This is a genomic window from Alteromonas sp. ABH4_457, from assembly GCF_056160625.1.
On record NZ_JBSWXN010000005.1, the window covers coordinates 518,809 to 572,847 of the forward strand.

A 54,039-nucleotide genomic window follows, 5' to 3' on the forward strand; every position below is an offset into this window, starting at 1 on the left:
AGCCGTTTCAGCAACTTGCTGGGTGTAGGCCACTTTGCCTTCTTCATCAATTACCACAACGCTGCGTGACAACAGGCCTGTCAGAGGACCGGTAGTGAAAGTCACATTGTAGTCTGTACCAAAATCTGAGCGGAACGTTGAACCGGTCAGAACGTTTTCAATCCCTTCTGCGCCACAGAAACGGCCGGCAGCGAATGGCAGGTCCGCAGATACACAAATGACCACAGTGTTGTCCAGTGAAGCGGCTTTTTCATTGAATTTACGTACAGACATGGCACACGTGCCGGTATCTACAGACGGAAAGATGTTTAATACCACTTTCTTACCTGACAAATCTGCAGAGCTTACGGTAGATAAATCGGATTTTACCAGCTCAAACGCCGGTGCAGGTGTGCCAACGGCGGGTAAATCACCCAGAGTTTCTAACGGATTGCCCTGTAATGTAACTGTTGCCATGGAAGTTCCTTCATAATTGGAGTGAATGTTCATGATCTATATTGATGGAGTCAGGCGGGATTTCAACCGCTTAATCCGCAATTTATCTAATTATTTTTCTGTCTGCTTTGTAAAGCGGTTATATGCCGTATACTCAGAACGTAAAGAGATAAGCGGGGGAGCGTTGTGAGCGTTAATAGTATTATGAGTCAGCGGGTGGTGAGCGTGAAAATGGACGACAGCCTGCACACCATTAAGGAGCTGTTTGAAGCCACCGGGTTTCATCATTTACTGGTTGTCGAGGGCCGCAAACTCACCGGGATTATTTCTGACAGAGATTTACTGAAAGCTCTGAGCCCGTTTATCGATACGATTTCAGAAAGGGCGAAAGACAGGGCGACGCTGGAACGGCGGGCACATCAAATCATGACCCGTGACGTGATTGCCGTTAAAGAACACAGTTCCGTTCTTAACGCCATCAGCACCTTTAACCGTCACCGCTTGTCATGCCTGCCGGTCATCAATGCAAAAGACGAACCTGTCGGGGTATTATCCTGGCGGGATATTCTTCGCTACATGGAAGACAAGGTAACCGCCAGGCAACAAAATTAATCTGCGGCGAACTGTTTGAGGGCGTCGCCGTCCAGACGGTATCTTATCCACTCACCTTGTGGCTTGGCGCCAATGGACTCGTAAAAATCAATAGTGGGTTGATTCCAGTCCAGTACGCTCCATTCAAAACGGCCGCAGTTTTGTTCTGTTGCGATCTTTGCCAGATGTTTCAGCAGAGCTTTGCCTGCACCGCAGCCTCTGGATGCCGGTGATACATACAAATCTTCCAGATAAATGCCGTATTGTCCCTGCCAGGTGGAATAACTGAAAAAATAAACCGCAAAGCCAACCGGGCCGTTTTCATTTTCACACAGCACACAGTGTGCCTTTGGTTGATCTGAAAACAGGGTATTCTCAATATGCGCTATGGTTGCTTTTACTTCATGCTCTGCTTTTTCATATACCGCCAGTTCGGTAATGAAATCGAGTATTTGCTGGCTGTCCTGCACTACTGCAGGACGGATGGTAAGTTGGCTCATCAAAGAAACTCCGTAAATTATTCCGTGCGTGGCTGGCCGGTGGATTTTCGTCCGGGCGTTACATGCTTCGCAATCCGGACAATGTGACGAAACAGCCATTTAAAGGCATTGCCTGAATCAATAAGAATGAGATACAGACAGGGCACCAGAATAAGCGTCACCAGTGTGGCGTACATTACAGCAAATCCCAGCGCGATAGCCATAGGAATCACCAGAACAGCCTGCAGGCTTGTTTCAAAGAGAATAGGCAGTACGCCCGCAAAAGTCGTAATGGATGTGAGCGTAATGGCTCTGAAGCGGGCAGAGCCCGCTTCTTCCACAGCATCCCGGGTACTGTACCCCTGACGGCGGCGCTGGTTAACAAAATCTGTCATCACCAGTGAGTCATTAATCACAACCCCGGCGGCGGCAATCAGACCGAAAAACGACATGGTACTGAGATCATAGCCGAGCAGGAAATGTCCGAATGCTGCGCCGGTGAAGCTGAAAGGGATAACCGACATAATGATGAGAGGCTGGCTGTAACTCTTTAACGGCACGGCCAGCAGTATGTACACCATAATCATAGCGGCAGTGAAAAACAGCATTTGCTGATCCTGCTGTGCCTGTTGCTCTTCAATATCACCGCCCAGTTCTGTCATGACACCGGGATAGGTTTTTTGCAGTTCCGGTAACAAGTTTTCATAGATGGCTTTTATAGCCTCACCCGGTTCTACTTTCTGTTCGTCGATGCTGCCCCAGATATACACACTGCGATAGCCACTTTCACGGCGGATATAGCTGATGCCGGGGGCTTCGGTCAGCTCCGCGATGTCACCCAGCATGACTTCCTGACCGGCAGGAGTGGTAATCACACTGTATTTAAGATCGGCAAGCCGTTCCCGCTGGAGGGCAGGGTACCGCACCATGACCTTAACTTCCTCGCCGTCACGGATCACCCGCTGGGCTTCGCCACCATAAAAGCTGCTGCCAATCTGCCCGGCGATGTTTTGCAGCGTCAGACCAAGATCGTAGGCCACCGGCTTCAGTGTCATCTGCACTTCTTTGCTGGCGGGATCGATAGTTGAGCTGACGTCAAACAAGCCTTCTTCCCGCTGTAGCATCTCAATGAAAGCCAGTCCGGCCGCGTTCAGGGTTTCCAGCTCCGGTCCGAACAGCAGGAAACCAAATTCGCCGTCATCGCTGCCGCCGTTGATATCATCTATGACAACCAGTGATTTCATTGCCGGAATGTCCGGCATGGCTTCACGCCAGCGTCTGGCAAGTTCGAAGGTATTAATTACCCGTTTACTTTCATCTACCAGCGGTGCAAATACTTCGCCGTTAGTACGGTCGTCGTTAAACACCAGAATATCCCGGACCATGCCATCGCCACCAAACTCCTGTTTGATTTTTTCATCTTCATCGAGGATGGTTTTTTCAATGATTTTTAACGCATCGAGTACGGCGCTGTCCGGTACGTTTTCGTTCATTTCAACGCGGACTGAAGGGAAGTCGTGGGGCACTTTGCCTTGAGGGACCATGCGAATGAAATTGCCCTGAATTAAACCCAGTGCCAGCATCAGCAGTGCCACAAACACCATCAGCACAGCCCATCGCCATTCAATGGCTTTAATGACGGTACGCTTGTACGGACCGTTGACAAAGCCATTAAAGCGGCTGTTAAAACTGGCGCGCCAGCTATCCGGCTTCACCGGCTTAAATGTGATGTGAGCGATGTGCGCCGGCAGAATAAGTTTGGATTCAATGAGACTGAAAACCAGACAACAAATCACCACCACGGCGATGTTCACCATGAAAGGTCCGTCCATACCGTCACTTAATGTGAAGGGAGCAAACACGGCGATGGTGGTCAGCACCCCGAAGGTTGCCGGTGTTGCGACACGCTTGGCACCGCGGATCACGTTATCAATACCGCTGCCTTTGCTTTCAATTTCTGTGTAGGCACTTTCTCCGATGACGATGGCGTCATCCACCACAATACCCAGCACCATGATGAAGGCAAACAGAGAAATAATGTTCAGACTGATACCGAGAAGCGGCATCATCATAACTGCGCCGAGAAAACAGACCGGCAGCCCGAGCATGACCCAGAAGGCGAGTCTGAAGCGTAAGAAAATGGTCAGCAACAATGCAACCAGAATGGCACCCTGCAGCAGGTTTTTCAGCATCATGTCCAGACGGCCGTCGAGGTAGTACGTCATGTCGACCATGGTTTCCAGCGACACACCTTCAGGAAATTGTTCATTTTTGTGTGCAATGTAAGCTTTTACTGTTTCTGCCACTGGCACAATATTCTGAGAAGGTGTTGCTTTGACCGCAATATAGATGGCGTTTTTACCGGAATACTTGAAGTAGTATTCGCCCTCGGTGAAGGCATCGCGGATCTCTGCCACATCGCCGAGCAATACTCTGGCACCGCCGGGGCCGACTTTAACCGGAATGGCAGCAAATTCTTCGCCACGGTAGTACTGGTTCTCAACACGCACAGAGATAATGCCAGAGCGGGTTTTCAGTTGTCCGGCAGACAGGTTGGTGGAATAGGCCCTGATGGCGGTGCTGATATCACTGATAGAAAGATTGTATTTACGTAACTGATCAGGATTCACTTCAATGGCAATTTCGTCTTCGGGATAGCCTACGTCGACCAGCGAAACGTTATCCAGCAGTAATAATTCATCCTCGACTTCTTTCGCCAGGACTTTCAAATCTTTAAGCGGAAGATCGCCCACAATGGGCATGTCGATAACCTGTTGCCTGAACGCCAGTTGCCGGATATTTACCGGCTCCATGTCTGCAGGGAAGGTGGCAATGCTGTCGACTTTCAGTTTAATTTTATCCAGAACGTCGCTCAGTACTTCCTTATCGTCAATCTCCATATTGACTTCGCCACCGTTGCGGTAAGCTCTTGAGATCGTACTGTTGATTTCAGAAACGTCTTTTACCGCCTCTTCAATCTTTATCAGGATCCCTTCTTCAATTTCCTGCGGAGACGCGCCCGGGTAACTCACATCAACACGGATGTAGTTAACCTCGACGTTGGGGAACATTTGTTTCTGGATAGAGGAATAGGCAGACAAACCCATGATGATAATAAAACCCATCAACAGGTTTGCAGCAACAGAGTTTCTGGCGAACCAGGCAATCACGCCGCGGTTCGTATCGTGTTCCTGATGCATAACTTCCCCTTAAATACCGGCGGAAGTGCTATTCGCATGAGCCGCAACCAGTTTGTTGCTCTGCTCAATCACTTTCACTGCCATTCCGTTAAGCGGATATTCCGGCGGGGAGGTGACAAGTTGCAGACCATCAAAATTCCCGCGAACGAAATAGAAATCGTCCTGCTCACGGACAATTTCAACAATCTCCGACTGCAATGTGGCATCTTCACTCACCAGCCAGATCCGTTTATTGTTCACCAGTTCCTGTGGAATACGGAACACATTTTCCAGTGTTTTACCGTTAAAGCTGATGTTGGCGAAACTGCCGAATTTAATCAGGGCTTTGCCGGAGCGTACACCGTAAGGGTCGTCAATACGTGCAACCAGATGACTCATTCTGGTGGACTGATCCACGATACCCAGATCGCGGTGGAGTTTGGCCGGGATAGTACGCCTGTCTACGGTTACTGTTGCGTCGAGGCCGGTGACGGTGACAGGCAAAAATGACTGGTCGAAGCCGGCAACCGGGAAGGTAATTTCAGCGGTTTCCACATTATTCAGAGTGGCAGCCACTGTACCGGGAGTTACGTAGTCACCGGTACCGATTTCACGACTGATGATCAGAGCATCATAAGGGGCGCGTACTTCACAATTGTCCAGATCCCGCTTAGCAATGCGTAACATGGCTTCAGCAGATTTTACGGCAGCCTGTGCGCTGAGTAACTGAGGCTTTCTTAAATACAGGTCGGTCACACGACTCTTTGACATGCCGGCCGCTTCCCGCTCCGCCACGTTCGCCTGAGCCTGCTCCTGTATTAATTGTGCCTGTGCTGATGACAGGTTAGCTTCGGCCTGCAGCAATGCGGCTTCGTAGGCATCTTTCTCGATGGAAAACAGGATTTCACCACGACGGACAAGCCCGCCGGGCACAAAATCCGGGTTCCAGGACGTTACCTCCCCCGATACCTGAGCAGCCAGCATGGTGCTTTCAAGCGGCGTGATTTCGCCATAGGAATTAAGGGTAACCGCGTAATCTTCGGCCTGAAGCTCGCTGATTGTCACTGTCGGACGGGTATCTACTACTTCGGGTTCTTCTTCTTTATCACCCGCCGAGGCGATAAGTGTCATACCTGCAAATCCTGCAGCAAGAATGACGATTGGCAGGGCAATTTTTTTCCATTGCATGTGACGCTTCCCCAGTTTCCATCTCTGTTATTATGATACTTGTTGAATCTGCTGATTGTATTGTCTGTTTGTAACAGCGTATTTATTTTGTTTCAGCGACTGCTTTTTTTATTATTGCATAACACTGGCGCATACAACTTTATTACGACCAGTTTGTTTTGCTTTGTATAGTGCTTTATCGGCCAGAGATAACCCACGGTTAAGTGAAATTTCCTCATTTATTTCACATAAACCGAAACAGGCGGTGACCTTTATTTCTTTTTGTTCCAGCCAGATGCTGGTTTTTGCCAGCGTATTACGAATTTTTTCTGCCAGAACAGAAGCACTTTGTTCTCCGGTTTCAGGCAATACCATTAAAAACTCTTCTCCGCCCCAGCGGCAGACAATATCTTGCCTGCGCACATTTTGCCGGAGAAGGGTTGCAGTACGTTGCAACACAATATCACCGTTTCCGTGCCCGTAAGTATCGTTGATTTCCTTAAATTTATCTACATCAACCAATATGAGTGTGAATGCAGAACGGGTGCGCTGATGCCGTTTTATTTCCTGCCCCAGCAGTTGCTGCATGCCTCTGCGGTTTGGCAGTGAGGTCAGGGTATCGTGTAGTGCCTGTTGTTCGTATCTGTCACTGAGTTTCTGCATCAGCTCAAAGGTCCGCTCACGACTGTATTCGTAAAATGCAGATAAGAATGTGACAGTGGCAAACGACAGTATCAGCCGGCTTTTAAAATCCGTGGAGTAACTGGTTAACAGCAGGGCATCATGTGGTGTGAATAGAATAATGACAATGAGCAGCGTAAATACTGCCATCACCATCAGACCCCGTTTGAAACCGCCGAAAAACATTGCAACGGGGGGTAATATGTAAATCCAGAGCGGACCGGTATTGTTATGCCCGCCGGTAACTAACAGGTAAGTTTCCAGCCCCATCAGGCAACCTGTCAGTAAATAAACGGATACCATCCGGCCGATTTTATTGGGGTAGGTAGCCTGAATCTGACTGGCCAGAAAAAACAACAGCGACGCGGACAGTAAGCTGAATCCGAGCGGCCATCCACCGTTCATCAGAGAGCTTATCCCCAATACCAGTGTGATGCTGATCCCTACGAGAGAGAACAGATTGACAACCAGTATGCGGCGATTAGTTTCTTCGTCAAATTCGGGGTGACAACCGCGTTTTAAAAAAAGCGATGTGGCCGGCTTAAACATTGTCCTGCTTTTGAATCGTTACGGCGCCTTATCACTTATCGCTGAAGCCAGGTCATCGACAAGCAGGCGCATAGTTGCCACAGCCTCTTCAAAGCCATCGCCCTGCATGGGGCGGCGGAAATCAAACTGATGTATTTGAGGCTGTGTGTTTTCGTCCTCTTTCCAGTATTGACCTTTAATCAGCACGTTGCCATCAAATGCGGGAATAAAATCGTCGATTTTAATATGTAATCCTGACACAGGGTATTGTGGTGAATACACGGCAGCAGGTAAAACTGCCACTCCGTGATGTTGCAGAGAGGCGGTTAAAGCCTGACGGAGACTTTTATCCAGTGGCTCAGCCCATACATGGCGGGGGGAAAAATACACCGTAGCAGGTCCAGTTTGCATAGCCAGAGAACGCTGCTTCAAATACTCAGGTAAACTGAGTTGTTCAATATAAACCCGTGCTGCCGGCTCAGATTGTTCTTCAGTTGTCGCCTGAGGAGAGTGCAAAACGTAATAGGTTAAGGATGCCGGTGCACTGCTGCAACCGCTCAATAACGCAGTAAAACAGGCAGCGGCGAATAACTTAGTTCTCATTAAACATTCCTTTTCCGGCTTTCGGCTGAATATCTTCTTCGCTATTGTCCGAGAAGATTAACCCGTTAGGTTTTTGATTAAGTTGCAGCAGCAGAGGCTGAATATTCCGCAGGGTTTCCTGCATCGTATCAACGGTTTCCTGAATTTCACCTTTACTCAAACCGCCTTCGGTATAGTTTTCCAGTAGTGCAGACACGTTGATCAGCATTTCATTCAGGTTCTTATTCAGGGCTTTCGCGTCAATATCGCCCATCAGAGTATCAAAATCACTGCTTGCCTGTTCAACCCGGTTAGATGCGGCTTTAATGTCGTCGATCACATTGGTGACCTCTACAATCATGGTTTCCAGAGGTAAATTATTGAGCTTATCCAAAATTGCATCAGCTTTTTGTGTGAGCTGAGTGAACTCGTTCGACACGGTGGGAATGACTTCAATATCGCTGATGGTTTTTACCGTCAGAGGGCTGGCATTGATGTCATGTTGTAAATCGACATAAAGTCCGCCGGTAAGCACATTTCCCATGCGCAGCGTGGCGCGTAAATCCTTGCCTATCCACTCGTGCATGGTGTCTTTAACAGCTTGCAGACTTTCCTGTGTATCCTGCTGGCGCACTTTGCCCGGATAGATGCGGATAAGCACAGGAATAGGGTAATTCTGATCAAGAATATTACCGTCTATCAGATTGGCCGGATTAATTTGCGCCACTTCACCCACTTCAATACCACGATATTCCACCGGCGCACCTTCGGTAAGGCCCCTTACGGTTTCATCTATCAGCAGCACGTAACTGGCGTACAGTTTATAGCGGGCGTTAGAGGCGGCTGCATCATCAGAGAAAATAATAAAACTGGCATTTTCATCTACCTGTCCACCTGAACTCGCGCCTTTAGGAATACCGAAAGTGACGCCGTTAGCCAGCAACGTTTCCAGCGAACCGGTTTCAACTTTTACACCACTGGATTTAAGGTGCAGCTTTACGCCACTGACATTCCAGAAGCGTGTATTCTGGGTGATCAGCTTATGATAGGGAGCCTGAATGAAGGCGCTGTAATACACCACACGTTCTTCAATATTAAATTCTGCTTCTTCAAATTCGCCGACTTTAAACCCCTTGTAAATGATCGGGTCGCCGGGTTTATAGGCAAACTTATCATTACTTTTTAAAGTCAGATGCAAGCCCGGTGTGCCGGGCGGTGTAGCCGGCGGGCGTTCAAGAGCAACAAAATCAAATTTACTGCGACCGCTGTCATCGGCAGACATGGCGATGTAAGAACCTGACAGAAGGGTATTTAAACCGGAGACTTCAGAAAAACTGATCCGTGGTGCCACCACCCAGAAATCGGTATTTTCTGTCAGCAGCCGCTCAGCACTGGCATCAATGCGTGCGGTGACAAGTACACCGTCAAGGTCCGGCTTCAGCTCAATTTTCTTCACCTGACCAACTTCAAGATCCCGAACCTTTACCGGCGTTTTGTTAATTTCAATGCCACTGGCTGATTTCAATTCTATGGTGATTAACGGCCCCTGGTTTTTCCACTGGTACCACACCATCCATCCGCCGGTAATAATGGCAATAATCGGGATTAGCCAGACCTTTGAAACGTGGGTTGTTGATTTTATTTTAGCTTCGTCTGTCATGCTTACTTCCTGTTTTGCCAAATCAGGCGGGTATCAAAAGTCATTGCTGCCACCATAGTAACAAAAACCACGCCACAAAATGCGAGGGCGGCCGGGCCGGGATAAATAGAAAGCGTGTTACCCAACTGCACCAGTGCTACCAATACTGCCACAACGAAGACATCGATCATGGACCAGCGCCCTATGCCTTCCGTCACGCGGTAAAACCGGGTCCGGATGCGGGTACGTTTCTCAAGACCGCGCTGCACGGTTAAATTCAGCCACGCGAGTATGATGATTTTCGCCACCGGAATAATAACGCTGGCAATAAGAATAATAATGGCCACCGGATAGTCGCCGGATTGCCACAGTGTGATAGCGCCGCCCACGATGGTACTGGGCTCATCACGTCCGAACATTTCGGTGTGCATAATGGGAAGCATATTCGCCGGGATATAAAGCAGTGCAGCGGTAACCAGTAATGCCCAGGTGCGCTGAATACTCACTGAGGCGACTGCCGGTGTCAGTGGTTTCGGTGGCGGCACTTCTCCGAAAATCCAGAACGCATAGCGGTTGATATCGAACTGAATAATACAGGCGGTCATACAGACAGAAAAGGCAATGAAAGCATAAAATGACAGGCCGATAGCAATGTCTGCCATAGAAGATATTTTGATCAGGCTGACGAGTGTGCCTACCAGAAATATTTCCGCCATGCTCCAGGGCATCAGCGCTTTCACCCAGAAAAACACATGCTTCACAAACACAGGTTTTTTATTGTGTTTACGGCAGTGGCTTAAAATCATCATCCCGGTGAGCACGAGTCCGGGGAAAACCACGGTGGCCAGGCCGGTGATTATGGCCAGCGACAGGTAATCCTGGTTTAGCAGCGCATTGAAACTGTCTGGCAGCGCAATCTGGTGCTGAATGCCACTGGCACGGAAGGATAAGAAGTTAAAGGGCAGGGAAAGGCCCAGAAAAATGAGTGCACTGATGGCAAACGCCAGTACTTTATCATTTTGATGATAACGATAAGTCAGCAGGGTATGGCCACATTTGGGGCATACAGCCCGTTGCCGGTGATCCAGCGAAGGTAAATGTACTACCGTCAGACATTGGTCACATTGAATTGTAGACAGCGCGTTTTCCTGCATGCCCGGCCAGATTTATCCTGTAGAAACAACCAACTTATACAATAGCACGAATTTGTTCAACATCAGCGCCTTTATCTGTAACGGAATGTCACCCGCCGTAAAAAGCAAAAAAGGTGGCACAAAAGGCCACCTTTTTCTTACTGAAAAAATATCAGTAGTTAGCGTTACCCGGCGTGCGGGGGAACGGAATGACGTCACGGACGTTCTGCATGCCTGTTACATAAGCAACCAGGCGCTCAAAGCCCAGTCCGAAACCGGAGTGAGGGACGGTGCCGTAGCGGCGCAGATCACGATACCAGCTGTAATCTTCTTTGCTCAGGCCCATTTCTTCCAGGCGGCGGTCGAACACGTCCAGGCGCTCTTCACGCTGTGAACCACCAATGATTTCACCAATACCCGGCGCAAGGATATCCATTGCAGCAACGGTTTTGTTGTCATCGTTAATACGCATGTAAAACGCTTTAATGTCTTTCGGGTAGTTCTGCATGATAATCGGCGCACCAACATGCTCTTCTGCCAGATAGCGTTCATGCTCCGATGACAAGTCCACACCCCATTCAACCGGGAACTCGAACTCTTTACCACTGGCTTTCAGAATTTCGATAGCATCGGTGTAATCCATACGTACGAAATCAGAACTGATCAGTTTTTCCAGACGCGTAATGGCATCCTTGCTGATTCGCTCTGCAAAGAAAGCCATGTCATCGGCACGTTCTTCAAGCACGGCTTTGCACACATATTTCAGCATGTCTTCCGCCAGTTGTGCCACATCGCTTAAGTCAGCGAACGCCACTTCTGGTTCAATCATCCAAAATTCCGCCAGGTGACGGGAGGTGTTGCTGTTTTCTGCACGGAATGTGGGACCAAAGGTGTATACCTTTGACATCGCTGCACAGTATGTTTCAACGTTCAGCTGACCGGATACGGTAAGGTAAGTTTCTTTACCGAAGAAATCTTCCTTATAGTCAATCTCACCTTTATCAGTGCGGGGCAGGTTCATCATATCCAATGTGGACACGCGGAACATTTCACCGGCACCTTCTGTATCACTGGCGGTCAAAATGGGTGTGCTGATCCAGAAGTATCCGCGCTCATGGAAGAAGCGGTGAATAGCCTGCGACAGACAGTTGCGGATACGGGTAACAGCACCGATAACGTTAGTGCGCGGACGCAGATGTGCATACTCACGCAGATATTCAATTGAGTGACGTTTGGCTGCCATCGGGTAAGTATCCGGGTTTTCTACCCAACCTAAGATTTCGATACTTTTGGCTTCCAGTTCTACCGCCTGGCCCTGGCCCTGAGACGGTTTGACTTCACCTTCAACAGATAAAGAGCAACCTGCCGTCAGGCGCTGAATATCAGCATAATTTGACAGAGAATTTAACGCGATTACCTGTACGGGATTAAAGCAACTGCCATCGTGCAGAGCGATAAAAGAAAGTCCGGCTTTTGAGTCGCGGCGAGTACGCACCCAACCTTTTACCGTCACCGTTTCGCCAACTGCGTACTTACTATCAAGCACGTCGACAACGGGCGCATGCGTCATTTGAATGTCTCCATCTTACCTGTTTGAAAAAATAATGTGTTATCAGGCGTAAAAATGCCGTAAATAACTAAAAGACACAGAAGAATTGCCGATAGTAAATGACAAAGCTAAACGCTGATAAACAACGAAAAAAACTATTAATCTTGTTATGGCATGCCAACCGGTCAGGCATGGCGGGTATCTAAAGTGTCGGTTCGTACGTATAAACGAATCGCTAGTATACTCATTCAGAAACGGGATACCAGCGAACTTTCTGCACGGAGAACTAAAATATCATGAATTCGCAACAACCGGACAGACGACGTAAGCCGAGAGATAAAGACGGTTTTTACCAATTTGTTCTGACAGTCAACTCAGTTTGCTGGCTGGTGCTGATTGGAGCACTGGTGGTATTTCATTTTGCCCGTCCGGAAATGGTCACGGGCTTACAAACATATTGGGGCATTGAAGGGCGCACTACCTGGTCTGAAGAGCATGTGGACGCGCTGATCATGTTGTTGCAATTGTGTCTGGGTATGACGTTGCTGACCATGCTGCTGCGTTCCCGTCGTAACCGTCGCCGGGAAGACAACTACGGAGTGAATTTATTTATTCTCGCGGGTATTTCAATGTTAAGCCTGTTCACCCTGAATGTCAGTGTAGCCTGATACAACGGCAACAAGCTCAACCAAAAAAGCGGCCTGTAAAGCCGCTTTTTAAACCATATGTTACCTGCAACGGGTTATCAGACGAAGGCTGACTGCACCAGATACCAGGTGTAAGCCACATATCCCAGTACAAATACACCACCTTCCAGTCTGTTCAGACGACCCTGACCTTTAATGCCGATACAGAAGATAAAGAGTGCCACCGACAGCCCTAACATGATCATGACGTCGCGGTAGAAAAAGCTTGGCTCAACCTGCATAGGCTGAATCGTTCCTGCGAGTCCTACCACTGCCAGCGTATTAAACATGTTCGAACCGATAACATTACCCAGTGCCAGGTCATGTTCACCCTTACGGATAGCCATCAGTGATGAGGCCAGCTCAGGTAGAGACGTGCCCACCGCAATGATGGTTAATCCGATAATGGTATCGCTGACACCAAACTGGGTGGCAATTTCCACTGCTCCCCATACCAGAATACGGGAGCTGGCGACCAGCAAAGCTAACCCGGCCAGCAGCCAGATCACATTGGTTTTAACGCTGGCATCGTCCGGATTAATTTCACCTTCATATTCAGCGGCAAGGGTATCACTGCTGCCTTTCATGCCAGTCCAGATACTCCAGCCCATCAGCAGTATGAATAAACCAAGCAGGGAGAATGCATCATCTTTGGATACATGAAAATCAATTAATTGCCAGCAGGCGAAAAAGGTAAGGCCAAGCAGAATAGGCAGTTCGCGGCGGATGATATCTGAGCGGACGGCAATAGGGCTGATAACCGCGGTCAATCCAAGAATGAGTGCGATGTTAGCGATATTAGAGCCGTATGCGTTACCTAACGCAATGCCTGAATTGCCCTGCATCGCAGCAAATACCGACACGATAATTTCCGGTGCAGAGGTACCGAATCCGATGATTAGCATACCAATGAGCAACGGAGATAAACCAAAATGCCGTGCCACACCGGCGGCACCACCGACAAATTTTTCTGCACTCCACAGCAGAACCAGCAGGCCTGCAATTATCGCTAAACTGGGTAAAAGCATATCAACTCCTTGGTACCCGTAACGGCGATAAGAATACGGGCGGGACATAGACAGATCATGTGACCACTATATAGCGTTTCTGCTGCGTTATTTAAACGTTCTCTGATAAAAAAATTAAAACGATTTAGTGCATAAAAATAACAGGCGGAACGCTATCACAAAAACTCATGGTAACGACAAAAAAAAGCCGTTCTGAAAACACTGGTGAATGCCAGCAGTTGAATTACACTGCCCGGACAGAAAAGGTTACCTTCAATGAAATCAACATTGTGGTAACAAATAGTTCTTACTTATTCAGGTATCAAGAAGCATTTCATGCATAAAACTCTTATCGTTGTTGACGACATTAGCGGTTTCACTCTGCCGGACCAGACCATTCTGACTTTTCAGGATTATCTGGATGAATTCCCGAAACGGAATGAACCCAAAACCCGTGTTATCAACTTGTGTGACACATCCCGCTATTTAAGTCAGGGATATTACTGTTCGTTGCTGGCGCAAGCGCGTCAACACCGTGTGTTACCGTCTGTAAAAACGATCAATGATTTGCGCATTGCCGATGAGGGCAGTGCCCGTTTACCGTTGCCGGACAAATTTAAATGGCCGGTGACAGAAGGCATCGAATCTTTCTTTGTACTGTTCGGTAAAACAAAAGATCAGGCTCTGTTGCCGGTTGCGGCCACAGCGTTTGAAGCATTTCCGTGTCCGATTTTACAGGTCACTTTACATATAGCTGCTGACAACATCGGCTTTATGGAAGTGCAGGCTCGTGGCTTTGCTGATTTGCCGGATTCACTGAAACAAGACTGTATTGATGGTTTACAGCAGTTCACACAACAACAGTGGCGCAGTGACCGCAAAGGCAAGAAGATGCGTTGGGATATGGCAATTCTGGTTAATCCTGATGAGCCGACACCTCCGTCTGACGACAAAGCGATTAAGAACTTTGTAAAAGCGGCTGAAAAAGCGGGCTTCAATGCTGAAGTGGTAACCAGTTTAACACCGGAAGCCGTGGGCCATTATGATGCCCTGTTTATCCGCGAAACTACCGCGATAGACCATCATACCTATCGTCTGGCCCGGGCGGCAGAGCGTGAAGGCCTGATTGTTATCGATGACACCCAGTCGATATTGCGTTGCTGTAATAAGGTGTATCTGCAGGATGCGTTTGCTTATCAGCAAGTGCCTGCACCGCGAAGTGAGATGGTTTCAGACAGCACTGATGACACCTGTCAGGAGTTGATTTCAACCCTGGGGTTACCTCTGGTGCTTAAGTTGCCTGAGAGTTCGTTCAGTCGTGGTGTGTATAAAGTGGAAAGTGCAGAAGCGTTGAAAACTCGTCTGGTAGAAATGCTTGAAGCGTCAGCACTGGTTTTGGTGCAGGAGTACGTGTTTACCGAGTTTGACTGGCGGATTGGTGTGCTTGGTGGCAAACCTATCTATGCCTGTCAGTACTTCATGGCACGCAACCACTGGCAGATTTACCATCACGAAGGTGACCGTTTCAGTTCCGGTGGCTTTAAAACCATGCCGACTTTTGAGGTGCCAAAAGCAGTCTTACAGGCGGCGATCAAGGCGGCCAAAGTGGTGGGTGACGGCTTGTACGGTGTGGATATTAAACACTCAGGCAACAAAGTGTACGTGATTGAAGTTAACGATAACCCGAGTATTGATTCGGGCGTCGAAGACAAATATCTGGGCAAAGAATTGTACCAGTTAATTATGCAGGAATTTGCAAACAGGTTGGAGTTACGCGGTCGATGAGCGCCAAACTTGCAGCTCGTGAAGTCGCAGAGCCCGTATTATCACTTTCACCGGTGACGGTACGGTCTGCGGCGGCTGAGGATTTATCGTCTTTGTGTGATGTTGAGCAACGTTGCTTTTCTCATGACAAATTAAGCCGTCGTCGTATGCGCTTTTATTTGACGGCGCCCCATGCTGAATTGCTGGTGGCTGAACGGGACGGCATTATACTCGGTTACGCATTGTTGTTATTACGACGCGGAACCATGCTTACGCGCCTGTACTCTATTGCAGTGCTGCCGGAGGCGAGGGGACAACAGGTTGCCCAATCGCTGATTGGTGAACTGGAAATCAGGGCATTGTCGCGGGGAAAGCGCTTTATGCGCCTGGAAGTGTCTGAGGACAACAAGGGCGCAATAACACTGTATCAACGTTTAGGTTTTAGTCAGTTTGGTATGTATAACGAATACTACGAAGATAAATCTGACGCCATTCGTATGCAGAAAGTACTGAACTATCCTTCCAGTACTGCAGAAGTTGATGTGTATCCGTGGTATCAGCAAACCACCGAATTTACCTGTGGTCCTGCATCGCTGATGATGGCGATGGCACAGTTGAATAATGAGTACGTGGTGTCGCAGGAAAAAGAGCTATCTCTCTGGCGACGTGCAACTACGATTTTTATGACGTCAGGTCATGGTGGTTGTCATCCGGTAGGACTGGCTCTGGCAGCGGCTGACGAAGGCTTTAAGAGTGAAGTATGGTTGAACCGTACATTACCGCTTTTCACTGACGGCGTAAGAACAGCTCATAAGAAAGACATTGTAGAGGTGGTGGAACAGGGTTTCCTGCATGAAGCCGGACAAAAGGGCATTACCGTTGATATTCACGAATGGAAAATGGAATCTTTGGATGCCTTGCTGGAAGAAGGCGCTGCGGTACTGTGCTTGATCAGCACCTATGCGTTTGATAAGAAAAAAGCGCCGCACTGGGTCACGGTGACAGCCTCAGACCAGCGTTGTTTCTATATTCACGATCCGGATCCTGAAATCTTTGAAGATCAGGTCGTCGAGTATCAGCACATTCCGGTCGCGCGGGAAGATTTTGTGCGTCTGGTCAGCTATGGCCGGCGAAAAGTCCGGGCGATAGTCATTATCAGAAAACGCTGAATTTAAAGCGCGGTGTGAGAATAAATCACTCCGCGCTTATTCGTTTTCAGTCTTCAACGGCTGATACGCGCGTTGAAGTTACGCAGTGCCTTTACCAGATTAGACAATTCTGCCGCTGAGCCCTGAAAAAGAGAAGGCTTAGTGAAAGTCGTGCCTTTACGGGCAGTGTTAAACGTACGTTTAATATCGAAGGCGGCAGTGCGGTCTGTGAGACGCTTCCATTCGCTTTGCAGAGAACCCGGAATAGCGTGGCGTTTTGCCAGAATGTTGTCTCGAATTTGCAACACTTGCCCAATCAGTAACGTATTTTCATTCAACATGGTTAAAACCTATTTCAATGTTGTTAGTAGTCTAAAGCCTTTATTTATGGGGTCCTGACACCAACTTATTGCCGTTTGACCCTGAATAAAGGAGCGCATTCATTTAAGACTGTTGCAACATCGATGCCTGTTTATCCTTTAGTATAATAAAAAGGCCGGTCAGTCCCGGCGCTTTACCTCATCGTATTGACGTTTGAGTAAGGATTCAGGCAGGTAAATAATAGCAATGTTCAGGGACCGGTCATCCTCTGCCAGCATTGCCGACTGTATTTGAATCTTTGTACCGTCGCGGCTGAACGTCGGGTGAGTATGATCTCTGGCCGAAGTTTTGTGGCCACCGCTGAGCAATTGCATTTCATCTGTGGTTCTGTCAATCAGATACAGATTACGTTCGAAGTCATCACCCACAGCCCAGCGCCCGTCCGGAGAACCGTGTACATGCCAAAGTCCGCTGCCGCTGCGGGTTTGCCCGGCAATTCGCATTTCATTTGTACGCAAGTTCACAATACCCAGTCCTGTGGGTTTCTGGCGGCTGGCTGACGGGCCCCATTCATCATCAGTACCGACGTCGCGATGCCCCATGATAGCAAAGGCTACTTCGTCCCTGGTGATCACTGCTTCATGGGTGACCCACTCATAATCTGCTTCAGGGTATAGGGCTTTGACTTCTCCACCGACTTTCATTGTCCACATTCGTTGTGGCGATTTGCCGCCGGTTTCCCAACAAAATACCAGTTCCCTGCTTACCCAGGGGTTAGTCTGTATGTGACCAAGCTGGAAGGGCAGTGCCACCACCATGTCTATCTTTCCGGTTTGAATATTCATACTGGCGATGCCTGTCGGGCCCGCGCCCATATTCCGGGGACCGAAATTTTCCTTGAGCGCAACCTTATCACTCAAGTGTCTGGCTGCTTCTTCCCGGCCAATACGGAAATAAATGATATCTTCGGCGGCATCCAGCGCCATATCTCCACCGGCCCCCATGGAGGCGGGTACAACTCCCACTGTTCGTTCATAGTGTCCTGACTGCTTCACTTCATTATTCTTTACGTCCTCGAGCAATGCTTCAATGTTCACTTCGATGATGGCTTTATCGTTCGGGTTATCGCCGTAACGGGGTTGGGCATCTGCTGCAACAGCAGGATCCCGCATCAAATAGAGCTTGCCGCTTCGCTGTGCATTCACCAGCATGCCAAAATAACCACCTTCACTGACCTGCACTAACAGGCCGGTTTCTTCGTTGACGGCCATGGCCTCTCCCGGCACCCGTGCAGACCTGAATACCAGCCACTCACCGTCAGCCGTCCATTGAGGATGAGTAGGGTAAATTTTGGCGTCACCCTTTGACTGCGTAGTTAGAAAGGCGATTTTTACACCGGTAACCGGATCGCGGATAACTTTTCGTTCCGAAGGAAAAGTGTCACCGGTGGCCGCGCTGGCCGGATTTTGTAACAGACAGGCAAACAATAATGCGAAAATGTAAAGCGGGTTCAGGCAAAAGGGGGTAACAGTCATGGCAATTTTCTTTTTGTGGTTAGCTGAACTGAAAGCAAACCACAGTGCTTACTTTTGCGCGACGGATACCTGATTTTTTTGTCAAATATGAAACACAGCAGCCAGAAGCGGTGCTAACTGCTTAACTTTTCACGGGGTCCCTGATGCTTATCTTAACTGAACCGGACCCGCGCCTTTCTCGCCTGACGCCAGTGATACACCCGGCGACCGGCCCAAAGAGGCGAGACCACAAGAATGTTCAATGCAATGGCAACAATCAGACTGAATACAATGGCCGCCGGTGTCAGGGGGATGGACGGCGCAAAATTATCCAGCACTCTGAATAAAGTATCTTTCCTTGCGGGGGCAAACATATAGCGGGCCTGCTCAAAGTAGTTGCCGGTGGAGAGGGTTTTTATGCCATTGTCTGCTTCTTCCAGTTTCGCTTGCAGCGCGGCTTTATTTTCAGCGTCCTGCTGCACCACGCCATCGGCGTTATTCCGCAGGCTTTCTATTAACGCATCTACAGAACTGAAATTGAATTGTCTGGCCAGATTTTCCAGCTCTATGACCTGTTCTCTGGTGGCATCGTAGTAGCCTGAGAGATACTGGCGGTAATGATCCGCCAGAATGGGAACCTGCAATGCAGCGATGAAGAGTCCTGCGAACAGAATTTTATCAATTACCCGGGCCATCAACTGCATTGTTCATCCTTTGTTTTACAGACTGGCTAAGGTGTCATAAATGCCCGTTGTCAGTCTTTCAAGTTGACTTTCAGTGATTATGTACGGTGGCATGATATAAACCAGTTTACCGAAAGGCCGGATCCAGATCCCTTTTTCGACGAAATGCTTCTGCAGTATGGCCACATTGACCGGTTGTTTCATTTCAACCACACCGATTGCACCCAGCACCCGCACGTCAGCCACACCGGGAAGCGCTTTGCAATTTGGCAGGCTGGCTTTCAGTTGTGATTCAATGCCGGCTACCTGTTTTTGCCAGTGCCCTTCATTAATCAGTGACAGACTGGCATTCGCTACAGCACAGGCCAGCGGGTTACCCATGTATGTCGGGCCGTGCATGAATACGCCGGGTTCTCCCTGGCACACACCTTGTGCCACATCTTCTGAGCATAATGTTGCAGCGAGTGTCAGATAACCCCCGGTGAGCGCTTTGCCTACGCACATGATATCCGGGCTGATATGTGCATGGTCACAGCCGAACAGTTTTCCGGTACGGCCAAATCCCGTGGCTATCTCATCACAGATAAGCAGCACATCGTAGGCATCACACAATTGACGGCAGCGTTTCAGGTACTCCGGATGATAAATCCGCATGCCACCGGCACCCTGAACCACCGGCTCAATGATGAGAGCGGCTAATTCATGATGATGGCGTTCAAATAATTCCTGCAGCGGCAAAATATCATCTTCACTGAAGGTCTGATCAAACCGGGTTTGCGGGGCCGGCGCAAACACCTGTTTGCTGAGTACACCGGAGAATAAGCTGTGCATCCCGTTTACCGGATCGCATACCGACATGGCGGCGAAGGTATCGCCGTGATAACCATTGCGGGGCGCGATAATCCGGTGCTTTTCCTGACGCCCCTGACAGGCCCAGTACTGCAAGGCCATTTTCAGTGCCACTTCAACGGAAACTGAGCCGGAGTCGGCCAGAAAGACCCGGTTCATGCCGTCGGGTGCCATATCAAGCAGCGTGCGGCAAAGTGATACCGCCGGGTCATGGGTCAGACCGCCAAACATGACATGGGAAAACTTGTCGATTTGCTGTTTGGCTGCGTTGTTCAATACCGGATGATTGTAGCCATGGATGGCTGCCCACCAGCTCGACATACCGTCGACCAGGTTCTCACCGGTGGCCAGAGTAATTTCTACGCCGTCAGCTCCGGTCACCTCAAAACAGGGCAGGGGGGAGACGGCAGACGTATAAGGGTGCCAGATATGCTGGCGATCAAACTCAATATTGCTCAAAATGTAACCATTGGTAAAGGTTTGAAAATGGTCAGAGTTGACAACTCTGTAACCAGGCATAGACTAAGCCAGCATTTCTCATTAGTAAAGGATAGGGCATGACCATCGCGTCCAACGCACCACAACATCAGGCAGACATTCGCCATGACTGGACCAAAGCCGAAGTTAAGGCACTTTTCGCATTGCCATTTAATGACTTACTGTTCAAAGCCCAAACTGTTCACCGTCAGTATTTCGATCCGAACGAAGTGCAGGTGAGCACGTTATTATCAATTAAAACCGGCGCGTGCCCGGAAGACTGCAAATACTGCCCGCAAAGCGCACGCTATGATACCGGATTAGAAAAAGAGCGCTTACTGGAAATTGAAAAAGTGATTCAGCGCGCTAAAGAAGCGAAAGCCACCGGATCCACCCGTTTCTGTATGGGAGCTGCCTGGCGTAACCCCCGTGACCGCGATATGCCTTATGTCACACAGATGGTGTCTGAAGTGAAAAAGCTTGGTCTGGAGACCTGTATGACGCTGGGTATGCTTACCCGCGAGCAGGCTGTGGCACTGAAGCAGGCCGGTCTGGATTATTACAACCACAATCTGGATACTTCCCCTGAGTTTTACGGTGACATCATTACAACCCGTACCTACGACGACCGTCTTAATACCTTGCAGAATGTGCGTGATGCCGGCATGAATGTATGTTCCGGCGGTATTGTGGGCATGGGGGAATCTGCAGAAGACCGTGCAAGCCTGCTGATGCAACTGGCTAATCTGCCGGAACAGCCGCAAAGTGTTCCTATCAATATGCTGGTGAAAGTAGAAGGAACGCCGCTGGATAAAGTGGACGATCTCGAACCATTCGAATTTATCCGGACCATTGCGGTCGCACGCATCATGATGCCTGCCTCACACGTGCGTTTGTCCGCCGGCCGTGAAAACATGAATGAACAGATGCAGGCGCTGTGTTTTATGGCCGGTGCCAACTCTATTTTTTACGGTTGCAAGCTGCTGACAACCTCTAACCCGGATACCCACGAAGACGTGTTGTTATTCCGCAAGCTGGGCATTAACGCTGAGCGTACCCGCGAGTTCTCTGATGAAGCTCATGAGCAGGCATTGCAGGAAGAAATTGCCGCGCAATCAGCGCCGGCTGACTTGTTTTACGATGCCACCGCGCCCCGTAAAACCGCGCCTGCGGAGGCCTGATGGCATTTGATTTTATCAATGCTGAGCTTCAGAAAAAGCAGGATGCCGGTTACTTGCGTCGCCGGCATTGTGTGGAATATGAAAAAGACGGCATTATTTGTATAGCCGGCGAGCACTATCTGAACTTTGCCAGTAACGATTATCTGGGCATGCGTCAGCATCCGGGTGTGCTGCAAAGCTGGGTAGAAGGCTTAGCCCAGTTTGGTGGTGGCAGCGGCGCGTCTCCGTTAGTGACAGGCTACACACAGGCCCATGCGGCCCTTGAAGCCTATCTTGAAGAGCATCTTCAGCGTGAAGCGGTACTGCTGTTTAATTCCGGCTTTGCAGCGAATCAGGCCATCTGTCAGGCACTGTTTCAAAATGGTGGCAACGTACTGGCCGACAAATATATGCACGCTTCATTCATTGACGGCGTGCTTGCCAGCAAAGCTGAATTCAAGCGTTTCCGTCATAACGATTTAGCGCACTGCGAAATACTACTATCCGGTTTATCCGGCGATACCCTTATCGCCAGTGAAAGTATTTTCAGCATGGACGGAGACAGCGCACCGGTTAAAGGACTTGTTTCACAAAGTCGTGACAGCGGCGCGTGGTTGATGCTGGATGACGCCCATGGATTTGGCGTACTGGGCGAAAATGGTTTCGGTGTGGCAGAGCACTATCAGCTTACACAGCAGGATTTGCCGGTACTGATGGGCACATTCGGTAAGGCGGTGGGTACAGCCGGTGCCTTCGTTGCCGGCAGTCAGGCCTTTATTGATTATCTGGTCAATCACGCCAGGCACTATATTTACTCCACCGCGCTGCCGGCCTCTCAGGCTATTGCTACCTTGTATTCGCTTACGGCCATATCAACGGGTGACGAGCGTAAAACGTTACATGAGAATATTGCGACGTTTCGTTCGCTTGCTCTGGCGCAGGGCCTTCAGTTAACTGAATCTGTCGGTGCCATTCAGCCTGTGATGTGCGGCGATCCTCATAAGGCGCTGGCGCTGTCAGAAGCGCTGAAACAACGTGGAATATGGGTACCGGCAATACGTTATCCGACAGTGCCGAAAGGGGCTGACAGATTGCGGATCACCATTACTGCTCAACACAGTGCCCGGGATATCAGCGTGCTGGTGGATGCATTAATGCTGGCTATGGAGGCGGTGTGAATCAACCCGCTTCAAAAACCGCTGAAACAGCCGTAACCCGCAAACAGGCGATTGCTGCTTGCTTTGACCGTGCTGCTCATTCATATAATCAGGTGGCAGGAGTTCAGGCCCGTATCGCTGCCCATGCCCGCAGTTTGTTGCACGTTGAACCGGGCAGCAGGGTGCTTGATATCGGCTGCGCCACAGGGCGGGAAACCGTGTTGCTGGCGAAAAACGGTGCTCAGGTCACCGGTCTCGATATTGCCGCAGATATGCTCCAAAAGGCGCGGCGGGATTATCCGTCTCTGACATTCAAAGAAGGTGATGCGGATGCCCTGCCTTTTCCTGCACAGCAATTTGATGCGGTATTTTCCTCAATGGCGTTGCAGTGGAGTGATGATCCTGCCAGGGCTATGCCGGAAATTGCCAGGGTGCTTAAACCCGGGGGCAGAGCGCAGTTAGCCATTATGGTTGCCGGTTCTTTTCACGAGCTTATTCAGGCCCGTTCAGTGGCGGGGTTGCCTGAATCCGTAAACACTTTACCTCAGTCACTGGTGTGGGAAAAAGCAGCCTGTCAGGCTGGCTTTCAAGTAGTGAAAAGTACGGTTGAAACGTATACAGAGCACTTTGACGGAATACGCAGTCTGCTGCATTCAATTACTAAAGCCGGTGCTGGCTTATCAGACAGCGGACACGCACAACATTCTTTCACCCGCAATTCACTGAAAGCGTTGGAAAAGGCTTTCTGTACCGCCCCGGCCGGTACGCTGCCCCTCACTTATCACGTATTACAGATATCGCTGGAACGCTAATTTATGCATGCTTATTTTGTTACCGGTACCGACACAGAAGTGGGTAAAACCTTTGTGTCGTCTTTATTTTTACAGGCTGCGGCGCAATCCGGACTTTCCTCTGTGGGGTACAAGCCAGTCTCTGCCGGATGTGAAGTCATTGACGGCGCGCTCAGCAACGAAGATGCAAGAGCTTTACATGCGGCCTCATCGTTACCCGTATCACTTCAGGAAGTGAACCCGGTGACCCTTGAACCACCTGTCGCACCGCATATTGCTGCAGAACAGGCGGGTTTAAAAATAGAAAAAGAAGATCTGATTAAAGGGTACGAACATCTGGCAGGGATGCACCCTGACTTTATGCTCATGGAAGGGGCCGGTGGCTGGCGGTTACCGTTAGGCAATGGTCTCTGGATGCCACAAATCGTTCAGGCACTTAAGCTGGATGTTATTGTGGTAGTGGGCATGCGGCTGGGATGTCTGAATCATGCCGTACTCACCTGTGAAGCCATTTTGAATGACGGCCTGAACATTAAAGGCTGGGTGGCGAATCAGTTGTCTGCTGATATGCCGGTATACGATGAAAATCTGGCGACACTTAAAGCCGTGTTGCATGCTCCCATGCTGGCCGAAATTCCTTTCGGCGCAGATGAGAATACGGTAGCAGACCTGGTATCAACGGTGCAGAAACTGGCTTAAGTCATCACCGTCTTTAATGGCGGTTTTTTGTTTTCCTGAGAATACAAAACCGCCATATTCCCCTTTAAATGTCAGTTTACCTTTAGACAGCTCAAGCGCAGTGCCTTCACGTATTGCCAGTACAGCTGTATCCGGATTCAGCTTCGTGAATTCAGCAAGACGTTGATCGCGGGTTTCCCCGTTAAAACCCGGCGGGTGGTAATCAGAATAATGCGGATTCAACTGACAAGGAAGCAGCGCAAGGGCGTCAAACGACGGCGGCTCGATAATAGGCATGTCATTGGTGGTTCTGATGGTAGCACCGCAAATATTTGAACCGGCACTCCAGCCGATGTAGGGAACGCCTGATTCAATGGCCAGGCATATAGGCGCAATAAGCGAGTTTTTATACAGATTTGCCAGCAAATTAAAGGTATTACCACCGCCGGTTAATATTGCTTTGCCTGCCTGAATGGCTTCTGTTACTGCTTGTGCCGGATGCTCAAATGTATGTAACCCGGTAACCCGGCATTCAGGTAAAGCAGCCTGTACTTTTGCCGTGTACTCGTCAAAAGATACTGTCACACCGGCGTAAGGAATAAACAGCACGTCCCGTTTGTCACCTAAATGAGAAAGGATCATGGGTTTGGCGTGGGCGAGATAGTCTTCGTCTCCCACACGGGAACTGCTGAGCATCAGCACATGAGCAGGCATGGTCACTCCGGAAATTGAATTTTTTGATTTTAAAAGATGATACGCGAACACGAACCCTGTGTTTAGTGTGGTGTACAAATAACTTTTTGGAAAGGGAGAGAGGAATAAAACCGGAACGGCGCGGTTACTTTTCATATTCTGTAACTGATTTCCCCTCAAACAGAACACAGTTTGAGGGGAAACGGTGGCATGGATGAGTGAAGGTTTACAACTGTATTACCACTCAGAATTGTCCCTGAGGCGGTCTCCGGCCAGGAGGCTCACCCATATTATCAGGCCGGCAGGCCAGTTCTTCTGATGAAGTGTCTTCGTCTGGTCCGGATGGCGGTGCCACACACTGGCCTGACACTGTCTCACCATCCCGGCCGCTCATGGAGCAACTGTCACCCTCTGATGAAGATGCACAGGCGTCAAATGCTTCCTGAGGGATTGAAGGCCTTTCTTCCCGTTCCGCTGCGCAGGCGGCAAGTGCACTGAACCCTGCTACAAAAATGACACAGCGCTTAATCGATTGTTTCTTTACCATAGTTTGTTCCGGTTGGGCTTAAGGTATTCTTAACTGACTACCGGAATGGTCTTTGTGTTCTTTTCTTTTCGATTTCTTTACGCTGTTCAACGGTATGTCAAATGTTAATTTGACGAAAAAGTACAATTGATTGCGGGAATAGTGACTAAACGCAGGTGTTAAATTCATTCACGATAGGTTAACAATTTAGCCCTTTGCCGGAAGAAGAAAATGAATACCACCAAAACTGATGTCGCTATTATCGGTGCAGGCCCGTCGGGACTGATGCTGGGCCACCTGCTCACTCAGGCAGGCATCAACTGTATCATCGTAGAACGTAAATCACCGGATTATGTGTTAAGCCGTATCCGCGCCGGAGTGCTTGAACAGTGCACCTTACAGGTAATGGAAAAGCTCGGTTTGGACAGCAGACTGAAAGCTGAAGGTTTACCTCACGACGGCGTTATTCTCGCTGATGGCGAAAGGGTCATTGAAATTGATGTGAAGGGTTTAACCGGCAGCCAGGTGGTTGTTTACGGCCAGACTGAAATTACCAAAGATCTCATGGACGCATCAGACAGTCGCGGTGTAATGCGGGTATACGATGCAGATGATGTTGCTCTGCATAATATTGAAACCGAAGCACCCTGCGTAACTTATACAAAAAACGGCGAACCTCATCGTATCGATTGTCGTTTTATCGCCGGTTGTGATGGCTTCCACGGGCCTTCCCGTAAAGCCATGCCGGGAAGCAACACGAACTACGTGGAAAAAGTCTATCCATTCGGCTGGCTGGGTGTGCTGGCAGATGTGCCGCCAGCCACACACGAAGTGGCTTACAGTAATCACGACCGCGGTTTTGCCTTATCTTCAATGCGGTCGCTTACCCGCAGCCGCTATTACATCCAGGTAGGGCTGGATGAAAAGGTGGAAGACTGGTCTGATGAACGGTTCTGGGATGAACTGGCTGTTCGTCTGGGTCCTGAGATCTCCTCAAAGCTGGTGACCGGACCTTCAATCGAAAAATCCATTGCACCACTGCGTTCATTTATTTTTGGCAGCATGCGTCACGGCAGCCTGTTCCTGGCGGGAGATTCTGCGCATATCGTGCCGCCCACCGGCGCGAAAGGGCTCAATCTGGCATCTTCGGATATCACCTACTTGTCGGCAGCAATAATCAGTTACTTCAAAGAAAAGCAATCTGATGGCATTAACCTTTACTCTGAAAAAGCGCTGAACCGCGTATGGAAGTCGTCACGTTTTTCATGGTATCTCACCACGCTGATGCACCGTTTCCCTGAAAGCGGAGAGTTTGATCGCAAAATGCAGGTGGCGGAACTGGAATACATTGCCGGCTCAAAAGCAGCACAGACCACTATTGCTGAAAACTACATAGGTCTGCCACTTTAACAGCGCTTTACATCATCGCCAGACGTTATGGAAATCCCGGCAAGCACGCCGGGATTTTTCTCTTATTAACGAACTACAGGCCCTGAGCAACCATCGCATCTGCCAGACGTCTGAATGCGGCGATATTCGCGCCCTTTGCATAATCAGTAAAACCGTCTTCACGGCCTTCTTTCACACATTGCTCATGAATGTGCTTCATGATTTTTTTCAGTTCTTTATCCAGTGTGTCATAACTGCTTCTGCGAAAACTGGCGTTCTGCATCATTTCCAGGCCTGACAATGCGACGCCGCCGGCGTTAGAAGCCTTACCCGGTACGAAAGGAATACGGTGTTCAGCAAACACTTTCTGTGCGTTAGCAGTGCACGGCATATTTGCACCTTCCAGCACATACTTCACGCCGTTCCGGCAAAGCATATCAGCGTCATCTTCATCCAGCTCATTTTGCGTCGCGCAGGGCAGGCAGATATCAGCGGAATGATGCCATGGCTTTTTGCCTTCGTGCCATTCTCCGCCACTCTTCTCCCTGATGGCTAAGAGGATGTTGTCATAGTTGTGCTTCTGCTCAATAGCAAACTGAATGTCCTGCTTTGACAAACCGTTCTCTTTTATCAGGCAACCACGGCTGTTCGACAGGCTTGTTACCACAGCGCCGGATTCACAGGCTTTCAGCGCAGCGTGCAGCGCAACATTGCCCGCGCCGCTGATACCGGTGCGTTTGCCTTCGAGGTTATCGTCATGAGCAGCCAATACTTCCTGCAACATGTAAATCAAGCCGAACCCGGTGGCTTCTGTGCGCACATGGCTGCCACCGAATGAGATGTCTTTTCCTGTCAGTGTGCCGCCAAATTGATTGTGGATACGGCGGTACTGGCCGTACATGAACCCGATTTCACGGCTGCTGACGTTTATATCGCCGGCGGGCACGTCGGTCTGCGGGCCGATATGACGCTGCAATTCAGCCATGAACGCCTGGCAAAAGCGCATGATTTCAGTGTCGCTTCTGCCTTTCGGATTGAAATCAGAGCCTCCCTTCGCGCCGCCCATGGGCAGGCCGGTTAATGCATTTTTGAAGGATTGTTCAAAGGCGAGGAATTTTAAAACAGACTCGTTGACGGTGGGGTGAAAGCGCAGGCCGCCTTTATATGGACCAATCAGGCCGTTGTGTTGTATGCGCCATCCACGGTGTATTTCGACCCCGCCGTCATCGTTCATCCACTGCACATTGAAGTGAATGATACGCTCGGGCACGCAGAGTCTTCTGACCACGTCATAGCGTTTGTAAGCTTCCGACGCGTTTGAGACTGGCATGACATGATCCACAATCTCCTCAACGGCCTGCAGGTATTCCTTTTGTTCGCCGTACAATTCTGTCAGCCATTTAAGCACGCTGTCACGATTTGATAGTTGACTCATAATGCATTCCGTTTCAATAAATTATTTGTATTGCTTACCTGTACGGCACTGATGTTGATCATTAATTCCTTGTCATCTGAGGTTTACGGCTGTTCTGAACGGGATTGCATGGACCGTGGTTGAACCTTGGCGGTAGTGGCGCGTACCCAACAATACAACTGACTTTATTCACTGGATGACAGGAGACATTATGACCTCAACTGTACTGGTAACCGGCGGCAACCGCGGTATTGGCCTGGAAATCGTTCGTGGCTATGCGCAGGCGGGCTTCAAGGTGTTGCTTGGCTGCCGGGATGAAGAAGCCGGCGAAGAGATTAAGAAGGACATTGTCGGCAAAGACATTCAGATAATAGAAATTAACCTGTCCAATGAAGCGGCAGCTAAAGAAAATATTATCCGTGCTCAGGCCATTTATGGCGGTGTGGATGTGCTGGTAAATAACGCCGGTGTACTCCATAAAGAAGACTGGCAGGACGTGTCTTCTGATTCACTGAAAGAGGCAATGCAGGTGCATGTAAACGGTCCGCTGACATTGATTCAGCAAATTCTGCCCGGCATGTGTGAAAGGGGGTATGGTCGCATCGTCAATGTCTCATCGGGGTGGGGCGCTTTTTCAGAAGGGATGGAAGGGCCGCTGGCCTATGCCGTCAGTAAAGCCGCGCTGAATGCACTGACAAAACACCTTGCCGCACAGGTGGCCGGCGAGAAGAATATTAAAATTAATGCCATGTGTCCGGGCTGGGTACACACCCGCATGGGAGGACGTGATGCACCGCGAACACCACAGCAGGGGGCTGAAACCGTCGTCTGGCTGGGACAACTTGGTAAGGATGGTCCTTCCGGACAGTTTTTCAGAGATAAAAAAGCTACCGGCTGGTAAACATACGTTGTCCGGCTTTTATGCCGGAGGCAGGCTGTATGTGCGGCCTGCTTTAATCTCCGCTTACACCATCGACGATAAGAATTCGTTTATGCACAGGGCAAATTATGGCAGTCTATACGGCGAAATTGTGGAAAGGATTTTCCTTAGGGTAGTACAGCGGGTCTGAACCGGGCGCCGGTCATAACTGGTTGCTTGACAGATATACCGCAGAAAATAAGAAAATTGACATGTTTAAGTCGAAAAAGAAAACATCTGTGCTTTTTGTGTGTCTGGGCAATATTTGCCGTTCACCCACGGCTGAGGCCGTTTTTCGTCACAAAGCGAAAGCGGCAGGTTTAGACCTCAAAATTGATTCGGCCGGTACCCACGGTTATCACATCGGAAAGCAGCCGGATGGTCGTTCGGTATCAGTGGGTGTGCAGCGTGGCTATTCATTTAAAGGCATTAAATGTCGCCGTGTAGAAGATAAAGATTTTACTGATTTTGATTACATCATGGCCATGGACACCAGTAACTATGAGAATCTGATGAAGGTGAGTCCTGAGGAAGAACAGCACCGTATTCATTATTTTCTCGACTTTACCCCGGGCGATGAAAAGGAAGTGCCGGACCCGTATTACGGCGGGAAGCAGGGTTTTGAACTGGTGCTGGATTTAATCGAGCAGGCATCGGATGGTTTTATCCGTCATCTGAAGCAACAAAAGCCGGCCGGTTAGGTCATTGCGGGCTGTAACGCCCGCTAAAAATTTGCTTCGCCATCTCTGTTATAAGCCATCGCAAAAAACTCACCAAATTTCTGTGATGAAACCTCCGGCACCGGTTGAATTGTGGTAGACTCCCGCCAGGTGTTTCATATAAAGACGTAGCTGTCAGCCTTATTGGCCGCAGGATACGCGATAAAGTACATTCAGGTTCATCATTGCACTTCGCAACCTTTCTGCTGAACCCGTTACACAAATCAGACTACACCAACAGAGACATGCATGAACTGATGCCGTTGAAGCGGCACCGGTTGTATCGTCCGGGGACATCAATTTTTCTGTGCCATCGCTGCCAACAATGAGGAGAAAGCGTGAGTAACTGGCAACCTGACAGCTGGAGATCAAAACCGATCCTGCAGCAACCTGAATACGATAATCAGGAACAAGTCGCTTTTGTAGAGCAAACATTAAGCAAATATCCGCCACTGGTTTTTGCTGCTGAGACACGTGAGCTGCGCCGTCAGCTTGGTGATGTGTGTCAGGGAAAAGGTTTTTTACTGCAGGGCGGTGACTGTGCCGAGTCTTTTGACGAGTTTAATGCGCCTAAGATCCGTGACACGTTTAAAGTCTTGCTTCAAATGGCAATCGTGATGACTTTTGCCGGCCGTTGTCCTGTCACTAAAGTTGCCCGCATGGCCGGTCAGTACGCCAAACCGCGCTCTTCTGACTACGAAACGATTAATGGTGTGACATTGCCCAGTTACCGTGGCGATATCATCAACAGCTTTGAGTTTACCGAAGAAGCCCGTCGCCCTGATCCGAACCGTCTGCTGGATGCTTATCATCGCAGTGCGGCTACGCTAAACCTGCTGCGCGCATTTGCTCAAGGCGGTCTGGCTGACTTAAACGAAGTTAACCGCTGGAATATGGCGTTTTTAGAGAATAACCCGCTGAAAGACCGTTATTCTGACATTGCCAGCCGTATTCAGGATTCTCTGGAATTTATGAAGGTGATTGGTCTGAATGCGCTGAACACGCCTTCATTGCATGAAACGAGCCTGTTTACATCGCATGAAGCACTGTTACTTAACTACGAACAGTCTCTCACCCGTATCGACACGTTAACCGGTAAACCGTACAACTGTTCTGCCCACATGGTGTGGATTGGTGAGCGTACCCGTCAGCTTGATCATGCCCACGTTGAGTTTTTCCGTGGTATTCATAACCCTATCGGTGTGAAAGTTGGTCCGACGATGGATGAGGATGAGCTTATCAGACTGATTGACGTGCTGAACCCGGACAATGACCCGGGGCGTCTCACTTTCATTACCCGTATGGGCGCAGATAAGCTGGAAGCGAACCTGCCGCGCTTACTGCGTCGTGTTAAAGCTGAAGGCCGTAACGTGGTATGGAGTTCAGATCCGATGCACGGTAATACGTTCTCGGCATCAAGCGGTTATAAAACCCGTAACTTCGATGCGATTTTAAGCGAAATTCGTCAGTTCTTCGCAGCCCACGAAGCTGAAGGTACTCATGCCGGTGGTGTGCATTTGGAAATGACAGGTCAGCATGTTACCGAATGTACCGGTGGTGCTTATGAAATTTCAGATGAAGATCTGAAACAGGCATACAAAACCCAGTGTGATCCGCGTTTGAACGCCGATCAGGTACTGGAAATGGCGTTTCTGGTAGCAGACCATTTACGTAAAGGCGCATAAGCCTGTCTATTTCCCGCTGGCGGCAAAAGTCGCCAGCGCTACTTCTCTTTCCTGCTCTGTTAACACACCGGTAAAAATGGTGTTTCTTCGTAACGCATTCCAGCGTGGCTCATCGCTGAGTAACTGTGCTTTGAATGCTTCCGCGTCATGTTTTAATTCCAGCATGCTGTGCCATAAAAGATAACTGCCGTAACGCAGGAGCTTTTGCTGATAACGGGCTTCCAGCGTTTCTTCTGCCTGCGCGAGCAGCACCGGATTACTTATTACCTTGTCAGCAATTGCCCGGTGGATTTGCAGTATACGGTTGTCGATATCCGCATCCCGTTGTCTTCTCGACCTTGAATACATCTTGCTACTTCTTAAGGTTGCTGTATGGTTATACAGTGTCATTCTAACTCATTACGGAGAAAGTACAATGGAAGTGCAGGGCAAATTTGATGTGTCGTTACAGCCGGTTGAAGGCTTCATGACAGCGAAAGACGGGATGAATCCCGGTCGTATGACCATAGAAAAAACATTTCACGGTGCCCTCAGTGCCACAAGCAAGGGCGAAATGTTATCCCTGATGACAGCTGTTCCCGGCTCTGCTGGATATGTGGCAATAGAAATTGTGTCCGGAACATTGAATGGAAAGTCAGGTTCATTTGCTTTGCAGCATTTCGGCGTGATGGATAAGGGCAAAGACTCCCTTATTTTAAAAGTGGTACCGGACTCCGGCACAGAAGCGTTATCTGGCCTTTCTGGTGATATGAAAATCATTCGGGAGGGTGGGGAGCATAGTTACGTATTCGACTATTCGTTGTAGACATTCCCGTGCGGGACTGCCGCTCTGCAATCATTTACAAAAGCGCAGGTACTCCCTACATATTCAGATATGGAAGTTTCTGATTATTTAAGCCGTTGTAACAGGCTGCATCAGCAGTTTCAATTGACGATAAGTTTGCTCTGTCATTAGCATGATTTTTTATGGTGGCTTTTAAATTTACCGGCGGAAGTGTTACATGCGCAGAGTGTTCTTTCAGTTGTTTTTACTTTGGGTAATCGGTTTCATCCAGAACGTGCAGGCTCATGACATGCAGGGGTACTATAACGTCAGAGACTTCGGGGCCGTTGGCGACGGTATAAGCAGGGACACAGATGCGATTAATGCTGCCATCATCGCTGCCAGCAGGGATGGTGGGGGAACGGTGTATTTTCCGCCCGGCACTTACGCGAGCTTCAGCGTTGAGCTGAAAAGTCAGGTTGATATGCACCTTGCGAATGGCGCGACGCTGCTGGCTGCAACACCGCAGGATGAGAGCGAAGGATATCTGAAACCTGAGCCCAATATCTGGGGTGAAAAATATAAGTACCAGGATTTTGGTCACAGTCATTTTAGAAACAGCCTGCTCTGGGGCGAAAATATTCACGATGTCACCATTTCCGGCAGCGGGCTGATTGACGGTAAGGGGCTGTGGAAAGGCTTATACCCGCCACTGGGGCCGGCACCTTCAGTTAATCCGGGTAACAAAGCCATTGCGATAAAGGGCGGCCGGAACATTACTTTCCGGGACTTCAGTATTTATCGCGGCGGGCACTTCGGGATCCTCGCCACCGCCATTAACAACCTGACCATCGATAATCTGCGCATCGATACCAACCGCGATGGCATTGATATAGACGTGTGTAAAAACGTGCGGATAAGCAACGTGGTGGTTAACAGCCCCAATGACGATGCTATCGTGTTGAAAAGTTCCTATGTGATGGGCAAAGCCATCGCTACCGAAAATGTGACCATTAGCAACAGTATTGTCAGTGGTTATGCCATGGGTACTATGCTTGATGGCACTTATCAGCCAATGGAGGGCGCTGCACCGGATGGTGACGGGGCAACGGGCAGGATAAAGCTGGGTACCGAGTCTAACGGTGGTTTCAAACGCATTGCTATCAGTAATGTGGTGTTTGATCACAGTCGCGGTCTGGCGCTGGAAACCGTAGACGGCGGCATTATTGAAGATGTCGTTGCATCCGGTCTGGTGATGAACCGGGTCAGTAATTCTCCCATTTTTATTTATAACGGTGCACGCATGCGCGGGCCGGAAAATACGCCGCCGGGTGCTATTCGTCGTGTGCTGATTAAAGATGTAACGGTAAGTCATTCTGACGGACGTTTTCCGGTGATCATCCAGGGGTTACCGGAATCGCCGGTGTCTCAGGTAACCCTGAAAGATATGTATCTGATCGCCGGCGGCGGACTGACGCGGGAAGATGTGCTCGCTCAGAAACCTGATCACATCAGCGCCTTTTTTGCCCTGAAAGAAGAGGAACCGCGACATTCGCCTTTTGATGTGCCGGAGCGTCGTGCAGCCTATCCTGAACCTGCAATGTTCGGGTTATTGCCTGCTTCCGGTTTGTACATGCGGTACGCACAGGACATAACGCTTGAAAATATCAACCTGCAGCTTGAAGCACCTGATACCCGTTCTGTGCTCGTCTTCGATAGTGTCAACGACATCACGCTGCGGAATATGTCATTGCCGGAGGGCGCGCAGAAAGACCAGATCACTGTAATTAAAAGTCGTGATATCAGATTCTCTTCCCACGGGGAGAAAACAGAGACGCTTTCAGCAGACAAACCAACCGGCTTCAGCGGTTTCTGAATTCAGCAGGTTCTGAATGACAGACTCCGTGACGCCGGTTTTGCAGTCAGTCCTCAAGCAAGGGCTCAGCGACAGCTTCCAGCCCGTTTAATTTGATCTCGTACATCAGGGCCAGTTGTTCGCCAAGCTTTCCCTGCGGGAAGCCTTGTTTGTGAAACCACACCAGATAAGGTTCCGGCAGATAGAACAGTTTTCTGCCGGCATATTTGCCGAAGGGCATTTGTGCGTTAACTGCGGTTTTTAAGAACGCCGGATCCATTAGTCTTCCTGTTTTTGTTGTAGTGTCCACAGGCGGGCGTATTCGCCTTGCTGCATCAGCAATTCCTGATGGGTACCCTGTTCTGCCAGTTCACCCTGTTTTAGTACAAGAATGTTACCTGCATCTGTAATGGTTGATAACCGGTGTGCAATCATAATCGTAGTGTGTCCGGAAGCAAGCTCAGACAGGGCCTCCATGATGGCACGCTCAGCACCGCTGTCCAGAGAGGAAGTGGCTTCATCGAAAAGCAGTACGGGCGGGTTTTTCAGCACTGCACGGGCGATGGCTACCCGTTGCTTCTCCCCGCCGGAGAGTTTTAATCCCCGCTCACCCACACGGGTTTCGCCCTTCTCAGGCAATTGAGCAATAAAACTGTCAAGATGGGCGGTACGAATGGCTTGTTCGATATCCGCCTCACTGGCATCCGGGTTACCGTAGCGGATATTTTCCAGCAACGTATCGTTAAACAACACGGTGTCCTGGGGGACAATGCCCAGCCTTTCTCTCAATGATTGCTGCGACACTTTCCGGATGTCCTGTCCGTCAATCAATATGCGCCCCGATCTAGTGTCGTAAAAGCGGAAAAGCAATTTGACAAGCGTCGATTTACCGGCGCCACTGGCACCCACAATGGCCACCTTTTCACCTGGCTTGATGGTAAAACTGATATTTTTGAGGATAGGCCTGTCATCGCGGTAAGAAAAACTGACATTCTCAAAACAGATTTCGCCACGGGTGATGTTCAGTGGCGGTGCATTGTCTTCATCTTGCACTGAAGAACGGGTATCCAGCAGGGCGAACATATTGTCTATGTTTGCCATGGAACCACGGATCTCCCGGTAAACGAACCCTAAAAAGTTCAGGGGCATAAATATTTGCATGGTAAATGCGTTTATTAATACAAAATCACCGATGGTCATGTCGCCCCGTGCGACGCCGTAAGCGGCGTTTGCCAGCATGGCCGTCATTGCCACTGCGATGATGAACGCCTGACCGCCATTCAAAGCAAATAACGATAACCGGTTTTTACGTCTGGCCTGTTCCCAGTCAGCAAGGTTATTGTCGTAACGGTTGGCTTCATATGCCTCATTGCTGAAGTACTTCACTGTCTCAAAGTTCAGTAAGCTGTCTACCGCCCTTGAGTGGGTTGATGAATCTGCCTGGTTCATGGCATGAACAAAGCGCGTTCGCCAGTTTGTTGCTTTCATGGAATAAGCTACATAAGCAATGACGGAGGTAAGGATAATAGTGGCAAAAGAAAGGCCATACTGAAAAAAGAGCAGGCCGGTTACAATCAGAATTTCCAGCAGGGTAGGGCCGATGTTGAATACCATAAACCGCATCAGAAAGCTGATACCGCTGGTACCACGCTCTATATCCCGCGACAAACCGCCGGTCTGACGGTTCAGATGGAAAGACAAATCAAGGTTATGCAAGTGTTTGAAAACCCGTAACCCCATTCGTCGCATGGCCCTTTCAGTGACCCGTCCGAACAGTGTGTCTCTGACTTCACCGATGATCACGTTAAGCAATTTCAACGTACCGTATGCCACAATTAATGCCAGAGGCACGGCAACCAGACCGGTGGCCGCATCTTTTGTGTTCAGTGAATCGACTGTGTATTTAAGTACATAGGGCAGACCGATTGCTGCAAGCTTTGCCATAATCAGGCAGGCCAGCGCGATGGCAACGCGGCTTTTAAACTCAAGTAAATAAGGCCAGAGCTGATTCAGCACGTGCCAGCGCACCGGTGTGTCCGGTGAAACATTAAATCGGGATGGTCTCATCGTGAAAATGTGGTGTACGACTGTATGTAAATAAGAGTACCGCAAAGCGTTGCGCGCTCAAAGTTTCACGTTCAACGCATTTTTTGTGTTCATGACGACATAGTTCTTTCGTGGTAAAGTGCTAATCTGAATTGTTTCTTTCATTTTCCTGTCTTTACAGGGCCAATGCTAAGCGGGAGTGTCTTTTTGTTACAGGACAACTTTGGTCGCCGGTTTCATTATCTGCGTTTATCCATAACAGAAGCATGCAATTTTAAGTGCCAGTATTGCCTGCCTGACGGATACCACGGGCCTTCTGACGACACATTTCTTACGCTGCCTGAGATAGATACGCTGGTACAGGCCTTTGCCGGTCTTGGCACATCTAAAATCCGGATCACCGGTGGTGAACCCAGCCTGAGGCGGGATTTTACCGACGTGATTGCACTGTGTAAGAACACTGACGGCATTAATAAAGTGGCGACCACCAGCCACGGCGGACGCCTGGCCAGAGATGCACAAAAATGGCGTGATGCCGGTCTTGATCAGGTGAATGTGAGTATTGACAGTCTTGATCCCCGCCAGTTTGCTGACATTACCGGACAGAATAAATTAACTCAGGTGCTGGATGGCGTCAGTGCTGCCATCGAAACCGGCATGACTGTGAAAGTGAATTCTGTTTATCTTAAACATTTTGCAGGTAAACAACTTCAGCAGTTTAAAGACTGGTTGAAAGACACGCCAATTACCTTACGTTTCATTGAGTTAATGGAAACCGGTGACCATCCTGAATTCTTTGCACAACAACACTTATCCGGCGGGCCGCTGAAGCAACAGCTGCTTAATGAAGGCTGGATGCCGGTATTGCGCAGCAAAGATGCTGGTCCGGCGCAGGAGTTTCATCATCCGGATTACGCAGGCCGCATTGGGCTCATCATGCCTTACAGCAAAGATTTCTGCGCCAGCTGTAATCGTCTCAGGGTGGCTGCAAACGGCAAGTTACACCTGTGCCTGTTCAGTGAGCACGGCATTGATATCCGCCCTTATCTGCAGCAGGGGGATGTGCAGGCATTAATGGCACACTTGCAGCAGTTGCTGACTCAGAAGCACGCGACGCATTATCTGCAGGATGGTAATACTGGAGCAACGTCACATCTTGCGATGTTGGGCGGCTGATTACCGTCCGCGGGTAGCAAATCATGCACATTCCTCATACAAAAAGATTGTCCTTTCATTTTGTCACCGCAGATGACGCAGAGTTTTTGTGGTCGGTAGATCAGGATGAAGCCGTGATGAAGTACATCAATGGCGGTAAAAAAACATCTATGGAGACGATTCGGGAACAGTTTATTCCGCGGATCCGGGCGTTTTCTGATGAACTTAAAGGGTGGGGGCTCTGGCGGGTGAGTGCTCTGGAGTCACCACAGGAAGATCTGGGATGGATTCTGGTGCGGCCTTTCGGATTTTTCACCGGTGAAAGGGATGATAATAATCAGGAGCTGGGCTGGCGCTTTCACCGCAAAACATGGGGAAAGGGGATTGCCACCGAGGCCGCAGCACAGGTCAAACAGGCGTTATATGTTAACGGGACAAACCAGTTTTCAGCCATTGCACTGCCGGATAACAAGGCATCAGTAAACGTAATGGAAAAACTGGGTATGACGTTTTCGTACCGTTATCTCTATTCTGATGCAGTGTTCAATGATGAAGTCGTGGTTTACCGGCAGACACTGTTACCAGCAAAACCGGTGTGCTGAGAAACCGTCAACTGCTCAGGTGATTAAAGGCCGCTGAGACTACTTTTCACCCGGTGATAGCGGCGTTCCTGTTCATCTGTCAGAGTGGCCGACTCCAGCGTTTTCATGCAGTTGAAAATTAATTTTTTATTATCTTCTGTTTGCCTGGCAGGGTTATCCCTGAGCTCAGACGCGGTGGTTTGCAGCAGATTCAGCGCTATGGCCGGGTTCTTTGGCATAACCGTAAATGCCTGGCGGAAGGCAATAAGCGCATTGGCCACATCCCCTTCGCGGAAATAGTTTACAGCCGTGTTATTCAGCGCTTTCGGGCTTTCTGCAATCTCCCGCTTCTCCTGCTGTTGTTGCTTCAGGTAATGCATAAACAGCGCACTTTGACTTTCATCGGTAACACAACGGCGCTCAACTTCATCCAGAATCGCCAGCGCATGTTCCTGCAAGCCAACCTCATGAAAAGCTTTTGCTCTGTCCATCAGACCTTCAGTATTTTCATGGCTCATATCGGCATTTTGTAACTGACTCAACAGCATGCGGGCTTTATCGGTTTCATCTTCAAGATAATACAGCCTGGCATCAATGACCTTGAGTTCACTGTCGACCTCCGCTTTCGGAAACGCTTCTTTCATCTGACGGATAAAGTCCTGCGTTTGCCTGACAAGTTTTCCTGTCTCTGCTGCATCGGCGGTCATGGCAAAATCAATGCCGGCGCGGGCCACATTAAGGTAATTTTCAGGTTTGTCGTGAATAGAATTTTTAGCGTATTTTACCACCCGTCTTGCTGCGTCAAATTGCGCAGGGAAATCATGGGTGATCTTAGATAAATCCACGGCCTGTTTATGCCGGTGCACATTACGGGGAGAGATTGAGGATGCCAGAGTGACAGATTCCAGCGCATCATCGAACTCCTGTTGCTTTATCTGCAACGCCGCCAGTAAATCGTAGGCGCTGAGCATGGCATCCGGCTGAAATGCCAGCCTGAGGATAAGCTTTTCCGCTTCATCATCTTTATCCAGTTGCAGGTAGCAACGAACCAGTCCCAGTTTTGCCCAGGTAAAATCCTGCACATTGATGATGGCCTGATAAAAATCAGCGGCTTCTTCGAAGTGTTCGCATAAAAGGAGTAATTCACCCTTTGTTCGCAGGGCTAGCGGGAAAAATTCAGCGTTTTTGGGTTCTGTCAAAAAGCGCTCAAGTTCGTCAAGTGCCCCTTCGAAATCCCCCTTGTCCATTAACGCATAAACATCTTTGAGTGCTTGTTTGCGAACCAGTACGCGACTCAGGCGTTTATCCAGCTCTTTTACCGAGAACGGTTTGGCAAGAAATTCGTCAGGTTGCAGTTCAACGATTGAATGAACAATCTCAGCAGTAGTGTCTGAAGAAATAAAAACGAACGCGGTGGTCAGAGGCAGGATCTTGTGGGCTTTGAGTTGTTCGTAGAGAAAATAACCTTCTTTTTCTTCCCGCAGATCATACGCGCACACCACAAGTTCAAAGGTTTCTTCTTTTATCAGGCGCAGGGCTTCGTCAGCTTTATCAATATAACTGATTTGCTGGAACCCGAGTTCTTCCATTGTGTATTTCAAATATCCCTTCGCCAGGATCTGATCATCTACAATCAGAACACGAATAGCGCGGGCAAGCTTGATATTCATCGTGCGTGTTACTACCTGTCCATAGCAATACATTGTGCTGTTTTTGTATCGGCAGCATCCTGCAAAACTATTAGGAAAATCAACTGCAATAGTTAATCAGCACCTTAGCACGGTTTGAAATACAAAGAGAATAGGAAAGTTAACAGGGAAGTGGTGGACGCTATTGAGCTCAGGCAAAAAGCAAACATCTAAGCTGTCAATTCTGAGTAATTCATTAGAGATGATAAGTATAGCTGTCAAAATTCAGGTTACTGTCCGCTTAAGCGATGAGTTTGTTCCTGATATAACGAATGCTCTTTATTCTGTTAGCACTGAAGTGCTCATCTAAGATAGGGTTGACAGTAATACATAAACCATACTATAGAATATTTGCAAGAGCCCTTAAAGCTGGTAGATCAAGAATTTTAATCGACGTAGAATCGGGAGTCGCAATAATGCCGTCTTTTTTTATCCGGCTTAAAGTTCGGCTCACTGTTTCTACATTTAAGCCCAGGTAATCGGCTATATCAGCACGCGTCATAGGCAGTTCTATCAACTCCTGAGTCGCGTTAGGAATCCGTTTAAGAAGATGAATGATCATATAGGCTACGCGCTCGTACGCACTTAGCTGCCCAAGTAAATAAACCTGGTCAAATGTCATCTGCTGAATCATAGCGAGTAAGCTTTTTAAATTTAGTTTAAGAGAATCCATTTGTTCTGATAATTCAAAAAGACGATTACGCTTAGCTTCATAAACCGATAAGTCCACCAGACACTTTATGCCATATTCGTAATGTTCAGTACTAGACAGGCCAAAAAAATCGCCGGGAAACACAAACGCCAGTATTTGGCGTCTACCGTCGTTAGAAATTCGTTCTACGATTGCACAGCCGGAAGCAAGATTAAATACGCGGTCTTTTACTGAGTGTTGTAAACAAATATACTGATTCCGTTTAAGATTACGTAATTTGAAGTTGTCAGATACCCGATTAATCTCCTCTGCACTTAAACCTTTTAGCAAACCATAGTGGTCTCGTGGAATCTGCTCCTCGAAAGAATCGCACTGTAACAACATAGTAATACCTCATTCTAATAACAATTCCGTCATCTAAATGCTGAAAGCCTATCTTTTCAACAATTAATAGCAAGCAATTAGCATGCAATTTTGGCAAATATTGTAATAAGCCGGAAAAATACGAAGTGGTATCTGAATCGACTATACGTAAAATCCTACAACCTTTTGATTAAGCAGGCATTAGGACTAAACTGTACTGCAGGTGCTGTAAAACGTATAGCCGCTGCTCGTTACATGGAACGCACTAAAAGTGTGCAACTTCCCCTCTCACGCGCTTTGTGGACCATATATTACTCATCCATGCTTTGTGGGAGTCTTGCAACATAGAATCTGCTATTAGTTTATGGGCATCTGAAACTGTCATCTTGTCTATTCATGCGCATTTCAACATTGATATATATCAAATAGATTTGTAGTAGAAAATTCGGGTTACCTTAGCTCCATTCGTTTTCTCTACTGCAGTCGAACCAAAACTAAATTTCCTCATACTTACCCGCTCAAATTTACGACCTAAGGGGAACTGATTTTTGTCAGGACATAGTGAAATTTAAGGTGCTTATATAGGGAGCGGGCAAACACAAATCACAAAATATAACCGACCGGTTTGTCCATGAAAGATCATCCAGGCAGCGAATTCGCATTGAAGGAAAATATTATGACTACAAGACACTATCCAAAAGCATACCAATATAGTGCTTTAGCGCTTCTTATCGCGACCTCATTGCAGGTCCAGGCACAAGATGACAATGAAAAGGGGGCAAAACCGATTATTGAAACCATCGAAGTTACCGCAAGGAAACGCTCGGAAAGCCTCCAGGATGTGCCGGTTGCCGTTACGGCGCTGATCTCTGATGATGTTGAAAAGCGAGGTATTGTGCAAGTCAGTGATCTCGCCGACCAAACACCCGGGCTTGTTATTTCTGATAGTGCCTCAGGAAAAACAGACCGTTCAGTGCAGACTTTAAGTATTCGTGGTTTTTCACCGAGCAGCGGTTCTTCAGCAACAGCATCGATGTTCATTGACGGTGTCCCGGTATCATCTACCACTGCGATTTCATCTATAGGTAGTCCTGAGCGTATCGAAATTCTGCGTGGTCCTCAAAGTGCTTACTTTGGCCGGAACACCTTTGCGGGTGCTTTAAATATTGTTAATAAGTCGCCTAACGAGGAATGGGCTGGCTCAGTAGAAGCAATTTTCGGCAACTACAACTTCAAGCGTTTTCGCGGTGATGTAGAAGGCGTTGTCATTGAAGACAAATTGTCTTTTCGTTTATCTGGCGAAACCTATGATAAAGAGGGGGCCTGGAAAAATGCAGGTACAGGGGGAGGCACCTTTGGAGATCAAAGCACTGATATGGTGAACCTCTATATAGAAGCTAACCCAACCCAAGATTTGAGCATAAAAGCCTTTGGTCTTTATTCCTCCGATGAAGATGGTCCTGCAGCCTCTGCTTTTGTTTCTGCCTACGATATTACCGATTCAGAAGGTAATGTATTAGTGCAGGGTCAAGCAAACTGTGAACTCAATGGCAATCCGTATTTTTGCTCGCCTGTAGTGAAGGCCGATCCCTTTGCATACAATACTCAGGCACCGGCCGAACTGAAAGACGTGCTCTCAAATATTTCAACCAACCGTGTCACATCTACCAGCATGCTTAATGATTACGGCATGACACGTAAATTCAAGCATTTTCATCTTGTTGCAGATTGGGAAGTGGGGGACTTTATTCTTTCATCACTAACCGGTTATAACCGGGAGCAGTGGATACTTTTAAACGATATCGACCACTACGAGTCTGATACCTTTAACTATGGCTTCCTGGTTGAGCGCGACATTGAAGATATTTCACAGGAATTTCGTGTAACCTATGACGGTGACGGTCCGTTTTCAGGCACCTTTGGTTTGAGTTACCTGGATGCTACCAAAGATGCGACGCAAACGTCTGTGATTAATAGTTTTATACCATCTCAAGTTGTGCCTACCGGTCGGAACGAAGCAGAAACGATAGGCGCGTTTTTTGGTACCAGCTACGAATTTACCGACCAACTTACACTCAGCGTCGAAGGACGATTTCAGCGTGATACCATCACCGCGATTGATACAGTGGTTGATGCGGAGCTAGCCTCAGAGAGCTTTGATAACTTTTTACCCCGCGTCATTTTAGACTACTCGGTAGCACGGGATACCACTATGTACGCCAGCTATTCGAAAGGAATAAACCCTGCAGTGTTTAACTTAGGGTTATCTGCATTGTCAGATTATGCTCAGGAAACAGCGGCTAGCGTAGGTATAACTCTGGTGGTTGAACCTGAAGAAGTTGATAACTTTGAGATTGGCTTAAAAGGCTCAGCGCTGGGAGGCTCACTGACCTACGCCTCAGCAGTATATTACGCCCAATGGAGCAAGCAGATTAACCAGGGCTATTTTGTGTTTACTGAGCCAGGCAATGATATGGCAACAGCCCTGGAAGGTGTAACCAATGCCGGTGCACTGGATTTGTATGGCCTGGAATTTGAATCCAATTGGGCCGCAACCGAAAATATCAGAGTTAACCTCGCGGCAGCTTACACTGGGTCTGATATTAAGGAATATTCGGACGAAGCGCTTACATTGCTTACCGGCACTCGCGATTTTTCTGGTAATGAACAACCCGGAGTATCTAAGTATTCGGGCAACCTGGGCGTTGAATATCGGGATACCATAGGCACGGACTACGATTATTTCCTTCGCGCTGATTATATTTACAAGAGTGGTCAGTGGACAAATCAGGCTAATTTCATGAAAACCAATGATATTAGTAAAGTAAACATCCGGGCGGGTGTTAACATCGGTGATCTACAAATTCAGGCATACGTGAACAACTTGTTTGAAAATGACGAGTATACCTCTGTGTATGACTACTATGCGTTTACCCCTACCTTTGCTTACTTCTCGATATATTCAGGTGTTGTAATGGGATTGCCGGAGCCTCGTACCATAGGGGTTCAGTTCAAATATTCATTCTACGAATAATCCCGTGCTCGGTATCACGCTGAGACTGTCAGCGTGATGCCAACAAACATCAAAATTAAGCGCAACCATAATTACAATGCCAACTGGCATCGAAGGAGTTCACATTGAATTCATCCCCCGCGTCTCATCAGGGTTCACAATTAGCCATTACTACCAAGGCAGGCTTTAGCTTAGGGCAGATCGCCGGACAGCTGTTTCGTGATGCCCCGTCTTTACTTCTACTGTTCTACCTTTCGAATGTGATGGGTATAGAGCCTGCGGTTGCAGGAGCTGCTATTTTTGTCCCGAAAGTGTTTTTTGGTGCCTTTTTCGATCTGATTGTAGGCGTTTCATCCGATAAATTTGCCAACGTATTTGCTCGTCGGAACTGGTTGTTGGTCGGTGCCATTGCCGCTCCGTTGGCGATGTTAGGACCATTTCTATTACCCGAAATGAATACGAACGCACAGGCCATTTGGGTATTTGCCGCGTTTTGTATCTACATGGCCGTGTTCTCAACATTCTCAGTCCCTTTCTTAGCGCAATTTGCCGAAATGACAGATAGCAAACAAGAACGGACTGAAATGATGGCCTGGAAACATGCATATACCGGTGTGGGTTTGCTCGCGGGCTCAGCAGGCATTCCTGTCCTTATCCACCTTTTAGGCGGTGATCGCGAGGCCTATCTTTGGTCAATATCTCTGGTGGGGATCATTTGTTCACTGAGTCTGATTATCTCCTGGTATTTTGCGGGAAGAATTCCCGATCGCCAACATACTGCTCAACCATTACCACTGAGGGAATTTCCCAAAGTATTTAAAGATCGGGGCTTTGTGGTGCTTTGTGCCACAGCCATTGTAATGACCCTGGCCGCTGGAACAGCTTACGCCAGCTTTGCATTCTTTGTTACGTACGGATTAGGCCGGGCCGATCCTTTTGTGCAAATTGGTATAATGACCACGGTGATGGGATTTGCGGTCATGTTTGGCTCGCCATTGTGGGTCTGGGTCGCTCAGAAGATTGGTAAGAAGAATACCTTTGTTTTTGCGGCTGCTATGCACGGCGTGGTGTTATGCCTCTGGGGTTGGCTCGCGGGAAGTCCAGTATGGGTTGACTACATATTGAGCGCTCTAATGGCGATATTTAACTCTGGCTGGGGGTTAATTATCTTGTCGTTACTATCAGATACCATTGCTCGCTCGCGAGAAGAACGCGGGGAAAACCGGGCCGGCGTTTACTCTGCGGTATGGTCAATTATTGAAAAAGCGGGGATTGCTGCAGGGGGATCCCTTATTGTTGGTACACTGCTTAGTTTTACTGGATTTAGTGCAACCCTCGCCAAGCAAGGCTTACCACAAAGTGATGACGCTATAAGCGGTATCATATTAACTTACGCCATTATACCGGGCGTTGCGAAAATTCTGGCGGCCATCATTATACTGTTCTGGTTGCCTGATGAAGAGTCTGCAAGCCTTGCTACTCAGGAGGTAAAGCATGTCTAGCTGTACGCCCCAAACCCCTATAAAACTCGCGCTCGTCGGCTGCGGCCGGATTAGTCAGGCTCATCTATCAGCAATGGATAGCCGTCCGGAGTTGTTTACTTTATCAGCCACCTGCGATGTCACACTTGAGGCCGCACAACACGTTGCTGAAAAGTATGGTGCGCACGCCTATACAGAGATAGACGATTTGTTACGTGAGGCTGATGTTGATGCCGTGCTGATTGCCAGTCCCAATAAGTGCCATTTTGAACAAGCCCTCAAGGCGATTCAGGCGAAGAAGCATGTGCTGATTGAAAAGCCCCTTGCTGAAACCAGCGAGCAGGCGCAAGTACTTCATCAAGCCGCAGAAGAAGCGGGATTAGTCCTTGCTGCAGGGCATACTTTCCGTCATGGAGATGCGACACGTGAACTGATGAAGCGCATGTCTGATTTCGGGAAATTATTGTCAGTGGAGGTGACACAATGTGTCTTCTGGGACGGCCCTCAAGCCCCCTGGTGGGCAGCAAGAAGTCCCGAAGAAGGCCTGATTTTGTCCATGTTTGCGCCACATTCACTGGATTTTGTTCAGTTAGTCATGGGTGATGATGAGCCTACTTCGCTCCATGCTGAAGCGGCCCGACACCAATCAGGTTGGCAAGGTGAAGACGAAGCGATGATGATATTTTCCTATCCAAACCGTCGCATAGCGAGTGTCCATATTAGTTATAATCAACCCTATGTGCTGGACAGAAAAACCTTGTTTTTTGACCAGGGCATTGCTGAGATTCACGATGGAGAGTGGTTATATTGGAATGGCAAGGTACTTGTTGAGCCCCCTCCGGGCCGGGTCAGTGATCCTCACTCGATGGGCAAACGTGACCTGTCTTCTTTCTTTGAGAACCAGTTAGAAGAATTTGCTAAAGCTTGTTACAAGCAACCCAATATGTGCCCAACAGGCCGGGATGCAAAAAGACTCATTGATACACTAGACAAAGTACGTTCTTGCGTTCGTGCAAACAGTGCCAGTGCAATCGATCCGCCTTTATAGCAATGATTGCTGTGGTGTTACACTGATTGCTGACTCAGAGGGCTTTGCCCTCTGTTTTCACATTACTGCCAGGGTTGGTAGTACGCAATATTCAATGTTTCTCTTCTTTGCAACAGATCATTGCTGCTATCAACGGCCGCCAGTGACGTCTAACATGGCACCGGTAATGTAGCTTGCCTGGTTTGAGGCTAAAAATAAAATGGCATCAGCGACTTCTGTTGGTGTGCCCAGCCTGTGCATCGGCGTCATTTTTATCGGGTCGTAGGTCAAGCCTTGTTGGTGCATATTGCGCAGGTATGGCCCAGCCAGTTCGGTATCAATCGGTCCCGGAGCCACGCCGTTAATCGTTATCCCTTCATCGGCAAGTTCAATAGCCAGATCACGTATAAAGCCTTGTACGCCCGCTTTCGCAGTAGAATAGGCGCAGGCACCGGTATGAAAGGCATTCCACACAGTACCATTACGCGCACCCGAAGAGAGGCACACAATTCTGCCGTACTTATTTTTCATCATTGCTGGTACTGCCGCCCTCGTACACAAAAACATTGAGCGCAGACTGAGGGCCATTGTGAAATCCCAGTCTTCCACAGAAAGATCCCAAATCCGGCCACTGCGACCACCACCGACATTATTGATTAATACCGAAATGTCACCAAACTCACCGACGGCTTTAGAAAAGGCGTTTTCGACCTGACTTTCTTCGGTGAGATCCGCTTCAATGGCTAAAAAAGCGGCGCTAAGGGTGTCCAGTATCTGCGCGGTTTCCTGTAAATGCGTTGTCGATTTATCCACCATGACCACTTTAGCGCCTTGCTCCGCGAAACGAATGGCGGTTGCCCTGCCAATGCCCAGGCCAGCCCCTGTGATCAGTACAACTTGTCCCTCATAGTTTGGCGAAAAATGTTTATTTTTATTGTCAGTCAGCATGAAGCCTCCTTTGGGGTAGAAAAAGAATGACACTTGGTTTAGTTTAAAAACACTTTAAATAACAGAAAAATAAGAAAATATAATGACTCCGAAGCTTGTTACTTTAAATCACTTGGATGGCCGCGAAACAGACATTTATCATTGGCAAGCAGATAATCCTGGTGCACCAACATTAATATTCTCTCATGGTTTTGAATCGTCTCCATTCCATTACCACAAGTTACTCGGGCCGTTGGCCTCAAGTGGATTTGAGATTATTGCTCCGCTACACACAGATTCTAAAAATCACCCTCAACATGGTACGTTTGATCCGCTGCACATCTGGCAAACCCGGATTGAAGATTTACATCACTGTATCGAACATTTTTCAGTGAAAGAATTTGTGGCTGCAGGCCATAGTTACGGAGCGCTAACAGCACTTTGTCTGGGAGGCGTGACGGCGTTGCGTCCTCAAGGATTGACCGTATCGATGTGTCAACCCGGCACCAGAGCCGTATTGGCGTTTTCCCCGCCTCCAGCGCTCCCCAATTTTGTGAGTATGGAAGACTATGCAAAGCTCAGCGTGCCAGCGTTGATTCAAACAGGCACGAAAGATATCGTCCCGGGTATGCAAACCGAGCCAGATCAATGGCGGGATCATTTAGCTGCATTTAATGCCTGTGAACCTGGGGCGGAGACGTATGCGTTAGTGCTCGATGAAGTGGATCATTGTTTTGGAGGAGCCATTTGTGAGCCTGCGCCTGAATTATCTCATCAGAGCACACAGTTACATGCAGCGTTGAAAATAGCGACCGAATTTTTACATGTTTATGGCGGGGTAGATGGCTCTAACCAAACTATCGCCATGGATACCCTTAAAAACAGGTTACATAAAAATGGCGAGTTGGGTTTCTACCAACGCTGAGCTTCGACCTGACAGCCCTTGTATCTCAAGTTTATACTAGATCCGCCCGGCAAAATTCAACAGGTCTTTGGAACCCTGACATTTATCAGGTCGGAACTCTCTTATTGATGATTGTATAGAGAGAGTTGAAGACGTGCCCGAAGTCCTTGCGAAACAGGAGTGTTTATGTCTGCAATATGTCGCCATAAGCGCGTGGGCTCAAGATAAATACAGGGGAATAAATGAAACGAAAATCACAGATGAGATTTATTAAATGCTGTGGGTTTGCTTTAGTCATTTGCAGCTCTACTCAGCCTACATTTTCTGATGAAAATGTCGAATCAGCGAGTGCAGAAAAAAACGCACGTGTCCAGACTGCCGTGCGGATACCTGCGAATCAGATAGAAACCAGTGATTTGGCCAAAGAAACGGCACCACCACCGGTATATCCCTCTACCCGGGCTGGCTCTGCTTTTACTGATTGCAGAGATTGCCCGGAGATGGTTGTTATCGGACCGGGTAACTTTATTATGGGCTCCACCGAAGAGGAGCGCCGTACGCTGGGCGTTATATCAATGTTTGACACCATGGAAGAGCCACGTCATAAGGTGTCCATCGAGTATAGTTTCGCCCTGTCCCGCTACGAGGTGACATTTGAACAATGGGACGCCTGCGTTGCAGATGGCGGCTGCAATGGGTACCGTCCAGACGATGAAGGGTGGGGCCGCGGCCAGCAACCGGTTATCAATGTGAACTTTAATGATGCACAAAACTATGTGACATGGCTTAGTGAAAAAACCGGTGAACACTATCGCTTACCCAGCGAAGCGGAGTGGGCGTATGCCGCTCGTGGTGGTACTCAAACATGGTATCCCTTTGGTAATCGCCTAACAGCTGATGATGCTAATGCAGGCTATGTACTTGACCGTACAGCACGTGTGGGTAGCTATGCACCCAACGGATTCGGTTTGCACGACGTAACAGGCAACGTTGCAGAATGGACGATAGACTGCTATCACGAAAATTACGAGGGTGCCCCGACTGACGGCTCTGCCTGGCTCACGGGTTCTTGCGAGAGCCGCAATGTGCGTGGCGGAGGATGGAGCTTACTGGCCTGGTCGGTTAGGGTTGCTCAACGAATTGGCGATCCGCCCGATGCAAGAAATTCTCACCTTGGTCTCCGAATTGCCAGAGACCTACCTCCGGCTCAGGACTGATTCGATTTTTTAAATAAACGTAGTTAAGTGCGTAAGTCGAGGTTGTTTACGCACTCATTTAACCTGATTAGGACTGGGGGTAAACGATTTATTTGGCATGCTGTTAAATAGTTCACCAACAACAACGTTTGTTGTAAGAAGGTACCCAAGTATATTATGCACCACCATTGCATACTCTTTGAATAAACGGAAGTGCGTTATCGAGTGACTCGTCAGGACGGTCGAGTAAAATCATATGACCACAGTCCTGCACGACCAGCAATTCTTTGTCTGGCGACTTGAGATACCCGAATGCGGCCATACCGTGCTCTTCGAGTGAAGTCTCATGATCATTCTCTGACCATAAAAGTAACGTTGGTACCGTGATCTGCTTTAAATCATCCGGCGTACGGTTCATATCAGTGCCATCGGCCACCTGCTTAGTAATCGCGGGAGCACGCATCATTCGATGGTTGAGATAGGTCCATTGCTCCACGAGTTCAGGCGTGACATTCGACTTGTTTTCTACATTAACAAGCAGGATCTCACGCCAGTAATCTTTTGAGTGCCAGTCTGGATGTTGCTGATCCGTTTCAAGCACCTCAATTAAGGACTGCGGAAATGAGGCGTAATCCATGTTAACCGGGCCTGCTGCAATATTGCCCAGTATTAATCCGTTAATCCGCTCGGGCTTTTCTGCAGCGTAGGCTGCTGCAGTAACGCCTGCGCTTGACGTTGCTACGATAACAAAACGTTCGATATCCAGCTTATCCATCAGTGCGTCGATGACGTTGATTTGTTGCTGTGTGGTATAATCCCCTTCCGGATTCGGGCCAGACAAGCCCGCAGGCGATTTGTCGTAACGTACAACTCGGTATTGATTCTTGAGCTTGCAAGCCCAGGCATCCCATTGACGCAAACTGGCGTATGAACCGTGTAACAGCAAAATTGCAGGGCCCTGGCCTTCATCTACAAAGTGTACCGGCTCTCCGGCCAGAGTTTCAAAGCGCGAGTCTGATAACGCATATTGCTCCTTAAGAGCGCTATCTGAAGGAAATGTTGGCATTGTGATATTCGGCTGAATTTTGTCAGTCACTGTAGAAAAGCTCGACCCTTGTTCAGCCTTTGTTGCTTTCTGCTTAAAATGAGTTTGAGTCAATGTATTTTCCTTCTTATTTACAGTGAGGTACCGCGCAAGCATTCCCCAATGAATTTCAGCGATTTTATGTTGCGAATAATTTTTGAATGCGTCGTTCGTCACGTTAATAAAATCACTGATTAAAAAATCCTGGAATGATAAATGTCAATACATGCAGGAAGTGAAATTAAATAGGTTTTTTGTCATGGAACTGGGGTATGAAATGATTGCTTGAAAGGAGGCTAGTTGGTTTTTTTAAAAAGAGTGCACGTAACGAAGTTGTTGAGCCAGTGAATGGACACGTTGCTTGATATATAAATGAAACAAGGAATCTGAAAAGAAAGTGGTGGACGCTACTGGACTTGAACCAGTGACCCTCGCCTTGTAAGGGCGATGCTCTCCCAACTGAGCTAAGCGTCCGAATTTATTGCTGCAACAAATGGAAGAATTGGTGGACGCTACTGTGACTCGCAACGAAGTTGTTGAGCCAGTGACCCTCGCCGTACCAAATCCAAAGAAAATTGGTGGACGCTACTGGACTTGAACCAGTGACCCTCGCCTTGTAAGGGCGATGCTCTCCCAACTGAGCTAAGCGTCCTCTTTCTTTTCAAACAGGTCCACGTTAGAAGTGGTGGACGCTACTGGACTTGAACCAGTGACCCTCGCCTTGTAAGGGCGATGCTCTCCCAACTGAGCTAAGCGTCCGCTGTTTGTTACCTGTCCGTGCTGGACAAGTGGGGCGGTATTATAGGGTTGCATTCGATGGTGTCAACAACAAAATTACGGAAAAATGACTGCCTGATTGAATTCCGATCAATTAGCAGGGTGCTGATGTTTCTCTGTCCGGTGGGTGGCGGAATTTTAAGCACAAAGTGAAAATCCCGTCCATTATTTTGCAGTTAACCGCTGATATTAAATAATGGCACGATAGCTGGCTTTTGCCGCGCCGGATTGGCTGGTAGAATGCACGCAATTTTTACTTCCATTTAAAGATAGAGAAACTACATGTCTGTCGTAACGCGATTTGCTCCCAGCCCTACCGGCTATCTTCACGTAGGTGGTGCCCGTACCGCTCTTTATTCCTGGCTATATGCGAAAAGCAAGGGCGGGGAATTTGTACTTCGTATAGAAGATACAGATTTAGAGCGTTCTACTGATGATGCAAAGCAAGCTATTCTCGATGGTATGCAATGGTTGGGTTTAACCTGGGATAAAGGTCCTTATTACCAAACTGAGCGATTTGACCGTTATAAAGCGCTGATCCAGCAAATGTTGGATGAAGGTAAAGCTTATAAGTGCTTCATGAGTTCAGAAGAACTGGACGCGATTCGTGAAAAGCAAAAAGAAAACGGCGAGAAGCCCCGTTATCCCGGTACATGGCGTGACCGTACTGACCATCCGGAAGGTCAGCCTTTTGTTATCCGTTTCAAAAACCCGCAGGAAGGCACGGTAGTCATTAACGACCATATCCGTGGCAAAATCGAAATCAGTAATAAAGAGCTGGATGATCTGATCATTCAACGTTCTGACGGTTCGCCTACTTATAACTTCTGTGTTGTAGTGGATGACTGGGATATGGGGATTACTCACGTAGTGCGTGGCGAAGACCACATTAATAACACGCCACGTCAGATTAATATCCTGGAAGCGCTGGGTGCGCCGGTACCTGAATATGCTCACGTATCTATGATTCTTGGTGATGATGGCAAGAAGCTTTCTAAGCGTCATGGTGCTGTGAGTGTAATGCAGTATCGCGATGATGGTTATCTGCCGCAGGCGGTACTTAACTACCTGGTTCGTCTGGGTTGGTCCCACGGGGATCAGGAAATCTTCTCACTGAAAGAAATGATTGAGTATTTCGATCTGGATGCCATTGGTCAGTCTGCTTCTGCTTTTAATACTGAAAAATTGGTATGGCTGAATCAACACTACATGAAAACTTTGCCGGCCAGTGAGGTTGCTTCACGTCTGAAATGGCATTTTGATGAGATGAATATCGATTTGGCTGCCGGACCGGCATTGGAATCGGTGATTGCCATTCAGGCTGATCGTGTCAAAACACTTAAAGAGCTGGCGGAAATCAGTACATACTTCTATGTGGATTTTGAAGACTTCGATGCAAATGCTGCGAAAAAGCATCTGCGACCTGTTGCCAAAGAGCCTCTCGAGGTGGTTAAAGAGAAACTGCTGGCTATTGAAGAATGGGATCCGGAAAATATCGGTGCTGCTATTAATGCGGCGGCAGAATCGCTGGGTGTGGGAATGGGTAAAGTCGGTATGCCTTTACGTGTTGCAGCAACCGGAAGTGGTAACTCTCCGTCGCTGGATGTAACGTTGAATTTGCTCTCAAAAGCCAAAATTGAAGAGAGAATAAACAAAGCGCTTACTTTTATAGCAAACAGGGAAAATTCCTAAAAAAACCGTTGACAGGGCAGTGGGGTATGCCTAGAATGCGCCCCGCTGTCACGGAACAGTCACACGAAATACAGTGACCATTCCAAGTACGGGGCCATAGCTCAGCTGGGAGAGCGCCTGCATGGCATGCAGGAGGTCGGCGGTTCGATCCCGCCTGGCTCCACCAAATTCTTAAAGAATTTACAGTAGTCGGAAATGTATTTTCCGGTAAGTTCTTAGGTAAGGCAATAAGGTCGCTCATCTCGCGGGCTCGATTCGCCTTACTGAAAATCTCGAAAGCTTGCTTTCGAAACAGATTTTCAGTCCCCTTCGTCTAGAGGCCTAGGACACCGCCCTTTCACGGCGGTAACAGGGGTTCGAATCCCCTAGGGGACGCCATTTGTATCGCGTCACAGTCGGTTAATACTGTGAAATAGGCCGGAGTTGTTGTTTGTAGCTTGTATCAGTGAGTTACATTTAAACATCTTCAGGACTTGAAAGTCAGTAAAGCAATAAGGTCGCGCGGTTCGCAGGCTCACCTTGCCTTTACTGAAATTTAGCGAAGCATGCTTCGCTGAGCAAAATTTCAGTCCCCTTCGTCTAGAGGCCTAGGACACCGCCCTTTCACGGCGGTAACAGGGGTTCGAATCCCCTAGGGGACGCCATTTAAATCGCGTCACAGTCGATTGAAACTGTGAGATAGGCCGAAGTCGTTGTTTGTAGCTTGCATCAGTGAGTTACACCTAAACATCTTCAGGACTTGAAAGTCAGTAAAGCAATAAGGTCGCGCGGTTCGCAGGCTCACCTTGCCTTACTGAAAATCTCGGAAGCTTGCTTCCGAACCTAGGATAAGGCCGCTCACGATAAATCGTGAATCGCCTTACAGAAATTTAGCGAAGCATGCTTCGCAAGACAAAATTTCTGTCCCCTTCGTCTAGAGGCCTAGGACACCGCCCTTTCACGGCGGTAACAGGGGTTCGAATCCCCTAGGGGACGCCATTTATATCGCGTCACAGTCGATTGAAACTGTGAGTTAGGCCGGAGTTGTTGGTTTTAACCAGCAGCTTCAGGACTTGAAAGTCAGTAAGAAGAATAAGGTCGCTCATCTCGCGGGCTCGATTCGCCTTACTGAAAATCTCGGAAGCTTGCTTCCGAACCTAGGATAAGGCCGCTCTCACGATAAATCGTGAATCGCCTTACAGAAATTTAGCGAAGCATGCTCCGCAAGACAAAATTTCTGTCCCCTTCGTCTAGAGGCCTAGGACACCGCCCTTTCACGGCGGTAACAGGGGTTCGAATCCCCTAGGGGACGC

46 protein-coding genes and 8 tRNA genes (1 of these 54 only partly in view) are annotated in these 54,039 nt (G+C 48.6%); 27 read left to right on the top strand and 27 right to left on the bottom strand.

Going from position 1 to position 54,039, the window contains the following annotated elements; all coding sequences use genetic code 11:
• Window positions 1-456, bottom strand: partial view of a thiol peroxidase gene (gene tpx, locus ACXAGR_RS15090; RefSeq protein WP_303574976.1) — the 5' portion only. It extends 39 nt beyond the left edge of the window; only the first 456 of its 495 coding nucleotides appear in the window; it begins with the start codon at window positions 454-456; its stop codon lies off the left edge, out of view.
• 165 nt (window positions 457-621) lie between these two features.
• Here tpx and ACXAGR_RS15095 point away from each other — a divergent pair, with 165 nt between their 5' ends.
• Window positions 622-1,047 carry a CBS domain-containing protein gene (locus ACXAGR_RS15095; protein ID WP_474851138.1) on the top strand — a complete coding sequence of 142 codons (426 nt, stop codon included), beginning with the start codon at window positions 622-624 and terminating at the stop codon, window positions 1,045-1,047.
• Here ACXAGR_RS15095 and ACXAGR_RS15100 read toward each other — a convergent pair.
• The 8 genes from ACXAGR_RS15100 to asnS all read right to left on the bottom strand — a co-directional run bounded on the left by ACXAGR_RS15100 (window position 1,044) and on the right by asnS (window position 11,984).
• Window positions 1,044-1,526, bottom strand: coding sequence for an N-acetyltransferase family protein (locus ACXAGR_RS15100; RefSeq protein ID WP_474851139.1), 483 nt, complete (start codon window positions 1,524-1,526; stop codon window positions 1,044-1,046). The genes ACXAGR_RS15095 and ACXAGR_RS15100 overlap by 4 nt on opposite strands.
• 17 nt (window positions 1,527-1,543) lie before the next feature.
• The gene (locus tag ACXAGR_RS15105) at window positions 1,544-4,705 is read right to left on the bottom strand and encodes an efflux RND transporter permease subunit (protein ID WP_474851140.1); all 3,162 of its coding nucleotides are present in this window, start codon (window positions 4,703-4,705) and stop codon (window positions 1,544-1,546) included.
• A 9-nt stretch (window positions 4,706-4,714) separates the two neighbouring features.
• Window positions 4,715-5,872: an efflux RND transporter periplasmic adaptor subunit gene (locus ACXAGR_RS15110; protein WP_474851141.1), complete on the bottom strand. Its 1,158-nt coding sequence runs from the start codon at window positions 5,870-5,872 to the stop codon at window positions 4,715-4,717.
• Between the two features lie 111 nt (window positions 5,873-5,983).
• Entirely contained in the window at window positions 5,984-7,081 is a 1,098-nt protein-coding gene (locus ACXAGR_RS15115) for a GGDEF domain-containing protein (RefSeq protein WP_474844813.1), read from the bottom strand.
• Window positions 7,082-7,099: 18 nt separating this feature from the next.
• Window positions 7,100-7,663 (bottom strand): PqiC family protein, encoded by a 564-nt coding sequence (locus tag ACXAGR_RS15120; RefSeq protein ID WP_474851142.1) that lies wholly within the window; start codon window positions 7,661-7,663, stop codon window positions 7,100-7,102.
• Window positions 7,653-9,302, bottom strand: a complete 1,650-nt coding sequence (pqiB, locus tag ACXAGR_RS15125; protein ID WP_474844815.1) for an intermembrane transport protein PqiB — start codon at window positions 9,300-9,302, stop codon at window positions 7,653-7,655. Before pqiB ends, ACXAGR_RS15120 begins: the two co-directional genes overlap by 11 nt.
• Window positions 9,303-9,304: 2 nt before the next feature.
• Complete coding sequence (locus ACXAGR_RS15130) at window positions 9,305-10,435, bottom strand: paraquat-inducible protein A (RefSeq protein ID WP_474844816.1); 1,131 nt, start codon at window positions 10,433-10,435, stop codon at window positions 9,305-9,307.
• 151 nt (window positions 10,436-10,586) lie between these two features.
• On the bottom strand, window positions 10,587-11,984 hold the full coding sequence (gene asnS / locus ACXAGR_RS15135; protein WP_474844817.1) for an asparagine--tRNA ligase: 1,398 nt from the start codon (window positions 11,982-11,984) through the stop codon (window positions 10,587-10,589).
• A gap of 275 nt (window positions 11,985-12,259) precedes the next feature.
• Here asnS and ACXAGR_RS15140 point away from each other — a divergent pair, with 275 nt between their 5' ends.
• Complete coding sequence (locus ACXAGR_RS15140) at window positions 12,260-12,631, top strand: hypothetical protein (RefSeq protein ID WP_119500839.1); 372 nt, start codon at window positions 12,260-12,262, stop codon at window positions 12,629-12,631.
• A 77-nt stretch (window positions 12,632-12,708) separates the two neighbouring features.
• Here the strand turns inward: ACXAGR_RS15140 and ACXAGR_RS15145 are convergent, their stop codons facing one another.
• Window positions 12,709-13,677, bottom strand: a complete 969-nt coding sequence (locus ACXAGR_RS15145) for a calcium/sodium antiporter (RefSeq protein WP_474844819.1) — start codon at window positions 13,675-13,677, stop codon at window positions 12,709-12,711.
• Between the two features lie 315 nt (window positions 13,678-13,992).
• On the opposite strand from ACXAGR_RS15145, the gene ACXAGR_RS15150 reads away from it, so the two are divergent.
• Together ACXAGR_RS15150 and ACXAGR_RS15155 are read left to right on the top strand one after the other, a co-directional pair.
• Complete coding sequence (locus ACXAGR_RS15150) at window positions 13,993-15,441, top strand: RimK family protein (RefSeq protein ID WP_474844820.1); 1,449 nt, start codon at window positions 13,993-13,995, stop codon at window positions 15,439-15,441.
• A complete protein-coding gene (locus ACXAGR_RS15155; protein ID WP_474844821.1) occupies window positions 15,438-16,589 on the top strand; it encodes a GNAT family N-acetyltransferase/peptidase C39 family protein in 1,152 nt (383 codons plus the stop codon). The genes ACXAGR_RS15150 and ACXAGR_RS15155 overlap by 4 nt, the downstream gene beginning before the upstream one ends.
• Before the next feature lie 53 nt (window positions 16,590-16,642).
• Here the strand turns inward: ACXAGR_RS15155 and ACXAGR_RS15160 are convergent, their stop codons facing one another.
• The 4 genes from ACXAGR_RS15160 to bioA form a co-directional block, all read right to left on the bottom strand.
• A complete protein-coding gene (locus tag ACXAGR_RS15160; RefSeq protein WP_119500843.1) occupies window positions 16,643-16,909 on the bottom strand; it encodes a hypothetical protein in 267 nt (88 codons plus the stop codon).
• A 159-nt stretch (window positions 16,910-17,068) separates the two neighbouring features.
• A complete protein-coding gene (locus ACXAGR_RS15165; protein ID WP_474844822.1) occupies window positions 17,069-18,424 on the bottom strand; it encodes a hypothetical protein in 1,356 nt (451 codons plus the stop codon).
• A 152-nt stretch (window positions 18,425-18,576) separates the two neighbouring features.
• Complete coding sequence (locus ACXAGR_RS15170) at window positions 18,577-19,107, bottom strand: DUF2937 family protein (RefSeq protein WP_474844823.1); 531 nt, start codon at window positions 19,105-19,107, stop codon at window positions 18,577-18,579.
• 15 nt (window positions 19,108-19,122) lie between these two features.
• A complete protein-coding gene (gene bioA / locus ACXAGR_RS15175; RefSeq protein ID WP_474844851.1) occupies window positions 19,123-20,394 on the bottom strand; it encodes an adenosylmethionine--8-amino-7-oxononanoate transaminase in 1,272 nt (423 codons plus the stop codon).
• Between the two features lie 98 nt (window positions 20,395-20,492).
• On the opposite strand from bioA, the gene bioB reads away from it, so the two are divergent.
• From bioB to bioD, 4 genes are read left to right on the top strand one after another with little or no spacing between them, the layout of a single operon-like run.
• Window positions 20,493-21,593, top strand: coding sequence for a biotin synthase BioB (gene bioB / locus ACXAGR_RS15180; protein ID WP_119500846.1), 1,101 nt, complete (start codon window positions 20,493-20,495; stop codon window positions 21,591-21,593).
• The gene (locus ACXAGR_RS15185; RefSeq protein WP_474844824.1) at window positions 21,593-22,750 is read left to right on the top strand and encodes an aminotransferase class I/II-fold pyridoxal phosphate-dependent enzyme; all 1,158 of its coding nucleotides are present in this window, start codon (window positions 21,593-21,595) and stop codon (window positions 22,748-22,750) included. The genes bioB and ACXAGR_RS15185 overlap by 1 nt, the downstream gene beginning before the upstream one ends.
• Entirely contained in the window at window positions 22,747-23,541 is a 795-nt protein-coding gene (locus ACXAGR_RS15190) for a methyltransferase domain-containing protein (protein WP_474851143.1), read from the top strand. The genes ACXAGR_RS15185 and ACXAGR_RS15190 overlap by 4 nt, the downstream gene beginning before the upstream one ends.
• 3 nt (window positions 23,542-23,544) lie before the next feature.
• Window positions 23,545-24,219, top strand: a complete 675-nt coding sequence (gene bioD, locus ACXAGR_RS15195; RefSeq protein ID WP_474851144.1) for a dethiobiotin synthase — start codon at window positions 23,545-23,547, stop codon at window positions 24,217-24,219.
• On the opposite strand, the gene pepE is transcribed toward bioD, so the two are convergent.
• Both pepE and ACXAGR_RS15205 read right to left on the bottom strand, forming a co-directional pair.
• Window positions 24,196-24,912 (bottom strand): dipeptidase PepE, encoded by a 717-nt coding sequence (gene pepE / locus ACXAGR_RS15200; protein ID WP_474844827.1) that lies wholly within the window; start codon window positions 24,910-24,912, stop codon window positions 24,196-24,198. The genes bioD and pepE overlap by 24 nt on opposite strands.
• A gap of 223 nt (window positions 24,913-25,135) precedes the next feature.
• Window positions 25,136-25,438 carry a hypothetical protein gene (locus ACXAGR_RS15205; protein ID WP_474844828.1) on the bottom strand — a complete coding sequence of 101 codons (303 nt, stop codon included), beginning with the start codon at window positions 25,436-25,438 and terminating at the stop codon, window positions 25,136-25,138.
• A 210-nt stretch (window positions 25,439-25,648) separates the two neighbouring features.
• Between ACXAGR_RS15205 and pobA the strand changes: the two genes are divergently transcribed.
• A complete protein-coding gene (gene pobA / locus ACXAGR_RS15210; RefSeq protein WP_474844829.1) occupies window positions 25,649-26,827 on the top strand; it encodes a 4-hydroxybenzoate 3-monooxygenase in 1,179 nt (392 codons plus the stop codon).
• Window positions 26,828-26,900: 73 nt separating this feature from the next.
• Here pobA and gdhA read toward each other — a convergent pair whose 3' ends face one another.
• Window positions 26,901-28,241 (bottom strand): NADP-specific glutamate dehydrogenase, encoded by a 1,341-nt coding sequence (gdhA, locus tag ACXAGR_RS15215; protein ID WP_474851145.1) that lies wholly within the window; start codon window positions 28,239-28,241, stop codon window positions 26,901-26,903.
• A gap of 190 nt (window positions 28,242-28,431) precedes the next feature.
• On the opposite strand from gdhA, the gene ACXAGR_RS15220 reads away from it, so the two are divergent.
• The 3 genes from ACXAGR_RS15220 to ACXAGR_RS15230 all read left to right on the top strand — a co-directional run bounded on the left by ACXAGR_RS15220 (window position 28,432) and on the right by ACXAGR_RS15230 (window position 31,543).
• Entirely contained in the window at window positions 28,432-29,121 is a 690-nt protein-coding gene (locus ACXAGR_RS15220; protein ID WP_474851146.1) for an SDR family NAD(P)-dependent oxidoreductase, read from the top strand.
• A gap of 230 nt (window positions 29,122-29,351) precedes the next feature.
• The gene (locus tag ACXAGR_RS15225; RefSeq protein WP_474851147.1) at window positions 29,352-29,840 is read left to right on the top strand and encodes a low molecular weight protein-tyrosine-phosphatase; all 489 of its coding nucleotides are present in this window, start codon (window positions 29,352-29,354) and stop codon (window positions 29,838-29,840) included.
• 356 nt (window positions 29,841-30,196) lie between these two features.
• Window positions 30,197-31,543, top strand: coding sequence for a class II 3-deoxy-7-phosphoheptulonate synthase (locus ACXAGR_RS15230; RefSeq protein ID WP_474851148.1), 1,347 nt, complete (start codon window positions 30,197-30,199; stop codon window positions 31,541-31,543).
• Between the two features lie 6 nt (window positions 31,544-31,549).
• Here ACXAGR_RS15230 and ACXAGR_RS15235 read toward each other — a convergent pair whose 3' ends face one another.
• The gene (locus tag ACXAGR_RS15235; RefSeq protein WP_474851149.1) at window positions 31,550-31,933 is read right to left on the bottom strand and encodes a hypothetical protein; all 384 of its coding nucleotides are present in this window, start codon (window positions 31,931-31,933) and stop codon (window positions 31,550-31,552) included.
• 25 nt (window positions 31,934-31,958) lie between these two features.
• On the opposite strand from ACXAGR_RS15235, the gene ACXAGR_RS15240 reads away from it, so the two are divergent.
• Window positions 31,959-32,348 carry a DUF3224 domain-containing protein gene (locus ACXAGR_RS15240; RefSeq protein WP_303574944.1) on the top strand — a complete coding sequence of 130 codons (390 nt, stop codon included), beginning with the start codon at window positions 31,959-31,961 and terminating at the stop codon, window positions 32,346-32,348.
• Between the two features lie 196 nt (window positions 32,349-32,544).
• Window positions 32,545-34,182, top strand: a complete 1,638-nt coding sequence (locus tag ACXAGR_RS15245) for a rhamnogalacturonidase (protein WP_474851150.1) — start codon at window positions 32,545-32,547, stop codon at window positions 34,180-34,182.
• A gap of 46 nt (window positions 34,183-34,228) precedes the next feature.
• On the opposite strand, the gene ACXAGR_RS15250 is transcribed toward ACXAGR_RS15245, so the two are convergent.
• Both ACXAGR_RS15250 and ACXAGR_RS15255 read right to left on the bottom strand, forming a co-directional pair.
• Window positions 34,229-34,441 (bottom strand): DUF3820 family protein, encoded by a 213-nt coding sequence (locus ACXAGR_RS15250; protein WP_119500860.1) that lies wholly within the window; start codon window positions 34,439-34,441, stop codon window positions 34,229-34,231.
• Window positions 34,441-36,228, bottom strand: coding sequence for an ABCB family ABC transporter ATP-binding protein/permease (locus ACXAGR_RS15255; RefSeq protein WP_474851151.1), 1,788 nt, complete (start codon window positions 36,226-36,228; stop codon window positions 34,441-34,443). The genes ACXAGR_RS15250 and ACXAGR_RS15255 overlap by 1 nt, the downstream gene beginning before the upstream one ends.
• A gap of 186 nt (window positions 36,229-36,414) precedes the next feature.
• Here ACXAGR_RS15255 and moaA point away from each other — a divergent pair, with 186 nt between their 5' ends.
• Window positions 36,415-37,383, top strand: coding sequence for a GTP 3',8-cyclase MoaA (gene moaA / locus ACXAGR_RS15260; protein ID WP_474851152.1), 969 nt, complete (start codon window positions 36,415-36,417; stop codon window positions 37,381-37,383).
• 23 nt (window positions 37,384-37,406) lie between these two features.
• Window positions 37,407-37,964: a GNAT family N-acetyltransferase gene (locus ACXAGR_RS15265; protein WP_474851153.1), complete on the top strand. Its 558-nt coding sequence runs from the start codon at window positions 37,407-37,409 to the stop codon at window positions 37,962-37,964.
• Between the two features lie 23 nt (window positions 37,965-37,987).
• On the opposite strand, the gene ACXAGR_RS15270 is transcribed toward ACXAGR_RS15265, so the two are convergent.
• Both ACXAGR_RS15270 and ACXAGR_RS15275 read right to left on the bottom strand, forming a co-directional pair.
• Complete coding sequence (locus tag ACXAGR_RS15270; protein WP_474851154.1) at window positions 37,988-39,613, bottom strand: response regulator; 1,626 nt, start codon at window positions 39,611-39,613, stop codon at window positions 37,988-37,990.
• Between the two features lie 358 nt (window positions 39,614-39,971).
• Window positions 39,972-40,667 carry a Crp/Fnr family transcriptional regulator gene (locus tag ACXAGR_RS15275; protein WP_474851155.1) on the bottom strand — a complete coding sequence of 232 codons (696 nt, stop codon included), beginning with the start codon at window positions 40,665-40,667 and terminating at the stop codon, window positions 39,972-39,974.
• A 655-nt stretch (window positions 40,668-41,322) separates the two neighbouring features.
• Between ACXAGR_RS15275 and ACXAGR_RS15280 the strand changes: the two genes are divergently transcribed.
• The 3 genes from ACXAGR_RS15280 to ACXAGR_RS15290 all read left to right on the top strand — a co-directional run bounded on the left by ACXAGR_RS15280 (window position 41,323) and on the right by ACXAGR_RS15290 (window position 46,188).
• Window positions 41,323-43,680 carry a TonB-dependent receptor gene (locus tag ACXAGR_RS15280; RefSeq protein ID WP_474851156.1) on the top strand — a complete coding sequence of 786 codons (2,358 nt, stop codon included), beginning with the start codon at window positions 41,323-41,325 and terminating at the stop codon, window positions 43,678-43,680.
• A 104-nt stretch (window positions 43,681-43,784) separates the two neighbouring features.
• Window positions 43,785-45,161: an MFS transporter gene (locus tag ACXAGR_RS15285; RefSeq protein WP_474851157.1), complete on the top strand. Its 1,377-nt coding sequence runs from the start codon at window positions 43,785-43,787 to the stop codon at window positions 45,159-45,161.
• A complete protein-coding gene (locus tag ACXAGR_RS15290; RefSeq protein ID WP_474851158.1) occupies window positions 45,154-46,188 on the top strand; it encodes a Gfo/Idh/MocA family protein in 1,035 nt (344 codons plus the stop codon). Before ACXAGR_RS15285 ends, ACXAGR_RS15290 begins: the two co-directional genes overlap by 8 nt.
• Window positions 46,189-46,317: 129 nt before the next feature.
• On the opposite strand, the gene ACXAGR_RS15295 is transcribed toward ACXAGR_RS15290, so the two are convergent.
• The gene (locus ACXAGR_RS15295) at window positions 46,318-47,115 is read right to left on the bottom strand and encodes an SDR family NAD(P)-dependent oxidoreductase (RefSeq protein WP_474851159.1); all 798 of its coding nucleotides are present in this window, start codon (window positions 47,113-47,115) and stop codon (window positions 46,318-46,320) included.
• A gap of 82 nt (window positions 47,116-47,197) precedes the next feature.
• Between ACXAGR_RS15295 and ACXAGR_RS15300 the strand changes: the two genes are divergently transcribed.
• Window positions 47,198-48,019: an alpha/beta fold hydrolase gene (locus ACXAGR_RS15300; protein ID WP_474851160.1), complete on the top strand. Its 822-nt coding sequence runs from the start codon at window positions 47,198-47,200 to the stop codon at window positions 48,017-48,019.
• 221 nt (window positions 48,020-48,240) lie between these two features.
• Window positions 48,241-49,215 carry a formylglycine-generating enzyme family protein gene (locus tag ACXAGR_RS15305; protein ID WP_474851161.1) on the top strand — a complete coding sequence of 325 codons (975 nt, stop codon included), beginning with the start codon at window positions 48,241-48,243 and terminating at the stop codon, window positions 49,213-49,215.
• A 154-nt stretch (window positions 49,216-49,369) separates the two neighbouring features.
• Here the strand turns inward: ACXAGR_RS15305 and ACXAGR_RS15310 are convergent, their stop codons facing one another.
• The 4 genes from ACXAGR_RS15310 to ACXAGR_RS15325 form a co-directional block, all read right to left on the bottom strand.
• Window positions 49,370-50,353, bottom strand: a complete 984-nt coding sequence (locus tag ACXAGR_RS15310) for an alpha/beta fold hydrolase (protein ID WP_474851162.1) — start codon at window positions 50,351-50,353, stop codon at window positions 49,370-49,372.
• A gap of 323 nt (window positions 50,354-50,676) precedes the next feature.
• Window positions 50,677-50,752: transfer RNA gene (locus ACXAGR_RS15315), tRNA-Val, on the bottom strand.
• Between the two features lie 102 nt (window positions 50,753-50,854).
• Window positions 50,855-50,930, bottom strand: a tRNA-Val gene (locus ACXAGR_RS15320).
• A 31-nt stretch (window positions 50,931-50,961) separates the two neighbouring features.
• Window positions 50,962-51,037: transfer RNA gene (locus tag ACXAGR_RS15325), tRNA-Val, on the bottom strand.
• A 300-nt stretch (window positions 51,038-51,337) separates the two neighbouring features.
• On the opposite strand from ACXAGR_RS15325, the gene gltX reads away from it, so the two are divergent.
• From gltX to ACXAGR_RS15355, 6 genes are all read left to right on the top strand, one after another.
• A complete protein-coding gene (gene gltX / locus ACXAGR_RS15330; RefSeq protein WP_474851163.1) occupies window positions 51,338-52,747 on the top strand; it encodes a glutamate--tRNA ligase in 1,410 nt (469 codons plus the stop codon).
• A 90-nt stretch (window positions 52,748-52,837) separates the two neighbouring features.
• A tRNA-Ala gene (locus ACXAGR_RS15335) sits at window positions 52,838-52,913 on the top strand.
• 136 nt (window positions 52,914-53,049) lie between these two features.
• Window positions 53,050-53,125: transfer RNA gene (locus ACXAGR_RS15340), tRNA-Glu, on the top strand.
• Between the two features lie 190 nt (window positions 53,126-53,315).
• Window positions 53,316-53,391: transfer RNA gene (locus ACXAGR_RS15345), tRNA-Glu, on the top strand.
• Between the two features lie 258 nt (window positions 53,392-53,649).
• Window positions 53,650-53,725: transfer RNA gene (locus tag ACXAGR_RS15350), tRNA-Glu, on the top strand.
• 240 nt (window positions 53,726-53,965) lie between these two features.
• Window positions 53,966-54,038: transfer RNA gene (locus ACXAGR_RS15355), tRNA-Glu, on the top strand.
• Window position 54,039 lies beyond the last annotated feature (1 nt).

What these genes read in the sequence shown, in the direction of transcription:
- ACXAGR_RS15100 (WP_474851139.1), bottom strand. Translation starts at nt 1,526, where the DNA reads ATGAGCCAACTTACCATCCGTCCTGCAGTAGTGCAGGACAGCCAGCAA.
- ACXAGR_RS15105 (WP_474851140.1), bottom strand. Translation starts at nt 4,705, where the DNA reads ATGCATCAGGAACACGATACGAACCGCGGCGTGATTGCCTGGTTCGCC.
- ACXAGR_RS15110 (WP_474851141.1), bottom strand. Translation starts at nt 5,872, where the DNA reads ATGCAATGGAAAAAAATTGCCCTGCCAATCGTCATTCTTGCTGCAGGA.
- ACXAGR_RS15115 (WP_474844813.1), bottom strand. Translation starts at nt 7,081, where the DNA reads ATGTTTAAGCCGGCCACATCGCTTTTTTTAAAACGCGGTTGTCACCCC.
- ACXAGR_RS15120 (WP_474851142.1), bottom strand. Translation starts at nt 7,663, where the DNA reads ATGAGAACTAAGTTATTCGCCGCTGCCTGTTTTACTGCGTTATTGAGC.
- pqiB (WP_474844815.1), bottom strand. Translation starts at nt 9,302, where the DNA reads ATGACAGACGAAGCTAAAATAAAATCAACAACCCACGTTTCAAAGGTC.
- ACXAGR_RS15130 (WP_474844816.1), bottom strand. Translation starts at nt 10,435, where the DNA reads ATGCAGGAAAACGCGCTGTCTACAATTCAATGTGACCAATGTCTGACG.
- asnS (WP_474844817.1), bottom strand. Translation starts at nt 11,984, where the DNA reads ATGACGCATGCGCCCGTTGTCGACGTGCTTGATAGTAAGTACGCAGTT.
- ACXAGR_RS15140 (WP_119500839.1), top strand. Translation starts at nt 12,260, where the DNA reads ATGAATTCGCAACAACCGGACAGACGACGTAAGCCGAGAGATAAAGAC.
- ACXAGR_RS15145 (WP_474844819.1), bottom strand. Translation starts at nt 13,677, where the DNA reads ATGCTTTTACCCAGTTTAGCGATAATTGCAGGCCTGCTGGTTCTGCTG.
- ACXAGR_RS15150 (WP_474844820.1), top strand. Translation starts at nt 13,993, where the DNA reads ATGCATAAAACTCTTATCGTTGTTGACGACATTAGCGGTTTCACTCTG.
- ACXAGR_RS15155 (WP_474844821.1), top strand. Translation starts at nt 15,438, where the DNA reads ATGAGCGCCAAACTTGCAGCTCGTGAAGTCGCAGAGCCCGTATTATCA.
- ACXAGR_RS15160 (WP_119500843.1), bottom strand. Translation starts at nt 16,909, where the DNA reads ATGTTGAATGAAAATACGTTACTGATTGGGCAAGTGTTGCAAATTCGA.
- ACXAGR_RS15165 (WP_474844822.1), bottom strand. Translation starts at nt 18,424, where the DNA reads ATGACTGTTACCCCCTTTTGCCTGAACCCGCTTTACATTTTCGCATTA.
- ACXAGR_RS15170 (WP_474844823.1), bottom strand. Translation starts at nt 19,107, where the DNA reads ATGCAGTTGATGGCCCGGGTAATTGATAAAATTCTGTTCGCAGGACTC.
- bioB (WP_119500846.1), top strand. Translation starts at nt 20,493, where the DNA reads ATGACCATCGCGTCCAACGCACCACAACATCAGGCAGACATTCGCCAT.
- ACXAGR_RS15185 (WP_474844824.1), top strand. Translation starts at nt 21,593, where the DNA reads ATGGCATTTGATTTTATCAATGCTGAGCTTCAGAAAAAGCAGGATGCC.
- bioD (WP_474851144.1), top strand. Translation starts at nt 23,545, where the DNA reads ATGCATGCTTATTTTGTTACCGGTACCGACACAGAAGTGGGTAAAACC.
- pepE (WP_474844827.1), bottom strand. Translation starts at nt 24,912, where the DNA reads ATGCCTGCTCATGTGCTGATGCTCAGCAGTTCCCGTGTGGGAGACGAA.
- ACXAGR_RS15205 (WP_474844828.1), bottom strand. Translation starts at nt 25,438, where the DNA reads ATGGTAAAGAAACAATCGATTAAGCGCTGTGTCATTTTTGTAGCAGGG.
- pobA (WP_474844829.1), top strand. Translation starts at nt 25,649, where the DNA reads ATGAATACCACCAAAACTGATGTCGCTATTATCGGTGCAGGCCCGTCG.
- gdhA (WP_474851145.1), bottom strand. Translation starts at nt 28,241, where the DNA reads ATGAGTCAACTATCAAATCGTGACAGCGTGCTTAAATGGCTGACAGAA.
- ACXAGR_RS15220 (WP_474851146.1), top strand. Translation starts at nt 28,432, where the DNA reads ATGACCTCAACTGTACTGGTAACCGGCGGCAACCGCGGTATTGGCCTG.
- ACXAGR_RS15225 (WP_474851147.1), top strand. Translation starts at nt 29,352, where the DNA reads ATGTTTAAGTCGAAAAAGAAAACATCTGTGCTTTTTGTGTGTCTGGGC.
- ACXAGR_RS15235 (WP_474851149.1), bottom strand. Translation starts at nt 31,933, where the DNA reads ATGACACTGTATAACCATACAGCAACCTTAAGAAGTAGCAAGATGTAT.
- ACXAGR_RS15240 (WP_303574944.1), top strand. Translation starts at nt 31,959, where the DNA reads ATGGAAGTGCAGGGCAAATTTGATGTGTCGTTACAGCCGGTTGAAGGC.
- ACXAGR_RS15245 (WP_474851150.1), top strand. Translation starts at nt 32,545, where the DNA reads ATGCGCAGAGTGTTCTTTCAGTTGTTTTTACTTTGGGTAATCGGTTTC.
- ACXAGR_RS15250 (WP_119500860.1), bottom strand. Translation starts at nt 34,441, where the DNA reads ATGGATCCGGCGTTCTTAAAAACCGCAGTTAACGCACAAATGCCCTTC.
- ACXAGR_RS15255 (WP_474851151.1), bottom strand. Translation starts at nt 36,228, where the DNA reads ATGAGACCATCCCGATTTAATGTTTCACCGGACACACCGGTGCGCTGG.
- ACXAGR_RS15265 (WP_474851153.1), top strand. Translation starts at nt 37,407, where the DNA reads ATGCACATTCCTCATACAAAAAGATTGTCCTTTCATTTTGTCACCGCA.
- ACXAGR_RS15270 (WP_474851154.1), bottom strand. Translation starts at nt 39,613, where the DNA reads ATGAATATCAAGCTTGCCCGCGCTATTCGTGTTCTGATTGTAGATGAT.
- ACXAGR_RS15275 (WP_474851155.1), bottom strand. Translation starts at nt 40,667, where the DNA reads ATGTTGTTACAGTGCGATTCTTTCGAGGAGCAGATTCCACGAGACCAC.
- ACXAGR_RS15280 (WP_474851156.1), top strand. Translation starts at nt 41,323, where the DNA reads ATGACTACAAGACACTATCCAAAAGCATACCAATATAGTGCTTTAGCG.
- ACXAGR_RS15290 (WP_474851158.1), top strand. Translation starts at nt 45,154, where the DNA reads ATGTCTAGCTGTACGCCCCAAACCCCTATAAAACTCGCGCTCGTCGGC.
- ACXAGR_RS15295 (WP_474851159.1), bottom strand. Translation starts at nt 47,115, where the DNA reads ATGCTGACTGACAATAAAAATAAACATTTTTCGCCAAACTATGAGGGA.
- ACXAGR_RS15300 (WP_474851160.1), top strand. Translation starts at nt 47,198, where the DNA reads ATGACTCCGAAGCTTGTTACTTTAAATCACTTGGATGGCCGCGAAACA.
- ACXAGR_RS15305 (WP_474851161.1), top strand. Translation starts at nt 48,241, where the DNA reads ATGAAACGAAAATCACAGATGAGATTTATTAAATGCTGTGGGTTTGCT.
- gltX (WP_474851163.1), top strand. Translation starts at nt 51,338, where the DNA reads ATGTCTGTCGTAACGCGATTTGCTCCCAGCCCTACCGGCTATCTTCAC.